Origin of the sequence: Burkholderia sp. 9777_1386, from assembly GCF_015712265.1 — a bacterium.
GTDB lineage: Bacteria > Pseudomonadota > Gammaproteobacteria > Burkholderiales > Burkholderiaceae > Burkholderia > Burkholderia cenocepacia.
On the sequence record NZ_JACCQB010000036.1, the window covers coordinates 1 to 56,414 of the forward strand.

54 protein-coding genes and 1 tRNA gene (1 of these 55 running past the window's edge) are annotated in these 56,414 nt (G+C 68.0%); 32 read left to right on the plus strand and 23 right to left on the minus strand.

Features of this window, described 5'->3' with window-relative positions; genetic code table 11:
* From fliH to H0X91_RS23650, 4 genes are all read left to right on the plus strand, one after another.
* On the plus strand, nt 1–587 hold a 587-nt coding region (gene fliH / locus H0X91_RS23635), incomplete at its 5' end, for a flagellar assembly protein FliH (protein WP_077215489.1).
* 32 nt (nt 588–619) lie between these two features.
* Complete coding sequence (gene fliI, locus H0X91_RS23640; protein ID WP_230878004.1) at nt 620–2,125, plus strand: flagellar protein export ATPase FliI; 1,506 nt, start codon at nt 620–622, stop codon at nt 2,123–2,125.
* Between the two features lie 5 nt (nt 2,126–2,130).
* On the plus strand, nt 2,131–2,589 hold the full coding sequence (gene fliJ, locus H0X91_RS23645; protein WP_006489106.1) for a flagellar export protein FliJ: 459 nt from the start codon (nt 2,131–2,133) through the stop codon (nt 2,587–2,589).
* Between the two features lie 31 nt (nt 2,590–2,620).
* Nucleotides 2,621–3,985, plus strand: coding sequence for a flagellar hook-length control protein FliK (locus H0X91_RS23650; protein WP_034201237.1), 1,365 nt, complete (start codon nt 2,621–2,623; stop codon nt 3,983–3,985).
* 34 nt (nt 3,986–4,019) lie between these two features.
* On the opposite strand, the gene H0X91_RS23655 is transcribed toward H0X91_RS23650, so the two are convergent.
* A complete protein-coding gene (locus tag H0X91_RS23655) occupies nt 4,020–5,660 on the minus strand; it encodes a GMC family oxidoreductase (protein WP_006485445.1) in 1,641 nt (546 codons plus the stop codon).
* Nucleotides 5,661–5,883: 223 nt separating this feature from the next.
* Here H0X91_RS23655 and H0X91_RS23660 point away from each other — a divergent pair, with 223 nt between their 5' ends.
* Both H0X91_RS23660 and H0X91_RS23665 read left to right on the plus strand, forming a co-directional pair.
* Nucleotides 5,884–6,390: a hypothetical protein gene (locus H0X91_RS23660; RefSeq protein WP_153260054.1), complete on the plus strand. Its 507-nt coding sequence runs from the start codon at nt 5,884–5,886 to the stop codon at nt 6,388–6,390.
* The gene (locus H0X91_RS23665) at nt 6,387–7,829 is read left to right on the plus strand and encodes a coniferyl aldehyde dehydrogenase (protein ID WP_006485442.1); all 1,443 of its coding nucleotides are present in this window, start codon (nt 6,387–6,389) and stop codon (nt 7,827–7,829) included. The genes H0X91_RS23660 and H0X91_RS23665 overlap by 4 nt, the downstream gene beginning before the upstream one ends.
* A gap of 66 nt (nt 7,830–7,895) precedes the next feature.
* On the opposite strand, the gene H0X91_RS23670 is transcribed toward H0X91_RS23665, so the two are convergent.
* Both H0X91_RS23670 and H0X91_RS23675 read right to left on the minus strand, forming a co-directional pair.
* A complete protein-coding gene (locus H0X91_RS23670) occupies nt 7,896–8,918 on the minus strand; it encodes a serine/threonine protein kinase (RefSeq protein WP_196433399.1) in 1,023 nt (340 codons plus the stop codon).
* A gap of 56 nt (nt 8,919–8,974) precedes the next feature.
* Nucleotides 8,975–9,187 carry a hypothetical protein gene (locus tag H0X91_RS23675; protein WP_006477514.1) on the minus strand — a complete coding sequence of 71 codons (213 nt, stop codon included), beginning with the start codon at nt 9,185–9,187 and terminating at the stop codon, nt 8,975–8,977.
* An 808-nt stretch (nt 9,188–9,995) separates the two neighbouring features.
* Between H0X91_RS23675 and H0X91_RS23680 the strand changes: the two genes are divergently transcribed.
* Complete coding sequence (locus tag H0X91_RS23680; protein WP_124633576.1) at nt 9,996–10,883, plus strand: DMT family transporter; 888 nt, start codon at nt 9,996–9,998, stop codon at nt 10,881–10,883.
* Between the two features lie 353 nt (nt 10,884–11,236).
* Nucleotides 11,237–11,422: a hypothetical protein gene (locus H0X91_RS23685; RefSeq protein WP_006482800.1), complete on the plus strand. Its 186-nt coding sequence runs from the start codon at nt 11,237–11,239 to the stop codon at nt 11,420–11,422.
* Nucleotides 11,423–11,528: 106 nt separating this feature from the next.
* Here H0X91_RS23685 and mgrA read toward each other — a convergent pair whose 3' ends face one another.
* Nucleotides 11,529–12,572: an L-glyceraldehyde 3-phosphate reductase gene (mgrA, locus tag H0X91_RS23690; RefSeq protein WP_060267870.1), complete on the minus strand. Its 1,044-nt coding sequence runs from the start codon at nt 12,570–12,572 to the stop codon at nt 11,529–11,531.
* A 193-nt stretch (nt 12,573–12,765) separates the two neighbouring features.
* Between mgrA and H0X91_RS23695 the strand changes: the two genes are divergently transcribed.
* Nucleotides 12,766–12,972: a DUF3185 family protein gene (locus H0X91_RS23695; RefSeq protein ID WP_006482797.1), complete on the plus strand. Its 207-nt coding sequence runs from the start codon at nt 12,766–12,768 to the stop codon at nt 12,970–12,972.
* Between the two features lie 157 nt (nt 12,973–13,129).
* Here H0X91_RS23695 and H0X91_RS23700 read toward each other — a convergent pair whose 3' ends face one another.
* Nucleotides 13,130–13,903, minus strand: a complete 774-nt coding sequence (locus H0X91_RS23700) for a phytanoyl-CoA dioxygenase family protein (protein WP_196433400.1) — start codon at nt 13,901–13,903, stop codon at nt 13,130–13,132.
* A 352-nt stretch (nt 13,904–14,255) separates the two neighbouring features.
* Between H0X91_RS23700 and H0X91_RS23705 the strand changes: the two genes are divergently transcribed.
* Nucleotides 14,256–14,597, plus strand: a complete 342-nt coding sequence (locus H0X91_RS23705; RefSeq protein ID WP_006492161.1) for a hypothetical protein — start codon at nt 14,256–14,258, stop codon at nt 14,595–14,597.
* Between the two features lie 111 nt (nt 14,598–14,708).
* Here the strand turns inward: H0X91_RS23705 and metK are convergent, their stop codons facing one another.
* Nucleotides 14,709–15,896: a methionine adenosyltransferase gene (gene metK / locus H0X91_RS23710; RefSeq protein WP_006482984.1), complete on the minus strand. Its 1,188-nt coding sequence runs from the start codon at nt 15,894–15,896 to the stop codon at nt 14,709–14,711.
* A 265-nt stretch (nt 15,897–16,161) separates the two neighbouring features.
* On the opposite strand from metK, the gene lpxL reads away from it, so the two are divergent.
* From lpxL to hslU, 9 genes are all read left to right on the plus strand, one after another.
* The gene (lpxL, locus tag H0X91_RS23715) at nt 16,162–17,046 is read left to right on the plus strand and encodes a lauroyl acyltransferase LpxL (RefSeq protein WP_077055850.1); all 885 of its coding nucleotides are present in this window, start codon (nt 16,162–16,164) and stop codon (nt 17,044–17,046) included.
* 324 nt (nt 17,047–17,370) lie between these two features.
* Nucleotides 17,371–18,240 (plus strand): diaminopimelate epimerase, encoded by an 870-nt coding sequence (gene dapF, locus H0X91_RS23720; RefSeq protein WP_006482985.1) that lies wholly within the window; start codon nt 17,371–17,373, stop codon nt 18,238–18,240.
* Between the two features lie 37 nt (nt 18,241–18,277).
* Nucleotides 18,278–19,003: a DUF484 family protein gene (locus H0X91_RS23725; RefSeq protein ID WP_006495540.1), complete on the plus strand. Its 726-nt coding sequence runs from the start codon at nt 18,278–18,280 to the stop codon at nt 19,001–19,003.
* Nucleotides 19,004–19,016: 13 nt separating this feature from the next.
* Nucleotides 19,017–19,937 carry a tyrosine recombinase XerC gene (gene xerC / locus H0X91_RS23730; RefSeq protein WP_006483686.1) on the plus strand — a complete coding sequence of 307 codons (921 nt, stop codon included), beginning with the start codon at nt 19,017–19,019 and terminating at the stop codon, nt 19,935–19,937.
* 76 nt (nt 19,938–20,013) lie between these two features.
* On the plus strand, nt 20,014–21,228 hold the full coding sequence (locus H0X91_RS23735; protein WP_006495541.1) for a class I SAM-dependent rRNA methyltransferase: 1,215 nt from the start codon (nt 20,014–20,016) through the stop codon (nt 21,226–21,228).
* Nucleotides 21,229–21,324: 96 nt separating this feature from the next.
* A complete protein-coding gene (locus H0X91_RS23740) occupies nt 21,325–22,500 on the plus strand; it encodes a CobW family GTP-binding protein (RefSeq protein WP_171984008.1) in 1,176 nt (391 codons plus the stop codon).
* A 494-nt stretch (nt 22,501–22,994) separates the two neighbouring features.
* Nucleotides 22,995–23,411, plus strand: coding sequence for an RNA polymerase-binding protein DksA (dksA, locus tag H0X91_RS23745; protein ID WP_006477498.1), 417 nt, complete (start codon nt 22,995–22,997; stop codon nt 23,409–23,411).
* Nucleotides 23,412–23,647: 236 nt separating this feature from the next.
* Nucleotides 23,648–24,184 (plus strand): ATP-dependent protease subunit HslV, encoded by a 537-nt coding sequence (hslV, locus tag H0X91_RS23750; protein ID WP_006483683.1) that lies wholly within the window; start codon nt 23,648–23,650, stop codon nt 24,182–24,184.
* Nucleotides 24,185–24,194: 10 nt separating this feature from the next.
* Nucleotides 24,195–25,538, plus strand: a complete 1,344-nt coding sequence (gene hslU / locus H0X91_RS23755; protein ID WP_006483681.1) for an ATP-dependent protease ATPase subunit HslU — start codon at nt 24,195–24,197, stop codon at nt 25,536–25,538.
* 67 nt (nt 25,539–25,605) lie between these two features.
* On the opposite strand, the gene H0X91_RS23760 is transcribed toward hslU, so the two are convergent.
* The 3 genes from H0X91_RS23760 to H0X91_RS23770 form a co-directional block, all read right to left on the minus strand.
* Complete coding sequence (locus H0X91_RS23760) at nt 25,606–26,148, minus strand: response regulator transcription factor (RefSeq protein WP_006483687.1); 543 nt, start codon at nt 26,146–26,148, stop codon at nt 25,606–25,608.
* Nucleotides 26,149–26,161: 13 nt separating this feature from the next.
* Complete coding sequence (locus tag H0X91_RS23765; RefSeq protein WP_006495543.1) at nt 26,162–27,592, minus strand: ATP-binding protein; 1,431 nt, start codon at nt 27,590–27,592, stop codon at nt 26,162–26,164.
* A gap of 91 nt (nt 27,593–27,683) precedes the next feature.
* Nucleotides 27,684–27,908, minus strand: a complete 225-nt coding sequence (locus tag H0X91_RS23770; RefSeq protein ID WP_006495544.1) for a cysteine-rich CWC family protein — start codon at nt 27,906–27,908, stop codon at nt 27,684–27,686.
* 294 nt (nt 27,909–28,202) lie between these two features.
* Here H0X91_RS23770 and argB point away from each other — a divergent pair, with 294 nt between their 5' ends.
* The 7 genes from argB to H0X91_RS23805 all read left to right on the plus strand — a co-directional run bounded on the left by argB (nt 28,203) and on the right by H0X91_RS23805 (nt 35,107).
* Complete coding sequence (gene argB / locus H0X91_RS23775; protein WP_006490510.1) at nt 28,203–29,102, plus strand: acetylglutamate kinase; 900 nt, start codon at nt 28,203–28,205, stop codon at nt 29,100–29,102.
* Nucleotides 29,099–29,890 (plus strand): pyrimidine 5'-nucleotidase, encoded by a 792-nt coding sequence (locus H0X91_RS23780; RefSeq protein WP_006495545.1) that lies wholly within the window; start codon nt 29,099–29,101, stop codon nt 29,888–29,890. The genes argB and H0X91_RS23780 overlap by 4 nt, the downstream gene beginning before the upstream one ends.
* The gene (gene slmA / locus H0X91_RS23785) at nt 29,857–30,522 is read left to right on the plus strand and encodes a nucleoid occlusion factor SlmA (protein ID WP_012492337.1); all 666 of its coding nucleotides are present in this window, start codon (nt 29,857–29,859) and stop codon (nt 30,520–30,522) included. Before H0X91_RS23780 ends, slmA begins: the two co-directional genes overlap by 34 nt.
* A gap of 266 nt (nt 30,523–30,788) precedes the next feature.
* Nucleotides 30,789–31,934 (plus strand): homoserine O-succinyltransferase MetX, encoded by a 1,146-nt coding sequence (gene metX, locus H0X91_RS23790; protein ID WP_196433401.1) that lies wholly within the window; start codon nt 30,789–30,791, stop codon nt 31,932–31,934.
* On the plus strand, nt 31,931–32,539 hold the full coding sequence (gene metW, locus H0X91_RS23795; RefSeq protein WP_006484645.1) for a methionine biosynthesis protein MetW: 609 nt from the start codon (nt 31,931–31,933) through the stop codon (nt 32,537–32,539). Before metX ends, metW begins: the two co-directional genes overlap by 4 nt.
* 116 nt (nt 32,540–32,655) lie before the next feature.
* On the plus strand, nt 32,656–34,077 hold the full coding sequence (locus H0X91_RS23800) for an AmpG family muropeptide MFS transporter (RefSeq protein ID WP_006484646.1): 1,422 nt from the start codon (nt 32,656–32,658) through the stop codon (nt 34,075–34,077).
* Entirely contained in the window at nt 34,067–35,107 is a 1,041-nt protein-coding gene (locus H0X91_RS23805) for a M48 family metallopeptidase (protein ID WP_034201229.1), read from the plus strand. The genes H0X91_RS23800 and H0X91_RS23805 overlap by 11 nt, the downstream gene beginning before the upstream one ends.
* Nucleotides 35,108–35,129: 22 nt before the next feature.
* On the opposite strand, the gene H0X91_RS23810 is transcribed toward H0X91_RS23805, so the two are convergent.
* On the minus strand, nt 35,130–36,074 hold the full coding sequence (locus H0X91_RS23810; protein ID WP_034201228.1) for an AraC family transcriptional regulator: 945 nt from the start codon (nt 36,072–36,074) through the stop codon (nt 35,130–35,132).
* Nucleotides 36,075–36,300: 226 nt separating this feature from the next.
* Here H0X91_RS23810 and H0X91_RS23815 point away from each other — a divergent pair, with 226 nt between their 5' ends.
* The gene (locus H0X91_RS23815; protein ID WP_196433402.1) at nt 36,301–37,353 is read left to right on the plus strand and encodes an NAD(P)-dependent alcohol dehydrogenase; all 1,053 of its coding nucleotides are present in this window, start codon (nt 36,301–36,303) and stop codon (nt 37,351–37,353) included.
* 108 nt (nt 37,354–37,461) lie between these two features.
* Here the strand turns inward: H0X91_RS23815 and H0X91_RS23820 are convergent, their stop codons facing one another.
* From H0X91_RS23820 to gatC, 5 genes are all read right to left on the minus strand, one after another.
* On the minus strand, nt 37,462–38,235 hold the full coding sequence (locus H0X91_RS23820) for an exodeoxyribonuclease III (RefSeq protein ID WP_006494378.1): 774 nt from the start codon (nt 38,233–38,235) through the stop codon (nt 37,462–37,464).
* A gap of 40 nt (nt 38,236–38,275) precedes the next feature.
* Nucleotides 38,276–39,115 carry a polyphosphate kinase 2 family protein gene (locus H0X91_RS23825; protein ID WP_006482508.1) on the minus strand — a complete coding sequence of 280 codons (840 nt, stop codon included), beginning with the start codon at nt 39,113–39,115 and terminating at the stop codon, nt 38,276–38,278.
* A 118-nt stretch (nt 39,116–39,233) separates the two neighbouring features.
* Nucleotides 39,234–40,709, minus strand: coding sequence for an Asp-tRNA(Asn)/Glu-tRNA(Gln) amidotransferase subunit GatB (gene gatB, locus H0X91_RS23830; protein WP_006482505.1), 1,476 nt, complete (start codon nt 40,707–40,709; stop codon nt 39,234–39,236).
* A 4-nt stretch (nt 40,710–40,713) separates the two neighbouring features.
* Entirely contained in the window at nt 40,714–42,204 is a 1,491-nt protein-coding gene (gene gatA / locus H0X91_RS23835; RefSeq protein ID WP_058901905.1) for an Asp-tRNA(Asn)/Glu-tRNA(Gln) amidotransferase subunit GatA, read from the minus strand.
* 69 nt (nt 42,205–42,273) lie between these two features.
* Nucleotides 42,274–42,573: an Asp-tRNA(Asn)/Glu-tRNA(Gln) amidotransferase subunit GatC gene (gene gatC / locus H0X91_RS23840; RefSeq protein ID WP_006477478.1), complete on the minus strand. Its 300-nt coding sequence runs from the start codon at nt 42,571–42,573 to the stop codon at nt 42,274–42,276.
* A gap of 367 nt (nt 42,574–42,940) precedes the next feature.
* Between gatC and H0X91_RS23845 the strand changes: the two genes are divergently transcribed.
* The 5 genes from H0X91_RS23845 (at nt 42,941) to rodA (ending at nt 49,228) form a co-directional block, all read left to right on the plus strand.
* Nucleotides 42,941–43,984, plus strand: a complete 1,044-nt coding sequence (locus H0X91_RS23845; RefSeq protein ID WP_004189550.1) for a rod shape-determining protein — start codon at nt 42,941–42,943, stop codon at nt 43,982–43,984.
* A gap of 138 nt (nt 43,985–44,122) precedes the next feature.
* Nucleotides 44,123–45,187 (plus strand): rod shape-determining protein MreC, encoded by a 1,065-nt coding sequence (gene mreC, locus H0X91_RS23850; RefSeq protein ID WP_060267856.1) that lies wholly within the window; start codon nt 44,123–44,125, stop codon nt 45,185–45,187.
* Nucleotides 45,184–45,696 (plus strand): rod shape-determining protein MreD, encoded by a 513-nt coding sequence (gene mreD / locus H0X91_RS23855; protein WP_006482567.1) that lies wholly within the window; start codon nt 45,184–45,186, stop codon nt 45,694–45,696. Before mreC ends, mreD begins: the two co-directional genes overlap by 4 nt.
* 101 nt (nt 45,697–45,797) lie before the next feature.
* Nucleotides 45,798–48,068, plus strand: coding sequence for a penicillin-binding protein 2 (gene mrdA / locus H0X91_RS23860; protein ID WP_059720854.1), 2,271 nt, complete (start codon nt 45,798–45,800; stop codon nt 48,066–48,068).
* An 11-nt stretch (nt 48,069–48,079) separates the two neighbouring features.
* Nucleotides 48,080–49,228 (plus strand): rod shape-determining protein RodA, encoded by a 1,149-nt coding sequence (gene rodA / locus H0X91_RS23865; RefSeq protein ID WP_006482564.1) that lies wholly within the window; start codon nt 48,080–48,082, stop codon nt 49,226–49,228.
* A 78-nt stretch (nt 49,229–49,306) separates the two neighbouring features.
* Here rodA and H0X91_RS23870 read toward each other — a convergent pair whose 3' ends face one another.
* From H0X91_RS23870 to esaS, 8 genes are all read right to left on the minus strand, one after another.
* The gene (locus H0X91_RS23870; RefSeq protein WP_077019730.1) at nt 49,307–50,059 is read right to left on the minus strand and encodes a tetratricopeptide repeat protein; all 753 of its coding nucleotides are present in this window, start codon (nt 50,057–50,059) and stop codon (nt 49,307–49,309) included.
* The gene (locus H0X91_RS23875; protein ID WP_006495381.1) at nt 50,056–50,841 is read right to left on the minus strand and encodes an HpcH/HpaI aldolase family protein; all 786 of its coding nucleotides are present in this window, start codon (nt 50,839–50,841) and stop codon (nt 50,056–50,058) included. The genes H0X91_RS23870 and H0X91_RS23875 overlap by 4 nt, the downstream gene beginning before the upstream one ends.
* 326 nt (nt 50,842–51,167) lie before the next feature.
* Entirely contained in the window at nt 51,168–51,620 is a 453-nt protein-coding gene (queD, locus tag H0X91_RS23880; RefSeq protein ID WP_006482561.1) for a 6-carboxytetrahydropterin synthase QueD, read from the minus strand.
* An 18-nt stretch (nt 51,621–51,638) separates the two neighbouring features.
* Entirely contained in the window at nt 51,639–52,271 is a 633-nt protein-coding gene (gene queE / locus H0X91_RS23885; RefSeq protein ID WP_006495383.1) for a 7-carboxy-7-deazaguanine synthase, read from the minus strand.
* Nucleotides 52,272–52,346: 75 nt separating this feature from the next.
* Nucleotides 52,347–53,081, minus strand: a complete 735-nt coding sequence (gene queC / locus H0X91_RS23890; protein WP_062911126.1) for a 7-cyano-7-deazaguanine synthase QueC — start codon at nt 53,079–53,081, stop codon at nt 52,347–52,349.
* A gap of 349 nt (nt 53,082–53,430) precedes the next feature.
* Nucleotides 53,431–53,506: transfer RNA gene (locus tag H0X91_RS23895), tRNA-Phe, on the minus strand.
* 60 nt (nt 53,507–53,566) lie between these two features.
* The gene (gene esaR / locus H0X91_RS23900; RefSeq protein ID WP_006495385.1) at nt 53,567–54,268 is read right to left on the minus strand and encodes a response regulator transcription factor EsaR; all 702 of its coding nucleotides are present in this window, start codon (nt 54,266–54,268) and stop codon (nt 53,567–53,569) included.
* A protein-coding gene (gene esaS / locus H0X91_RS23905; protein ID WP_034178451.1) for a sensor histidine kinase EsaS crosses the window boundary here: on the minus strand, nt 54,269–56,414 show its 3' portion. It continues 269 nt past the right edge of the window; the window shows 2,146 of its 2,415 coding nt (coding positions 270–2,415); its start codon lies beyond the right edge, outside the window; the stop codon is at nt 54,269–54,271.

Here is a 56,414-nt window from a genome sequence, read left to right on the forward strand (position 1 = left end):
ACCACGCGGCGGCCGCTGCCGCCGCGCTCGCCGAGGAACTGCAGCGCGTGCGCGACGCCGCGCACGCCGAAGGCCATGCGGCCGGCCACGTCGAAGGCCAGGCGCTCGGCTACCAGGCCGGTTTCGAGCAGGGCCGCGAACAGGGTTTCGAGGCCGGCCAGGCCGACGCCCGCGAACAGGCCGCGCAGCTCGCGGCGCTCGCCGCGTCGTTCCGCGAAGCCGTGTCCGCCGTCGAACACGATCTCGCATCCGAGCTCGCGCAGCTCGCGCTCGACATCGCGCAGCAGGTCGTGCGCCAGCACGTGAAGCACGACCCGGCCGCGCTGGTCGCCGCCGTGCGCGACGTGCTCGCGGCCGAACCCGCGCTGTCCGGCGCGCCGCATCTCGCGGTGAATCCGGCTGACCTGCCCGTCGTCGAAGCGTATCTGCAGGACGATCTCGACACGCTCGGCTGGAACGTGCGCACCGACGCGTCGATCGAGCGCGGCGGCTGCCGCGCGCACGCCGCGACCGGCGAGGTCGACGCGACGCTGCCCACGCGCTGGCAGCGCGTCGCCGCCGCGATCGGCAAGGTGAGCACGTGGTGACGCGCTCGCCCGACGCGTTCGCGCACGACGGCATGACGCCGCTCGAACGCGAGCTCGCGCTCGCGTCGTTCGGGCCGGCGGCCGCGCACGATCCCGCGGACGACGCCACGCCGCACGCCGCATCCGCGGCTGCCGACGCCGCCCCGCGCGCGCCGCACAATCCGCATCTCGCGCACTGGCGCACGCACCTGAACGGGCTCGCCGCGCGCAGCCACCGCGCGCTGCCGCTGCGGCCGTGCGGACGCCTCACGCGCGCGGCCGGCCTCGTGCTCGAGGCGATCGGGCTGCGCCTGTCGGTCGGCGCCGAATGCACGATCGAACTGCCGCCCGGCAGCACGCTGCCGCACGCGGAAGCCGAAGTCGTCGGCTTCGCCGGCGACCGCCTGTTCCTGATGCCGACCACCGACGTCGCCGGCGTCCTGCCCGGCGCCCGCGTGTGGCCGCGCGAAAGCGCGCCCGTCGCCGATCCGCTCGCGGGCGCGAAGCGGCTGCCGGTCGGCTGGGAGATGCTCGGGCGCGTCGTCGACGCGTCGGGCCGCCCGCTCGACGGCCTCGGCCCGCTCGCGTCGAAAGTCGATGCGCCGCTGTCGGCGCCGTCGATCAATCCGCTCGATCGCGAGCCGATCCACCACGTGCTCGACGTCGGCGTGCGCGCGATCAACGCGCTGCTCACCGTCGGCCGCGGCCAGCGGATGGGCCTGTTCGCCGGCTCCGGCGTCGGCAAGTCGGTGCTGCTCGGCACGATGGCGCGCTATACGAGCGCGGAAGTGATCGTGATCGGCCTGATCGGCGAACGCGGCCGCGAAGTGAAGGAATTCATCGAACAGATCCTCGGCGAGGACGGGCTCGCGCGCTCGGTCGTCGTCGCGGCGCCGGCCGACGTGTCGCCGCTGTTGCGGATGCAGGGCGCCGCGTACGCGACGTCGCTCGCCGAGTATTTCCGCGACCAGGGCAAGCACGTGCTGCTGCTGATGGATTCGCTGACGCGCTATGCGATGGCGCAGCGCGAGATCGCGCTGGCGATCGGCGAGCCGCCCGCGACGAAAGGCTATCCGCCGTCGGTGTTCGCGAAGCTGCCCGCGCTCGTCGAGCGCACCGGCAACGGCCCCGAAGGCGGCGGCTCGATCACCGCGTTCTACACGGTGCTGACCGAGGGCGACGACCAGCAGGACCCGATCGCCGATTCGGCGCGCGCGATCCTCGACGGCCACATCGTGCTGTCGCGTACGCTCGCCGAGGCCGGCCACTATCCCGCGATCGACATCGAGGCGTCGATCAGCCGCGCGATGACCGCGCTGATCGACGAAACGCATCTCGACCACGTGCGGCAGTTCAAGCAGATGCTGTCGCGCTACCAGCGCAATCGCGACCTGATCGCGGTCGGCGCCTACGCGCCCGGCCGCGACGCGCAGCTCGACCGCGCGATCGCGCTCTACCCGCGCATCGAAGCGTTCCTGCAGCAGGGCTTTCGCGAATGCGCGCCGTTCGCATCGAGCCTCACTGCGCTCGATGCGCTGTTCGACGCTTACGGAGGCTGATCCCGATGGCCCACGGCTTTCCCCTTCAGCTGCTGCTCGACCGCGCGCAGGAAGACCTCGACTCGGCCGCGAAGCAGCTCGGCGCCGCGCAGCGCGACCGCACCGCGGCGGCCGAACAGCTCGACGCGCTGCTGCGCTATCGCGACGAATACCACGCACGCTTCGCGCAATCCGCGCAGAGCGGGATGCCGGCCGGCAACTGGCGCAATTTCCAGGCGTTCATCGACACGCTCGATGCCGCGATCGCGCAGCAGCGCAGCGTGCTCGCCGCGGCCGAAGTCCGCATCGACGAGGCGCGCCCGAACTGGCAGCAGAAGAAGCGTACCGTCGGCTCGTATGAAATCCTGCAGGCGCGCGGCGTCGCGCAGGAAGCGCAGCGCGACGCCCGGCGCGAACAGCGCGACGCCGACGAACACGCCGCGAAGATCCTGCGCATGCGGGCCGACGCGGCCCGCTCGTCGTAACCGACCACCGCCTTCGAACGAGAGAACCGTCATGCCTCCCCTGCCCCTGCTCGGCGCGCTGCTCGACACCGCCGGCGCCGCACTCAAGGCCGCCCGCGGCTCGGGTGCGTCCGCCGCCGGCGCCGATGCGGCCGCTGCCACGAGCGCCGTGCCGTTCGCTCAGACGCTCAAGCAAAGCGTCGCCACGCGCGGCGATACGGCCAACGCCGGTACGCCGGACGCGTCGACCAGACAGGCTTCGTCGAAGCCGGCCGCCGGCGCGAAACCGTCCGGCACCGACGACGACAAGGCGACCGACGACACGCCCGCGAACGCCGCCACCGCCACCGCCAACCCCGACGCCGCCGCCCTCGCGGCCGCCGCAGCCGTGCAGGCGCAACTGCAGGCGCGCCCGGACACCGCGACGCCGGCCGACGCGGCGACCGCCGCCGCGGCCGCCACCACGCAAAAGACGGCCGTGTCCGGCCAGCCGGACGCCACGGCGACGCTCGCCGATCATGCGGCCAAGGACGCGACCGCGCAGCCGACCGACCCGGCATCGAGCCGCGACGCGCTGCAAGCGGCGCTCGCCAAGCTGACGGGTGGCGCGGGCGCGATCACGATGCCGGCGACCGGCACGAGCGCCGCCGCCACGCCGGCAGCGACCGCATCGAACGCCGCCGCACCGCTGACACCGAAAGTGCCGACGTTCGACCGCACGCTCGCCGACGCGAAAGGCGCGCTCGCCACCCAGCCCGCGCCGACCCAGGTCACGCCGCAAACGCTGCAGGCCGACGCGAACGCGCAGTCCGGCGCCCAGCACGCGCTCACGGCAGCCAGCAACGCGACGGACCCGGCCGCCAGCGCGACGCTCGCGGCGGGCGCCACGGCTGCCGCCGCCGCGCAGGCGAACCTGCAACTGTCGCCGGCCGCCGGTGCGATCGCCGCCGCCAACGCACACGCGCTCGCGCCGCACGTCGGCACGGCCGACTGGACGGATGCACTGAGCCAGAAAGTGGTGTTCCTGTCGAACGCGCACCAGCAGAGCGCCGAGCTGACGCTCAACCCGCCCGATCTCGGGCCGCTGCAGGTCGTGCTGCGCGTTGCGGACAACCATGCGCACGCGCTGTTCGTGTCGCAGCACGCGCAGGTGCGCGACGCGGTCGAAGCCGCGCTGCCGAAGCTGCGCGAAGCGATGGAAGCAGGCGGACTCGGGCTCGGCAGCGCGACCGTCAGCGACGGCGGCCTCGCGTCGCAGCAACAGCAGCCCAACCCGCAGCAGACTTTCGCCGGCGGCCAGTCGTCGCGACGCGGGAACGGCGGACCGTCAGCCGTCGATGCACCTGTCGACGCCGCGCAATCCGCACCGGTCGCCGCGCGCGCGAGCCGCGCCGGCCTCGTCGATACGTTTGCCTGAGCATGGCCGCTGCCGTGCCGTGCGCGCGCCGCGCCTAGCGGCCGTGCACCGCGGTAGCCGCCTCGCCGCGCGGCACACCGCCGCGGCGCGCCGCGACGATGAAGTCCGCCGCGCGTTCGCCGATCATCACCGACGGCGCATTCGTGTTCCCGCCCACCAGCGTCGGCATCACCGACGCATCCACCACGCGCAACCCGTCGACGCCGCGCACGCGCAGTTGCGGATCGACGACCGCGCGCGCATCGGAGCCCATCCGGCAGGTGCCGACCGGGTGATAGATCGTGTCCGCATGCGCGACGATCGTCGCGCGCAACTCCGCTTCGCTCTGGTCCGGCCGCGTGTACAGCTCGCGCCCGCCCTGCGACGCGAGCGGCGCCTGCGACAGGATGCGGCGCATCGCCTGCGCGCCACGCACCAGCAGGTCGAGATCGCGTGAATCGCTGAAGAAGCGCGGATCGATCAGCGGCGCGTCGCGCGCATCGCCGCTCGCGAGCGCGACCGTGCCGCGGCTGAACGGCCGCAGCGCGCACACGTGCAGCGAATAGCCGAAGCCCCAGTGCATCTTGCGGTTGTGGTCGTCGACGAGCGCCGTGCAGAAATGCAGTTGCAGGTCGGGACGCGCGAGCGACGGATCGCTCTTGATGAAACCGCCGGCCTCCGCGACGTTGCTCGTCATCATCCCGGTGCGGCTCGAGAAATAGCGCGCGAGCGCCGGCGTCATCTTCGCGATGCCGCGCACGCACACGCCGACCAGCTCCGACGAATTCACGCGCGTGTTGATGATGAAATCGATGTGGTCGATCAGGTTCGTGCCGACGTCCGGCGCATCCTGCACGACCGCGATCCCGTGGCGGCGCAGTTGCTCCGCCGGGCCGATTCCCGAACACATCAGCAGTTGCGGCGAATTGAACGCGCCGGCCGACAGGATCACTTCCGCGCGTGCGCCGAGCGTCTCGACCCGCCCGTTGCGCGACACCACGACGCCGACCGCGCGCTTGCCGTCGAAGCCGACGCGCAGCACCGTCGCATCCGTGAGCACGTGCAGGTTCGGCCGGTTGCGGCCGTAGATATACGCGCGCGCCACGCTGCAACGCGAACCGTCGCGATGCGTGACCTGATAGAAGCCGACGCCTTCCTGCGTCGCGCCGTTGAAGTCGTCGTTCAGCGGATAGCCGGCGGCATGCGCGGCCTGGATGAATCGTTCGGAGAACGGATTGCGAAAGCGCAGATCGGAAACGGTCAACGGGCCGTCCGCGCCGTGCCACGCGTCGGCGCCGCGTTCGTTGCCTTCCGCGCGGCGGAAATACGGCAGCACGTCTTGCCAGCCCCAGCCCGTCGCGCCGAGCTGCGCCCACTCGTCGTAATCGCCTGGGTGGCCGCGCGTATAGATCATCGCGTTGATCGCGCTCGAGCCGCCCATCCCGCGCCCGCGCGGCTGGTAACCGCGCCGCCCGCCGAGGCCCGGCTGCGGCACCGTCTCGTAGCCGTAGTTGGTGCCGAGCTTGAACGGCACCAGCGCCGCGATGCCGACCGGCATGTTGACCAGCAGGTTGCGCTCCGTATGCGAGCCGGCCTCGATCAGTGCGATCGTCGCATCGGGGCAGGCATCGGCGAGACGGCCGGCCAGGCTCGAGCCGCCCGAACCGCCGCCGACGATGATGTAGTCGTATTGCATGTCACGTCTCCGTCGTGTCATGGAAGGCGCGCCGGCACCGCCGCGCGACCGCGTCCCCTCTTGTGTTCGGGCATTGTAGGAATGGCCGTCCCGTGCGCGGCACGCGGATTCAAGAGCGATTCCTCTAAACGCCCGCGTGAACTAAATTTAAGATGTATCGAATCGCTTCGCGCGATGCACCGGCCACGAGAAGCCGACTCGTCGCGAAACGGGAGGAACGACGATGCAGCGCCAGATCCTGCAGGCCGCGTGTCGACCGGATGATCCGGAGGTCACGCGCGCGGCCCGCATTTCATTTCAAACGGCGGCCTGCGCGACGACGTACGGCGTCATGCGCGCAGTCGGTGGAAATCGAACGGCACGCGCCATCGCCGACCGTTTGGACGGTGTGTCGACGTCGCTGCACGATGAGCGGCGACGGGTCGTCGCGTACCCGTCGCGCGGCCCTGCTGCGGTGCACCGGCAGGCGTGCGCGCAACGGCATCGCGCGCCCGCTCGTCACCGTATCGGATCGTGCGCGCCTGCCGTGCGGCGCACTTTTCGGACGGGGACACCGTCGCGCGGATACGACGCTTGCCGCATACCGCAACCGGTTTTCGAACACCCGTCGCATCCGGCCCCGTGCCGCGCGACCCGCATCACCCGATCCGCGTCGCCGCGCTCGCCGAGCGTGCGCGTGCGGCGTGACGGCCGGCCGATCAGCCAGGCCCAACTGGAGGAGACGACATGAAGAACGACCTGCCCGAACTGGCCCCGCAAGCACTGCCGTCGGTCGATGCGCTGACGTCGCTGCTGCACGACCAGCGCGCGGCGTACCTGCGCGCACCGTACCCGGCATGGGACACGCGTGCGCAGCACCTGCGCGCGCTGCGCACGATGCTGATCGATCACGCGGATGCGCTCGCCGACGCGATCAGCGCCGATTTCGGCCATCGCGCGAAGCAGGAAGTGCTGCTGTCGGAAATCTGGATGGCGAAGGAAGAGATCGACGACGCGCTGAAGCACGGCAAGCGCTGGATGAAGCCGATCCGCAAGCCGATGAACAAGTGGCTGCGCCCGGCGCGCGCGAAGGTGATTCCGCAGCCACTCGGCGTGGTCGGCATCGTCGTGCCGTGGAACTATCCCGTGCTGCTCGCGGCCGGCCCGCTGATCTGCGCGCTCGCCGCCGGCAACCGCGCGATCATCAAGATGTCCGAACTGACGCCGCGCACGTCGGCGCTGTTCGAGCAGCTCATCGGCAAGACCTTCACGCGCGACCACGTCGCGGTCGTGAATGGCGACGCGGAGATCGGCGCCGCGTTCAGCGCGCTGCCGTTCGATCACCTGTTGTTCACCGGCTCGACGCAGGTCGGCCGCCACGTGATGCGCGCGGCCGCGGACAACCTCACGCCCGTCACGCTCGAGCTCGGCGGCAAGTCGCCGGCGATCGTCGGCCCGAATGCGCGCTTCGACGCGGCCGTCGATGCGATCGTCGCCGGCAAGACGCTGAACGCCGGCCAGACCTGCATCGCGCCCGACTACGTGCTGCTGCCGCGCGGGATGGAAGGCGCGTTCATCGAACGCGCGCGGACCCGCTTCGCGAAGCTGTATCCGGACCTGTCGGCCAACGGCGACTACACGACGATCGTGTCGCCGCGCCACTACGCCCGCCTGCAGCAACTCGCGAGCGACGCGCAGGCGGCCGGCGCGCAGTTGCACCCGCTGTCCGATGCGCAGTCCGATCCCGCATCGCGCCGCTTCGTGCCGTGCGCGCTCACGCAGGTGCCCGCCACGTCGCAACTGATGCAGGAGGAAATCTTCGGGCCGCTGCTGCCGCTCGTGCCGTACGAGCGGCTCGACGAAGCGATCGCGTACGTCAATGCGCGCCCGCGTCCGCTCGCGCTGTACCTGTTCGACGAGGATGGCGGCACGATCGACCGCGTGATGCGCGAAACGATCTCGGGCGGCGTCTCGATCAACGAAACGCTGATGCACATCGCATGCGGCAGTTTGCCGTTCGGCGGGGTCGGGGCGAGCGGCATGGGTGCGTACCACGGCTACGATGGCTTCGTGACGTTCTCGAAGATGAAGCCGGTGCTCACGCAGGCGCGCCTGAACGCGCGCAACCTGCTCGCGCCGCCGTACGGCAAGCGCTTCGCCGCGCTGATCAAGCTGATGCTGAAGTTCTGAGCCGGACGGGCCGCGTCGCGGCCCTGTCCAACCTGCCGCGCGGCAGGGATGCCGCGCGCGCAACGGTCACACGGGCCAGAGCGGCCCTTCCTGCATCGCGCCGATCTGCTCGCGCAGTTCGAGCACGCGCGCTTCCCAGTAACGATGCGTGTTGAACCACGGGAACGCGGCGGGAAACGCCGGATCGTCCCAACGCCGCGCGAGCCACGCCGCGTAGTGGATCAGCCGCAGCGTGCGCAGCGCTTCGACGAGATACAGCTCGCGCGGCTCGAATTCGCAGAAATCCTCGTAGCCGGCGAGCAGGTCCGCCAGCGCGTGCGACGCGCCTTCGCGATCCCCCGGCAGCAGCAACCACAGATCCTGCACGGCCGGCGCCATCCGGCTGTCGTCGAAGTCGACGAAATGCGGGCCGGCATCGGTCCACAGCACGTTGCTCGGATGACAGTCGCCATGCGTGCGCAGCAGGCGAATCTCGCCCGCGCGCTCGAACGCCGCCTCGACGCCTTCGAGCGCCAGCGCGACCGCGGTCTCGTACGCCGGTCTTACGTCATCCGGAATGAAATCGTGCGTGAGCAGGTAGTCGCGCGGCTCGTAGCCGAACGTGCCGATGTCGAGCACGGGACGCGCGACATACGGCTGCGTCGCACCGACCGCATGAATGCGGCCGATGAAGCGGCCGAGCCACTCGAGCGTGTCGCTGCGGTCGAGATCGGGTGCGCGCCCGCCGCGCCGCTCGAAGATCGAGAAGCGGAAACCGTCGAACGCGTGCAGCGTGCGGCCGTCGAACGATCGCGCGGGCACCGCCGGAATCTCGCGCGCGGCGAGTTCGGCGACGAACGCATGCTCTTCGAGAATCGCGTCGTCCGACCAGCGCGCCGGGCGATAGAACTTCGCGACGACCGGCGGGCCGTCTTCGATACCGACCTGGTAGACGCGGTTTTCGTAGCTGTTGAGGGCAAGCAAGCGCCCGTCGGTGCGCAGGCCGGCCGGCATCAGCACGCTGTCGAGCGCGTCGAGCACGCATTCGGGCGTGAGGCCGGCGAACGGCGGGCTGGCGGGAGAAGCGGGAGCGGAGGTGGCGTCTGTCATGCCCCGCATTGTGCCGCCTGCCGGACCGAAAGACGAGCGTCCGGTGCGATGGGTGCTTAGTGAAGCGCCGCGCCGGCCGGCAGAACGGATTCGCCGGTGTCGATCAGGTCCTCGAGAAAGAACGGCTCGGTGTTGAGTTCTTTCGACTCACCCGGCACGCCCGCGTACCAGGTCACCATGGCCATGTCGCCCAGGATGCGCTGGACGATGCCGCGCGCGCCTTTCGGCACCGCGATATGGGTAGTGCAGACGATCGACCCGATATGCATGATGGTTCCCCACTCTTGAATCTTGAAACCCGGCCCGCTGGCGAGCCGGCAAATGCACGATCCGCGCCGCTCTCGGCGGAGCGTTGCGCGTGATCCCATTGTTCACGGTTTATCGAAGCGCGAAAAGAAGAAGAAGCAGGCGAAGTGCCGCGAATTCGTCGAATGTCTCCAATCAACCACTGCGTCGGGCACGTACTTGCCCGCCCGGTTACCCCCATCATACCCTGTCGAATGTGACTGACCACCGAAACGGTACCGCGCCACCACACGCCCATGATTGACGCAACGCGCGTGCCGCTTCGCTTCGCCGCTGCCGAATCATCGGAACACTGCACGCGACCGACCGGAATCACGTCGCGTGCGTCGCATGTCGATCGCTTTCCACCGTTCGTCGAATGCTTGCGTGCGTACCGGCATCGGCCTGCATCGACGCACGACGCCGCTCGCGATATGCAGCCGCCGACAAGAGTTGCGCTCGATGGCTGCCTTGCGGTACCTTAAGCTTTCATTCGCGTTCAACCGCACTCCGACACGATGTATCCGCTCACGTCCGCCCTCGCAAAATCCCGGCCGCAGTTCGACTCGCGGCCGCAGGCGTGCGTGCATCCGTCGGTCCTTCCTCCTCCTGTCGCACCGCCGCTCGTCTGCGCCGCGCCGCCCCCTCCGGCGGCACGCGCCGGCTGACTCGCCGGCTTTTCGTTTTCGTCTTCCCTTCGCGCCGTGGGCTGCAGGTGCGTGCGTCATGACGCACGGCACGTTGCCGCGCGCGCGGATGGAACGTTTCGATCCGTTCGACAGGTGGATTCACATGGTTTCGTTCAAACGCGCGCTGGCCGCGCATGGCGCGACGTCGCTCTTCGTACTGCTGTGGAGCAGCGGCGCGATCTTCGCTGAACTCGGTCTGCGTCACGCGTCCGCGTTCGCCTTTCTCACCGCCCGTTTCGCGCTCGCATCGCTCGTGCTGCTCGCGCTGGCGTTCATGCGCAAACGCTGGCTGCCGCCGCGCGGCGAGCGGCGCATGGCCGCGCTGACCGGCTTGCTGATGATGGGCGGCTATTCGATCTTCTATCTGCTCGCACTCGAGCGCGGCATCGCGCCCGGGGTGCTCGCGACGATCCTCGGCGTGCAGCCGATCCTCACGCTCGCGATCGTCGAGCGTCGCTGGCAACCGGTGCGCATCGCGGGGCTCGCGCTGTCGCTCACCGGCCTCGCGCTCGTCGTGGGCCGCGGCGTGAGCGGCGGGACGGGCGGCCTGTCGGCGGCCGGCATCGCGTGCGCGCTGACGGCGCTCGTCGCGCTGACCGTCGGCTCGCTGCTGCAAAAGCGCGTGCGCGCGGCGCCCGCCGACGTGCTGCCGCTGCAGAACGCGATCGGCCTCGCGCTGTGCGTCGCGATCGTGCCGTTCCGGCCGGTGTCGTTCGACATCAGCTGGGCGTTCGTCGTGCCGCTGCTGTGGCTCGGCATCGTGATTTCGGTAATCGCGCAACTGCTGTTCTACCGCTTGATGCAGCGCGGCGATCTCGTCAACGTGACGAGCCTGTTCTATCTCGTACCGGTCGTCACCACGCTGATGGACGCCGTGTGGCTCGGCAACCGGCCCGAGCCGCTCGCGCTCGCCGGCATGGGCGCGATCATCGCCGGGCTCGCGCTCGTGTTCCGCGCGCCGGCCGCCCGCCCGCAACCCGACCGCGCCTGAGCGGCGGGCCGCCGCGCCCGCGGGTGCGGCGGCCCGTATCGGACACATACGACGATTCCGCGAAAATCGAAAGGAACGGGAAAGATACGCGCAAGGCGTTCGTCTTGTTCGCACGAAAAACGCGTGATTCGCGGGGCTTTCTACTGATTTTTAATGGTTCGGATAGCGAAAAACGCCGCCGGTTGCCTATACTCGAATTGACCGGCCTGCTCGTAACGGGCCGGACCAACTAGAAACACCCGGCATGGGGCCGGGGTGAGCGCACGCGTGCCGTTTCAGGCCGATATCCCGCAGGGATGGAGCCGCCCAGGCAAGCACCGAAGCGCCCACTTCGGCCGACACTGGAGACACGCATGACGACCTATTTCACGATCGGCGACTTCATCCTGTTGATTCCGATGGCGCTGGCCGGAGCGCTATTTCTCGGCGCGGTACCGTGCGCCACCCAGTTCCGTCACAACCTGCTGCGCGTACTCGGCGTCATTCTCGGCGTCGGCGTCGCGGTATTGCTCGTTGAAGGCCTGCCTGCGCTGATCTAGCGCCTCGCCGTGCGCGACGCCCATCGCTGCACCGCAGCGATGGGCCGCATGGCGTGTGCGGCGGCGATACGGCACACGATATTTCGCATCCCGTATCGACTTCCGGTCAGATCGCCTGATCGGTGGACGGCTTTTCCCACAGATTGATGCCGCCTTCCGTCGCGTAACGATCGATCTCCGCGAGTTCCTCCGCCGAGAATTCGAGGTTCTGCAACGCACCGACGTTCTCGCGCACCTGCTCGGCCCGGCTCGCGCCGATCAGCGCGGACGTCACGCGGCCGTTACGCAGCACCCACGCCAGCGCCATCTGCGCAAGGCTCTGCCCGCGCCGCTCGGCGATCGTATTGAGCTTGCGCACGTGCTCGAGGTTGTCCGCACTCAGGTGCTCCTGCTTCAGCGAGCCGCCGCCCGGCTTGTTCACGCGCGCGTCGGCCGGCACGCCGTTCAGGTACTTCGACGTGAGCAAGCCCTGCGCGAGCGGCGTGAACGCGATGCTGCCCGCGCCGACGTCGTCGAGCGTGCCGAGCAGGTCGTTCTCGATCCAGCGGTTCAGCATGTTGTACGACGGCTGGTGAATCAGTAGCGGCACCTTGTATTGCGCGAGCAGCGCGGCCATCTCGCGCGTCTTCGCGGCCGAATACGACGAAATGCCGATGTAGAGCGCCTTGCCCTGCTGCACGGCCGACGCCAGCGCGCCCGCCGTTTCCTCGAGCGGCGTGTGCGCGTCGAAACGGTGCGAATAGAAGATGTCGACGTAGTCGAGCCCCATCCGCTGCAGGCTCTGGTCGAGGCTCGCGAGCACGTACTTGCGCGACCCGCCGCCGCTGCCGTACGGCCCCGGCCACATGTCCCAGCCGGCCTTCGTCGAGATCAGCAGCTCGTCGCGATACGGCTGGAAATCCTCCTTCAGCAGCCGGCCGAAGTTGGTTTCGGCGCTGCCGTACGGCGGCCCGTAGTTGTTCGCGAGGTCGAAGTGGTTGATGCCGAGGTCGAACGCGGTGCGCAGGATCTCGCGCTGCGTCGAGATCGGCGTCGAATCGCCGAAGTTGTGCCACAGGCCGAGCGACAGGGCGGGCAGTTTGAGCCCGGACTTGCCGCAGGTGCGGTATTGCATGCCGGCATAACGTTCGGAAGCTGCTTCGTAGGCCATGAGTCTGTTCCGTCAGGACATCGGGGAAAGGGACGCGCGCCGGCCACGCCAATGACGCGACGGCGGCGAAGGAGTCATACGACGACTATGGTAGCGAAAGCGGCCGGATCACGCACGGCGGCGCGACGATGGACGCGACCGCGGCGCTCGCCTACACTGCGGCGTCTCGAATCACCGTTTCAGCGAGGTTGGTATGTCCCGGGTCATCTCGGTTGCACTGCTCGTCGGCGGCGTCGTGCTGCTGTATTTCGGCGGCCAGTCGTTCCATTCGATCAACGACAACGTGTCGCGCTTCTTCACCGGCTCACCCGCGACGAAGACGATCCTGCTGATCGCCGGCGGCGCCGTGGCGTCGTTCGTCGGCCTGATCGGCCTCGCGATGCCGGGCGGCAAGCGCTGATCGCGCCGCAGCGCGACGCACGTACGACTCGCATCACGCGCGCGGACCGCATCAAACGAAACGGGCGGCCTGGCCGCCCGTTGCTTCCTTCTCGTTCGCCCGCGATGCACCCGCATCGCCTGCGCATCGCGACCGCGCCGCGCCGCCGGAGCGGCGCCTAGAACTGCACATCCGGCTTCGACGCCGAGCGGGTGCCGGGCACCGGCCGGTTGCTTGCGCCGTGGTACGTGTACACGAGCGAGAACTTCACCTGGTCGGAACGGTTCTGCCCGGCCGAATGCAGCGTGTTGCAGTGGAAGAACACGACGTCGCCCGTCTGCAGCGGCGGACAGGTGGCCGCTTCGATCATCCTGCGGTTCTCCGGCACATCACTGCGGAAGAATTTCGCGTCATCGAACGCTTCCGGCCCGAATTCGGCCGTATGCGAACCCGGCACGAGCCACAGCGCACCGTTCTCGTTGGTTTCGGGCCCGAGCGCGAGCCACACCGACACCATGTCCGGGCGCTCGAACGCCCAGTAGCGGAAATCGCGATGCCAGCCGGTCAGGCTGCCGTACGCCGGATGCTTCGTCATCATGCAGTTGTGATGCGCACGCGACAGCACCGGCTCCTCGCCGAAATACGCGCGCATCCACGCGCCGATTTCGGGCGCGATCGCGCGCTCGGCAAACGCCGGATCGCGCGAATACGCATCGAGCAGCCGCCGCACCGTATGCCCGCCCGGCGCGTGCTTCGATTCGGGCGCGCCCGGGTAGCGCAGGTCGGCCTCGAACTCGATCGGCTCGGCGGCCTCCCGCAACTGGCGCTCCGCGATCTGCCGGAGCGCCGCGCACTGCGCTTCGCCGACGAGGCCGCGCGCGACGACGAAGCCGCGCTCGCGCAATTCCGCGACTTGCGCGCGGATCGATTCCGACTGCAATGGAGACGACATGGGATGCCAGACGTTTATTGTGTGAATGTGACGATTGTAAATCGGCACCGGATACCGCGAACAGCACCATTGTCGTGCGCAGGGGCATGCCAATCGCGGATTTGACCCAGCTCAAGGGAACTGTGCGGCGCGGCACCTGCCTGAGCGACAGGCGGTATGCGGCACACGCCTTGCGGCACAAGGGTTTATCGCGACTTTTGCCCGTCATGAATCCCCTGTAGCCTGACGCGGCCTGTCAATTCTGGCGGGCGCGGCGCGCAACGGGTTTCGGTAAGATCCGTTGTGCCATCCGAGGCCGTTCATACCAGTGCGCTCTCCAGGGCGCCACCCATACAAGCGAAGCATCGTTCACATGCCATTCCGTCTGACTTCCCGTTTCAACCGCGCTGCGAAGCGCGTCGTGCCGTCCGCTCCTGCCCGCTCGCTGCGCCATCACCGCGCACGCACGCAGGCGCTGGCCGAGCGTACGCACACGCACAGCCGGCTGGACGGCATCCGTGCGTGGTTCCACGCGTTTTTCTCGATGATGAGCGCGCAGGCGTTCGCCCGCCGCGCCGGCCTGCGCTCGCTGCTGCAGAAGCCGTCGTCGCTGCGCGCGCTCGCGCTGCGCCGCACGCTCGGCCCGCAGCGCCGCGTCAACCGCCCGCGCCGCCTTGCCGCGAGCAACGGCTGGTTCGGGTTCGGCGCGCGCTGAGCGAGTGTCTGGCGGGCACGGCCCGCCCCGATCGCCGCCATTGCTTCGACGATCGAAACCCATAAAAAAACCCCGGCTTGGCCGGGGTTTTTCATTTCGGGCGGACGACGCTTACGCGACGCGTGCCGTCGGCTCCACGCCGGCCGCTTCGGCCAGTGCGAGCGCCTTGTCGGTCGCTTCCCACGAGAATTCCGGCTCTTCGCGACCGAAGTGGCCGTAAGCTGCCGTCTTCTCATAGATCGGGCGCAGCAGGTCGAGCATCTTGATGATGCCCTTCGGACGCAGGTCGAAATGCTCGCGCACGAGCTTCGTGATCACCGCATCCGACACGCGACCCGTGCCGAACGTGTTGACCATCACCGAGGTCGGCTCGGCCACGCCGATCGCGTACGACACCTGGATCAGCGCGCGCGACGCGAGGCCGGCGGCGACGATGTTCTTCGCGACGTAACGGCCGGCATACGCTGCCGAACGGTCGACCTTCGACGGATCCTTGCCCGAGAACGCGCCGCCGCCGTGCGGTGCGGCGCCGCCGTACGTGTCGACGATGATCTTGCGGCCGGTCAGGCCGCAATCGCCCTGCGGGCCGCCGATCACGAACCGGCCGGTCGGGTTCACGAGGAACTTGATGTCGCCCTTGATCAGGTCGGCCGGCAGCGTCGGCTTGATGATTTCCTCGATCACGGCTTCGCGCAGCGCGGGCAGCTCGATGTCCGGTGCGTGCTGCGTCGACAGCACGACGGTGTCGATCGAATCGGGCTTGCCGTCGACGTAGCGCACGGTGACCTGCGACTTCGCGTCCGGACGCAGCCATTGCAGGCGGCCGTCGCGGCGCAGGCTGGCCTGGCGCTCGACGAGGCGGTGCGACAGGTAGATCGGCAGCGGCATCAGTTCCGGCGTTTCGTCGCACGCATAGCCGAACATCAGGCCCTGGTCGCCCGCGCCTTGATCGAGGTTGTCGTCGTGTGCACGATCGACGCCCTGCGCGATGTCCGGCGATTGCTTGTCGTACGCGACGAGCACCGCGCAACCCTTGTAGTCGATGCCGTAGTCGGTGTTGTCGTAGCCGATGCGCTTGATCGTATCGCGCGCGATCTGGATGTAGTCGATGTTGGCCGTCGTGGTGATTTCACCGGCCAGCACGACGAGACCCGTGTTGCACAGCGTTTCCGCCGCAACGCGGGAGTATTTGTCCTGCTCGAGGATGGCGTCGAGAATCGCGTCCGAGATTTGGTCCGCGACCTTGTCCGGATGGCCTTCGGAGACGGATTCGGACGTGAAGAGATAATCGTTTGCCACTTTTTCAGGCTCCTGTGTGGTTACGGTTGGTTTCACGTAGCCAGCTTCGTTGGGCCTGAAGCGGCGACGCTTTAGCGGATTACCAGGACCGGGCAGCGCGTGTCGCGCCAACCGGCTTCGCCCCGCAAGTTGTCAGTTAACTCGGCGAAGCCCGTATTATAGCGGCTTTCCTGAATTGTCACAGAGCGCCGCCCGTGCTGCATCTTCCGCTGTCTTACCACCCTGTTCGCAACGTGCCGGCCAGCCGGCCCTACGGAGATTCCGCATGCTAGGCCGCCTCGGCACGCACCTCGCCATCGGCTTGCTGAAGCTGCTCGCCCTGCTGCCGTACGGTCTGACCGCACGGTTCGGCGATGGCCTCGGCTGGCTGCTGTATCAGATCCCCAGCCGGCGAAAGCGCATCGTACATACGAATCTGAAACTCTGCTTCCCGGACTGGAGCGACGAGCGGCGCGAGGAAGTGGCGGGCCAGCATTTCCGTCATGCGATCCGCAGCTACGTCGAGCGCAGCGTGCAGTGGTTCGGCTCGGAGAAGAAGCTCGCGAAGCTGATCGAGGTCGACAGCGCGGTCGATCTCACCGATCCCGACCTGCCGCCGACGCTGTTCCTCGGCCTGCACTTCGTCGGCATCGAGGCCGGTTCGATCTGGCTCAACCGTTCGCTGCACCGCCGCTGCGGATCGCTGTACCAGCCGTTCTCGAACGCGGTGCTCGAGGAAGAGGCGAAGAAGGCGCGCGGGCGCTTCGACGCCGAGATGGTCGGCCGCGCGGACAGCGCGCGCGTCGTGCTGCGCTGGCTGCGCGACCGCAAGCCGGTGATGCTCGGCGCGGACATGGATTACGGGCTGCGCAACTCGACGTTCGTCCCGTTCTTCGGCGTGCCGGCCTGCACGCTGACGGCCGTCGGCCGGCTCGCGAAGACGGGGCGCGCGCAGGTCGTGCCGTTCATCGGCGAGGTGCTGCCGAACTACAAGGGCTACCGTCTGAGAGTATTCAAGCCGTGGGATCACTACCCGACCGGCGACGACGATCTCGACGCGCGGCGGATGAACGAATTCCTCGAGGAGCAGATTCCGCTGATGCCCGAGCAGTATTACTGGGTGCACAAGCGCTTCAAGACGCGCCCGCCCGGCGAGCCGAGCCTGTACTGACCCTGCCGCGAAACATGCGCGGGTGCGCCGTCATGTGCGTGCCTGCGCTCTCGCCGCCTTCGGCGCCCTTTGCGCGCCCGCCTGCCGCACCGCCCTCCTATCGATCCGGCCGCTCGTCGTTCGCGCGGCCAGTCGGCCAATCGGCAGATTGCGCCCCCTTCCATCTGCACGACGGACGCGCGGCCCCGCCCGCGCAGGACGCCCCTGTCGGCTGCATGTATCATTTGCGGTTGAGATCAGCACGACGAACGAGGCTGCCCCGGCATGGCCGCCGGCCGTCCGTGTCGTGCCGACCGCCTCGTTCGCCATGGAATTCCGGACCCAGTGAAACTCTCGTTCACCAAGATGCACGGCGCGGGCAACGACTTCGTCGTGCTCGACGGCTATTCGCGCGCGCTGCCGCCGCTCACCGACGCGCAGGTGCGCGCACTCGCCAACCGCCATTTCGGCATCGGCGCCGACCAGTTGCTGCTGGTCGAGAAACCGACCGTCGACGGCGCGGATTTCAAGTACCGGATCTTCAATTGCGACGGCGGCGAGGTCGAGCACTGCGGCAACGGCGCGCGCTGTTTCGTGAAGTTCGTCAGCGACCGCGGCCTGACCGACAAGCGCAGCGTGCGCGTGCAGGTCATGAAGGGCCTGATCACGCTGACGCTGCAGGACAACGGCGAAGTCGTCGTCGACATGGGCGCGCCCGTGTTCGCGCCGGCGCAGGTGCCGTTCGACGCAGCGGGGCTCGACGGCCGCCAGGAAGGCCGCGACACGCTGTGGCCGCTCGACGTCGGCGGCGCGACACGCTGGATCTCGACGGTGTCGATGGGCAATCCGCATGCCGTGCAGGTCGTCGACGATGCCGAAGCGTATCCGGTGCTGGAAGAAGGCCCGCTGATCGAGCGTCATGCGCGCTTCCCGCAGCGCGTGAACGCCGGCTTCATGCAGATCGTGTCGCGCCGCGAAGTGAAGCTGCGCGTGTACGAACGCGGCGCGGGCGAGACGCTCGCGTGCGGCACCGGCGCATGCGCGGCGGTCGCGGCCGGTATCCGGCGCGGCCTGCTCGATTCGCCCGTGACCGTGCACACGCACGGCGGCACGCTGACGATCGGCTGGGACGGCGCGCGCGACGAAGCCGCCGCGCTGATGATGGCCGGCCCCGCCACGACCGTGTTCGAAGGCGAGATCGACCTGAACGCCTGACCCTGCAACGTCCTTGATAACTGAACGCTCCAGCCACATGAACGATCGCGAAGTCGCCGACTACCTGCTCGCCAACCCCGAATTCTTCGCGCAGCACGCCGAGCTGCTCGCGACGATCCGTCTCGCGAACCCGCACGGCAAGGCCGCGATCTCGCTGCAGGAGCGGCAGATGGAGATGCTGCGCGACAAGAACAAGCACCTCGAGCGCCGGCTCGCCGAACTCGTGCGCTACGGCCACGAGAACGACAGCCTGTCCGCGAAATTCAGCCGCTGGACCGCGCGCGTGATCGCGGAGCGCGATCCGTACGCGCTGCCGCGCACGATCGCCGACGGCATCGCCGACGTGTTCGATGTGCCGCAGACGGCGCTGCGCGTGTGGGACGTCGCCGACACCTACGCGCAAGCCGACTTCGCGCGCCAGGTCGGCGAGGAAGTGCGCCTGTTCACGAACGGCCTGTCGACGCCGTACTGCGGCGCGAACACCGGCTTCGAAGCCGCCCAGTGGCTCGCGCCCGCGCTCGCCGCCCCGGCCGCGAGCGCCGCGGAAGGCACCGAAGCCGCGCCGGCCGGCGACGGCTCGGCCGCGTCGGTCGCACTGCTCGCGCTGCGCGCGCCGCTCGCCGGCAACGATGCGCCCGCGTTCGGCCTGCTGGTCCTCGGTTCGCCCGATCCGCGCCGCTTCCACGACGGGATGGCCACCGACTTCCTCGCACAGATCGCGACGCTCGCGAGCGCCGCGCTCACGCGCCTGCTGCCGCACTGATCCGCCGCACGCGATGACCGACGATCCGATCGCCGCCTACCTGTCGAACCTGAAGCACGTCAGGCAGCTGTCGGAACACACGCTGCGCGCGTACACGCACGAACTCGACGAACTGAAGAAGCTCGCGGCTGGCCGGCCGCTCGACGCGCTGACCGCCGCCGACATGCGCGGCGCGGTCGCCCGCGCGCATGCGGGCGGGCTGTCCGCGCGCTCGATCTCGCACCGGCTCTCCGCGTGGCGCGCGTTCTACCGCTGGCTCGCGCAACGCATCGAGATGCCCGCGAACCCGGTGGCCGCGGTGCGCGCGCCGAAGCGCCCGAAAACGCTGCCGAAGGCGCTGTCGGTCGACGACGCATCCGCGCTGATGGACGCGCCGCTCGCCGGCACGACCGAAGGCATCCGCGATCACGCGATCCTCGAGCTGTTCTATTCGTCGGGGCTGCGCCTCGCCGAGCTGATCGGGCTGGACGTGACGTACACGCAGGCCGACGGCTACCGCTCGGCCGGCTGGCTCGATCTCGCCGAAGCCGAAGTCACCGTGCGCGGCAAGGGCAACAAGGAGCGCAAGGTGCCGGTCGGCCGCAAGGCGATCGACGCGCTGAACGCGTGGCTCGCGGTGCGCGGCGAATTCGTGAAGCACGATCCGCATCCGCTGTTCGTGTCGGTGCGCGGCAACCGGATGTCGCCGGGCGTCGTGCGCGAGCGCGTGAAGCGCGCGGCGCTCGCCGCCGGCATCCCCGCCAACGTCCACCCGCACGTGTTGCGCCACTCGTTCGCGACGCACGTGCTGCAGTCGAGCGGCGACCTGCGCGCGGTGCAGGAACTGCTCGGCCACGCGAGCGTCGCCGCGACGCAGGTCTATACGTCGCTCGACTTCCAGCATCTCGCGAAGATTTACGACAGCGCGCATCCGCGCGCGAAGAAGCGCGACTGACGCGCGTCCCGTGTTACCCGCCACGCGCGGCGGCCGGCACCGGCCGGCGCCGCGCCCGGCCCATTTCGATCTCATCATGCAAACCGTCACCCTCAAGCCGTCCAAGGAAAAATCGCTGCTGCGCCGCCATCCGTGGATCTACGCCAATGCGATCGACCGCGTCGACGGCAAGCCCGCGCCCGGCGCGACCGTGCTCGTGCGTGCGCACGACGGCCGCTTCCTCGCGCGCGGCGCGTACAGCCCGCAGTCGCAGATCCGCGTGCGGGTGTGGAGCTTCGACGAGCACGAGCCGATCGATCACGCGTTCTTCAAGCGCCGCGTGCAGCGCGCGGTCGCGCACCGCACGACGATGGTGTCGGGCACGGGCGCGGTGCGGCTCGTGTTCGGCGAAGCCGACGGGCTGCCGGGGCTGATCGTCGACTACTACGTCGCGGACACCGCCGAGGCCGGCGCCGCGCCGCGCGGCCAGCTCGTCTGCCAGTTCATGGCCGCGGGCGTCGAAGCGTGGAAGGACGCGATCGTCGCGGCGCTCACCGGCGCGACCGGCTGCCCGAACGTGTACGAGCGCTCGGACGTGTCGATCCGCGACAAGGAAGGGCTCGAACAGACGACCGGCGTGCTGGCCGGCGACGCGCCGCCCGCGACGCTGATCTCGAACGAAAACGGCGTGCGCTATCACGTCGACGTGCCGAACGGCCACAAGACGGGCTTCTACGTCGACCAGCGCGACAACCGCGCGCTCGTCGCGCAGTACGCGGCCGACCGCGACGTGCTGAACTGCTTCTGCTACACCGGCGGCTTCTCGCTCGCGGCGCTCAAGGGCGGCGCGAAACGCGTCGTGTCGATCGACTCGTCGGGCGATGCGCTCGCGCTCGCGCAGCAGAACGTCGTGGCCAACGGCTTCGACGCCGAACGCGCGACCTGGCTCGACGCCGATGCATTCAAGACGCTGCGCCGCCTCGTCGACGAAGGCGAACGATTCGACCTGATCGTGCTCGATCCGCCGAAGTTCGCGCCGACCCGCGACAGCGTCGATCGCGCGGCGCGCGCGTACAAGGACATCAACCTGAGCGGTTTCAGGCTGCTGCGTCCGGGCGGCCTGCTGTTCACGTACTCATGCTCGGGCGCGATCGACATGGACCTGTTCCAGAAGATCGTCGCGGGCGCGGCCGCCGACGCGAAGGTCGACGCACGGATCCTGAAGCGGCTCGGCGCGGGCGTCGATCATCCGCTGCTCGCCGCGTTCCCGGAAGGCGAATACCTGAAGGGCCTGCTGTTGCAAATTGTCTGATCGCCCCGATCTTGGCGGACACCCGGTCCGCCAGCTCCGCCTGTCGGGCCGCGCCTCGCCCCTGTCGTCCGGACGATGGGCGGGGGCTTGACAGGTATGTTTCAATGGATGGTTGTGCGCCCCGGCTCGCAGCGCGAGGGCGCGACGCACATCCTGGTTTTGACCCCGATTCACGAACCACAGGCGACCGACATGGCCACTCCCGTCACCATCCTTACCGGCTTCCTCGGCAGCGGTAAGACGACGCTGCTCAAGCGCATCCTGAACGAACAGCACGGCATGAAAATCGCCGTGATCGAGAACGAGTTCGGCGAAGAGAACATCGACAACGAAATCCTCGTGCAGGATTCGAACGAGCAGATCATCCAGATGAGCAACGGCTGCATCTGCTGCACGATCCGCGGCGACCTCGCCCGCGCGCTCGGCGATCTGGCCGCGAAGAAGCGCGAAGGCAAGCTCGACTTCGACCGCATCGTGATCGAGACGACCGGCCTCGCGAACCCGGGCCCCGTCGCACAAACGTTCTTCATCGACAGCGAAATCGCCGACGATTTCCTGCTCGACGCGGTCATCACGCTGGTCGACGCGAAGCACGCGAACGCGCAGCTCGACGAACACGAAGTGGTGCAGCGTCAGGTCGGTTTCGCCGACCGCCTGTTCATCACGAAGTCGGACCTCGTCGACGACCAGACCGTCGCGGGCCTGAAGCACCGCCTGATGCACATGAACCCGAAGGCCGCGATCAAGGTCGTGAATTTCGGCGAAGCGGACATCAAGGAAATCTTCGACCTGCGCGGCTTCAACCTGAACGCGAAGCTCGAGATCGATCCCGATTTCCTCGCCGAGGACGATCACGCGCACCACCACCACGATCACGACCATGATCACGATCACGCGAATTGCGACCACGATCACGGCCAATGCGCGCACGATCACGACCACGGCCACCACAACCATCACCACGCGCACCACGACGACAAGATCAAGTCGTTCGTGTACCGCAACGACCGCCCGTTCGATCCGAACAAGCTGGAAGACTTCCTCGGCGGCATCCTGCAGATCTACGGGGAGCGCATGCTGCGCTACAAGGGCGTGCTGTACATGAAGGGCGTCGACCGCAAGGTCGTGTTCCAGGGCGTGCACCAGATGATGGGCAGCGACCTCGCGGCGAAGTGGCTGCCGGTCGAGAAGAAAACCAACAAGATGGTGTTCATCGGCGTCGACCTGCCGCAGGACCTGATCACCGACGGCCTCGACGCCTGCCTCGCCTGACCCGCGCGGGCGCCTGCCGCACCCCGCTGCCGGCCGCCTTCGCAGGCGGCTGCGGCAGCCGCGCGACGCCTTTTCCGGGCAGGGTTTCGCCGTCATCGCTTTTTCGCGATTTGCGCGTTATATTTTCTAGATATTGGCGCGGCCGACGGGGATCGACCCGATACGGCGGCCGCTTGCGATTCAGTTACAATACGTGCCCGCTGGAGTACGGCAACAAACAGGCCCGGTTCTTGCTGAACCAGTTTTCCGGGCATCGCAACCGCGCCGGATCGCCCATCCGCCTCCCGGCCGCGGCCGATGCGATCTGCCGCGCAGCACACCGGTTCGCAGCGCGCGCAAATCCGCGCCAGGCCTATCCTGGTATTTGAGAACCGGTTTTCCAGAGGCTTTCGGCCCCGCGGCGGCAAATCGCAAATGATTGCAAGCGCGGTTGCGGGTAATCCCAAAGTGCAGGCAATATCTCTTGATTTGCCGCACATTGAAGAAGCAAGCAGATGACGAAGAAACTCTTGACCGAAGCCGAAATCCTGAAGATGAGCGACAAGGATTACATGAATGAGGATCAGCTCGCCTTCTTCAAAAATCGGCTCGAACAGTTGCAGGCGGACATCCTCAAGAATGCAGGCCAGACGACCGAGAACCTGCGCGAGACGGTGATCGTCCCCGATCCCGCCGACCGCGCGACGATCGAGGAAGAGCATGCGCTCGAGCTGCGCACGCGCGATCGCGAACGCAAGCTCCTCAAGAAGGTTCAGCAGTCGCTCGCCCGCATCGATTCCGGCGATTACGGCTGGTGTGAGGAAACCGGCGAGCCGATCGGCATTCCGCGCCTGCTCGCGCGTCCGACCGCCACGCTGTCGCTCGAGGCGCAGGAGCGCCGCGAGCTGCGCCAGAAGCTGTTCGGCGACTGATCGAGCGGTATTCCGCTCAGACACGCTGCTTCCCGAAAGCGCGCGGCCTGCCGCGCGCTTTTTGTTTTCCGGCACCGGTTCCCGGCTGCCGGCCGATTTGCCTCCCCCTCTTGATATCCCGGCGCCCGCCCTAAAATGAAACGGACGCGCGCCGGGCCGCTCCCCGGCGCACTGCGGATTCACGCGGCGGCGCGTCGCGCCGCCCGACTCTTCCCCGTTTTTCTCAAGGAACGCAGATGGAGCAATTTCACGGCACGACCATCGTTTCGGTCCGGCGCGGCGACAAGGTCGCGCTCGGCGGCGACGGCCAGGTAACCCTCGGCAACATCGTCATGAAGGGTGGCGCGCGGAAAGTGCGGCGGATCTACAACAACCAGGTGCTGGTCGGATTCGCGGGCGGCACCGCCGATGCGTTCTCGCTGCTCGACCGCTTCGAGGCGAAGCTCGAGAAGCACCAGGGCAACCTGACCCGCGCGGCCGTCGAGCTCGCGAAGGACTGGCGCACCGACCGGATGCTGCGCCGCCTCGAGGCGATGCTGATCACGGCCGATGCCACCACCACGCTCGTGATCACCGGCAACGGCGACGTGCTCGACCCCGAAGGCGGCATCTGCGCGATCGGCTCGGGCGGCGCGTACGCGCAGGCCGCGGCCCGCGCGCTCGTCGAGAACACCGACCTGTCGCCGCGCGAAATCGTCGAGAAGTCGCTCGGGATCGCCGGCGACATGTGCATCTACACGAACCACAACCGCATCATCGAAACGATCGAGTAAGGACAGCCCCATGAGCACCATGACCCCTGCCGAGATCGTCTCGGAACTCGACAAGCACATCATCGGCCAGGCGAAGGCGAAGAAGGCCGTCGCCGTCGCGCTGCGCAATCGCTGGCGCCGCCAGCAGGTCGCCGACCCGCTGCGCCAGGAAATCACGCCGAAGAACATCCTGATGATCGGGCCGACGGGCGTCGGCAAGACCGAAATCGCGCGCCGCCTCGCGAAGCTCGCCGACGCGCCGTTCATCAAGATCGAAGCGACCAAGTTCACCGAAGTCGGCTACGTCGGCCGCGACGTCGACAGCATCGTGCGCGACCTGATCGAGATCTCGGTCAAGCAGACGCGCGAAGCCGAAATGCGCAAGGTGCGCAGCAAGGCGACCGACCAGGCGGAAGACCGCATCCTCGACATCCTGCTGCCGCAACCGCGCGCGGTGGGCTTCGGCGGCAACGCCGAGCACGCGAACGACGACAACAACGCGACGCGCCAGACCTTCCGCAAGCGCCTGCGCGAAGGTCAGCTCGACGACAAGGAAGTCGAGCTCGACCTCGAGCAGCCGTCGGTCGGCATGGACATCATGGCGCCGCCGGGGATGGAAGAGATGACCGAGCAGATTCGCTCGATGTTCTCGAACCTCGGCAGCGGCAAGAAGCAGCGCCGCAAGGTGAAGATCAAGGAAGCGCTGAAGCTGCTGACCGACGAGGAAGCGGCGAAGATGCTGAACGAAGAGGAAGTGAAGACGAAGGCCGTGCAGAACGTCGAGCAGAACGGCATCGTGTTCCTCGACGAGATCGACAAGATCACGTCGCGCAACAACGAAGGCAGCGGCGGCGAAGTGTCGCGCCAGGGCGTGCAGCGCGACCTGCTGCCGCTCGTCGAAGGCACGACGGTCAACACGAAGTACGGGATGGTGAAGACCGATCACATCCTGTTCATCGCGAGCGGCGCGTTCCACCTCGCGAAACCGAGCGACCTGATTCCCGAACTGCAGGGCCGCTTCCCGATCCGCGTCGAGCTCGATTCGCTGTCGGTGAACGACTTCGAGGCAATCCTCGTCGCGACCGACGCGAGCCTCGTCAAGCAGTACCAGGCGCTGCTCGCGACCGAAGACGTGCAGCTCGAATTCGCCGACGACGGCATCCGGCGCCTCGCCGAGATCGCGTTCGCGGTCAACGAGAAAACCGAGAACATCGGCGCGCGCCGGCTGTACACGGTGATCGAGAAGCTGCTCGAGGAAGTGTCGTTCTCGGCGGGCAACCACGCCGGCGAGCGCGTGACGATCGACGCGAAGTATGTCGACCGCGCGCTCGGCGAAGTGTCGCAGGACGAAGACCTGTCGCGCTACGTGCTGTAACGCGCGCGGCGCCGGATGAGAAGCGGGCGGCCCCTTCGGGGGTCGCCCGTTTTCGTTGGTGCGCCGCTTACTGCCGCACCGGCTTCTTCGCGAGCTTGCGCTGCAGCGTGCGGCGGTGCATGTTCAGCGCGCGCGCGGTCGCCGAGATGTTGTTGTTGTTCTCGGCCAGCACGCGCTGAATGTGCTCCCATTCGAGCCGGTCCACCGACAGCACGACCGGATTCTCAAGCGCTTCTTCGGCCTGCACTTCGGTCGCGTTGGTCTGCAGCGCGGCCAGGATCGACTCGACGTTCGCCGGCTTCGCCAGATAGTTGTCGGCGCCTTCCTTCACGGCCTGCACGGCGGTCGCGATGCTCGCGTAGCCGGTCAGCACGAGAATGCGCGCATCGGGCTGCAGGTCGCACAACGGCGCGATCAGGCTCAGCCCCGAATCCTCGCCGAGATGCAGGTCGACGGTGATGAACTGGAACTTGCCGCCTGCGGCGAGCCGGAGCGCCGCCTCCTTGTCGTGCGCCTGCTGGACCGCGTAACCGCGGCGCTCGAGGCCGCGCGCGAGCGTGCCCGCGAACACCTCGTTGTCGTCGATCACCAGGAAATTGTTCTCGCTCATGGGGTTTCTCCGTCTACGTGTTGGTTGAGGCCGCCGGCATCGCGACGCGCACGACCGGCAGGCGCAGCACGGCCCGCGTGCCGCGCCCGGCCGCGGCGCCGGCCGGCCGGCTGTCCGGCGTGCCGGCTGGCCGTTCGGCTGCCGGTGCACCCGTGCGTGATCCCGCGCGTTGTCCCGAGGCCGCCGCCGCGTGGCCATTTGCCGCACCGCCGGCCCGCCCGTTGCCGCCCGCCGCGCGCGGCGTGACATCGGACAGTTCGATCTCGCCGCCGAGCCGCGCGGCCGCACTGAACGCGAGATACAGGCCGACGCCGTGCCCGCCCTGCGTGCTGTCGACCGGCATCGCGCCGAGCGATTCGCGCAGCGCGGCCGGAATGCCGGGCCCATCGTCGCATACCTCGAATTCGATTTCGTCGGCCGCGCGATCGTGCGCGACCTTCGCGGCAAGCGTCACGCGCTGCGGGCTCGCGCGCGCGGCGTTGTCGAGCAGGATCGTCAGGATCTGGCCGGCCGCGACCGTATCGTCGAGCGCGACGCCGGCCGGGCGCGCGCCGAGCAGTTCGAACTGCACGTGCGGATGCCGCAGGCGCCAGTGCTCGACGAACGTGTCGAGCCAGTCGTCCACCGGCTGGCGGCTCGCCGGCGCGCTCGCGCGGCTGCGCAGGCGCGCGAGCGCCGACGTGCACAGCGTCATCTGTTCCTCGAGCACCTTCAGGTCGGCCTCGTAGCGCGCCAGCCCAGGATCGGCGCGCGCCGCGTCGCGCAACTCCTCGGCGAGCATCGCGATGGTCGACAGCGGCGTGCCCATTTCATGCGCGACGGTGGCGGCCTGCACGCCGAGCGCGACGGCCCGCTCGTCGCGCAGCAGATGCGCCTGCGCCTCGCCGAGCGCCGCGTCGCGCTGGCGCAGCGCATTCGACATGCGCGCGACGAACCACGCGATCAGCCCGACGCTGACCATGAAGTTCGCCCACATGCCGGTACGGTAGTAATCGAACAGGTTCGCCGGGTTGTCCATGTTGAGCGGCACCGAGTCGAAGCCGAGCGCCGCGTAGCAGGCGACCGCGAACGCCGCGAGCCAGATCATCAGGTGCCACGGCAGCACGGCCGCCGCGATCGCGAGCGACGGCAGGTACAGCGACACGAACGGGTTGGTCGTCCCGCCCGACAGGAACAGCAGCGCGGACAGCGCACCAAGGTCGACCCACAGCTGGCCGAGCAGCTCGAAATTGGTCTCGGGCCGCGCACGCAGCACGCGCACCCAGGTCAGCGCGTTGAAAACGATTTCGAGCGCGATGACCATCAGCATCGCCGGCAACGGCAGATGCACGCCGAAATAGGTCTGCACAACGCCGATCGTCACGAGCTGGCCGATGATCGCGAGATTACGGAGCCAGAACAGGTGACTGAGGTTGACGCGCCCGGTGGTGGTGATTCGTTGCATCCGAGCAGTTTACCCGTTTAGCGCCCGGCGCCTCTAGCGGGGCCGGATCGGCGCACGCGAACGGGCGAGGCGCGTGCGTGGCGCGGCACCGTCAACCGGCCGCGCCGGCCATGCGCTGCGCGATCTCGTCGGCCAGACACTCGGGGCACCGGCACCGCGCGCCGGCCGCGGGGGGCGTACCGCCGGGCGGCACCGGCATCGACGCGCACCAGCAGTCGAACGGCTGCGTGTGCGCGCCGCAGTCGAAGCCGCGCCCGCAGCGCGGGCAGCGCGCACGGCGCGGAGCGGAACGGGCGTCGGCGGCGGAATCGGTCATGGCGCAATCGCGGAAGCGGGCGGGACATCGCCCCACGCGACAAGCATAGCGCGGCGGCCGGATTTTGCACGTCGGCCGCCTGACCAGGCTCCACCGCAAACACGCGCGCGCCAGCCCGCCGGTGTCGCCCGTGCGAGCGCCGCCCGAATCGCGCCGCGCCATAGCCGGCGGGCCGCCGCGTGCGATGCCGCGGCGCGCCGCCGGTGTTCCGATCGGCCCAAAAACCCGATGCTGCGCTGCGCCACTCCTGTACAATTCGGCCTGTTTCAACCGTTCCCAGCCAGAGCCGCCGCCATGTCCGAGCCCATCGACCTCTCGCAGATCGCCCCCACGCTGAAAGCAGAAATCCTCGCGGAGGCGCTGCCGTACATCCGTCGTTACCACGGCAAGACCGTGGTCATCAAATACGGCGGCAACGCGATGACGGAAGAGCGGCTCAAGCAAGGCTTCGCGCGCGACGTGATCCTGCTGAAACTGGTCGGCATCAATCCGGTGATCGTCCACGGCGGCGGTCCGCAGATCGATCACGCGCTGAAGAAGATCGGCAAGGCCGGCACCTTCATCCAGGGCATGCGCGTCACCGACGAAGAGACGATGGAAGTCGTCGAATGGGTGCTGGGCGGCGAAGTGCAGCAGGACATCGTGATGCTGATCAACCACTTCGGCGGCCACGCGGTGGGCCTGACGGGCAAGGACGGCGGCCTGATCCACGCGCGCAAGCTGCTGATGCCGGACCGCGACAACCCGGGCCAGTACATCGACATCGGCCAGGTCGGCGAAGTCGAGGCGATCAACCCGGCGGTCGTGAAGGCGCTGCAGGACGACGCGTTCATCCCGGTGATCTCGCCGATCGGCTTCGGTGAAGACGGCCTGTCGTACAACATCAACGCGGATCTGGTCGCAGGCAAGCTCGCCACGGTGCTGAACGCCGAGAAGCTGCTGATGATGACCAACATCCCGGGCGTGATGGATAAGGACGGCAACCTGCTGACCGACCTGTCCGCGCGCGAGATCGACGCGCTGTTCGAGGACGGCACGATCTCCGGCGGCATGCTGCCGAAGATCTCGTCGGCGCTCGACGCCGCGAAGAGCGGCGTGAAGTCGGTGCACATCGTTGACGGCCGGATCGAGCATTCGGTGCTGCTGGAAATCCTGACCGAGCAGCCGTTCGGCACGATGATCCGCTCGCATTGAGCGCGCGCCGCCCGCCTGCCCGCCCCGACCTGCCGGCCCCGCTGCGGCGCCGGCGCATCTCGCGCAGCCGGCCGCGCGCCGGCGCGCCGGTCTGGTTGTTCGATCTGGACAACACGCTGCACCACGCATCGCATGCGATCTTTCCCGAGATCAACCGTGCGATGACGCAATACATCATCGACGCGCTGCAGGTCGGGCGCGCCGAAGCCGACCGCCTGCGCACCGGCTACACCGAGCGCTACGGCGCCGCGCTGCTCGGTCTCACGCGCCATCACCCGATCGACCCGCACGATTTCCTGCGCGTGGTCCACACGTTTTCCGACCTGCCCGCGATGGTGCGGGCCGAGCGCGGCCTCGCGCGGATCGTCGCCGCGCTACCGGGCCGCAAGCTGATCCTGACCAACGCGCCGGAAAACTATGCGCGCGCGGTGCTGCGCGAGCTGGGCATCGAGCGGCTGTTCGAGCGCGTGATCGCGATCGAGCACATGCGCGACCGCCGCACGTGGCGCGCGAAGCCCGATCACACGATGCTGCGCCGGACGCTGCGCGCCGCGCACGCACGGCTCGCCGACGCGATCCTCGTCGAGGATACGCGCGGCCACCTGAAACGCTACAAGCGTCTGGGCATCGGCACGATATGGATCACCGGCCACTTGCCCGGCCATCTGCCGGCGACCGGACGTCCGCATTATGTCGACCAGCGCATTCGTTCGTTAAAATCGCTGCGACTGGGCACACGATCGGGGCGACAAAAATGCAGCCGACTTACCCGCAGGACCAAGCCGTAACGGAAGGCCAGGCCACACCCTCGCGCCCGCGCCCGAAGCCAGGCGAGCGCCGCGTCATGATCCTGCAGACGCTCGCGGCGATGCTCGAGGCCCCGAAACCCGAGAAAATCACCACCGCCGCGCTCGCGGCCCGGCTCGACGTGTCGGAGGCCGCGCTGTATCGGCACTTCACCAGCAAGGCGAAGATGTACGAAGGGTTGATCGAGTTCATCGAACAGGCGCTGTTCGGGCTCGTCAACCAGATCGTCGCGAAAGAGCCGAACGGCGTGCTGCAGGCCCGCACGATCGCGTTGACGATGCTCAATTTCGCCGCGAAGAACCCCGGCATGACGCGCGTGCTGACCGGCGAGGCGCTGGTCGGCGAGGACGAGCGGCTCACCGAGCGCGTGAACCAGCTGCTCGACCGGATCGAGGCGACCGTCAAGCAATGCCTGCGCGTCGCGCGTACCGAGGCGAATGCGCCGCAGGACGGCGCGACGCCGTTCGTGCTGCCCGCCGACTACGATCCCGGCGCCCGCGCGAGCCTGCTCGTCAGCTACGTGATCGGCCGGTGGCATCGGTTCGCGAAAGGCGGGTTCCAGAAGCCGCCGGGCGAGCAGGCCGATGCGCATCTGCGGCTGATCCTGCAGTGACCGACGCATGACGGCGCGCCCCGCCATGCGCCCGAATCCGGGCCTCGCAATTTCCGCTATACTTTGCCGACTGTCGCCCCACGGGCGGCAGGTCGGAAGCGCGCCGATTTGCTGACTCGATTGCGGGCGCGCGAACCGGCCAGGGCGTGGCTGTGCGTTCGCCCTGGCGGTTCACTACAAATGCGGCTAAAGAGGTCGTCAGCCGCGCACCTTCGCCTCCGCGCATCGCCGACACCATTTAGCCGCCCAGTCATAAGGCGGAACGAATGGAATCGATCGGCATCGTCGCTCCACAGACCATGCACTTCGCCGAACCGCTGCGCTTGCAAAGCGGCAGCGTGATCGGCAACTATCAGCTCGTCGTCGAGACGTACGGCGAGCTCAACGCCGCGCGCTCGAACGCGGTGCTCGTCTGCCACGCGCTCAACGCGTCGCACCACGTCACCGGCGTCTACGCGGACGATCCGCGCAGCACCGGCTGGTGGGACAACATGGTCGGCCCGGGCAAGCCGCTCGACACCAACCGCTTCTTCGTGATCGGCGTGAACAACCTCGGCTCGTGTTTCGGCTCGACCGGACCGATGAGCATCGATCCGTCGACCGGCAAGCCGTACGGCGCGAAGTTCCCGGTGGTCACCGTCGAGGACTGGGTGCATGCGCAAGCGCGCGTCGCCGACGCATTCGGCATCGAGCGCTTCGCCGCGGTGATGGGCGGCAGCCTCGGCGGCATGCAGGCGCTCGCGTGGAGCCTGATGTATCCGGAACGCGTCGCGCACTGCATCGACATCGCGTCGACGCCGAAGCTGTCCGCGCAGAACATCGCATTCAACGAGGTCGCGCGCTCGGCGATCCTGTCCGATCCCGATTTCCACGGCGGCGACTACTACGCGCACGGCGTGAAGCCGAAGCGCGGCCTGCGCGTCGCGCGGATGATCGGCCACATCACGTACCTGTCCGACGACGACATGGCCGAGAAATTCGGCCGGGCGCTGCGCCGCGCCGACGGCGCGCTCGACGCGTACAACTTCAGCTTCGACGTCGAGTTCGAGGTCGAGTCGTACCTGCGCTACCAGGGCGACAAGTTCGCCGACTACTTCGACGCGAACACCTACCTGCTGATCACGCGCGCGCTCGACTACTTCGATCCGGCGAAGGCGTTCGACGGCAACCTGACGGCCGCGCTCGCGCACACGCAGGCGAAGTACCTGATCGCGAGCTTCTCGACCGACTGGCGCTTCGCGCCCGCGCGCTCGCGCGAGATCGTGAAGGCGCTGCTCGACAACAAGCGCACGGTCAGCTACGCGGAAATCGATGCGCCGCACGGCCACGATGCGTTCCTGCTCGACGATGCGCGTTATCACAACCTGATCCGCGCGTATTACGAACGAATCGCCAACGAGGTAGGAGCATGAACCAGCAAGCGCTGAATTCCCTGTCCGCGCGCGCGGACTTCCGCGCGATCGCGCGCTGGGTCGAGCCGCGTGCGACCGTGCTCGACCTCGGCTGCGGCGACGGCTCGCTGCTGTCGCTGCTGATGGAAGAGCTGGACGTCACCGGCTACGGGATCGAGCTGAACGACGCGGGCGTGCTCGCGAGCACGAAGAACGGCATCAACGTGATCCAGCAGAACCTCGAGGACGGCCTGCGCCTGTTCGAGGACCACAGCTTCGACATCGCGATCCTGTCGCAGACTCTGCAGACGATTCACCAGACCGCCGCGATCCTGCGCGAAACCGCGCGGGTCGGGCGCGAATGCATCGTGTCGTTCCCGAACTTCGGCTACTGGGCGCACCGGCTGTCGGTGCTGCGCGGCCGCATGCCGGTGTCGAAGTCGCTGCCTTACCAGTGGCACAACACGCCGAACGTGCGGGTGCTGACGATCAAGGATTTCGAGGCACTCGCGCCCGAGGTCGGCGTCACGATTCTCGACCGCATCGTGCTGCACGAAGGCCAGCCGATTCGATGGGGAGCGAACTGGCGTGGTAGTCTTGCTGTCTACCGCGTCAAGCGCAGCTGAGCCGGGGGACCGTTGACGGAAGCTCCGGTCCGCACGCGCGAGCGGTCGCCCCTCGTGCGCCGCTCGCGCCGCCTGCGCTGCCGCCGCCATCAGTCAACGCTACCCAGTTCCAGTCCATGTCGAAAACGCCACACGAGGCGCCCGCACTCACCGCTCACGAGGATCACCCCGGCTGGCGAGCCTATCTGAACACGCACATGCTGATCTGCGTGTTCCTGGGTTTCACGTCGGGTCTGCCCCTCTTCACGCTCGTCTACCTCGTGCAGGCATGGCTGCGCTCCGAAGGCGTGAACCTGAAGGAAATCGGCCTGTTCGCGCTGATCCAGTTCCCGTATACGTGGAAGTTCCTGTGGGCGCCGCTGATGGACCGCTACATCCCGCGCCTGCCCGGCTGGCGGCCGGGCCGCCGGCGCGGCTGGCTGCTGCTCACGCAGCTGCTGGTCGCGGGCGCGATCGCCGCGCTCGGCTTCGTGTCGCCGCGCGACTCGATCTGGACGGTTGCCGCGCTCACCACGCTCGTCGCGTTCTTCGGTGCGAGCGCCGACATCGTGATCGACGCGTACCGCCGCGAGCTGCTGCGCGACACCGAGCAGGGCCTCGGCAACGCGGTGCACGTGAACGCGTACAAGCTCGCCGCGCTGATCCCCGGCTCACTGGCGCTGATCCTGTCCGACCACATGCCGTGGGACGCCGTGTTCGCGATCACCGGGGCGTTCATGCTGCCGGGCATCCTGATGACGCTCGTCGTGCGCGAGCCGGAAGTGGTCGGCGCGCCGCCGCGCAACCTGCGCGACGCGATCGTGCTGCCGTTCCGCGAATTCATCCAGCGCGACGGCTGGGCCGGCGCGCTGCTCGTCATCGCGTTCATCTTCCTGTACAAGATCGGCGACACGATGGCCACCACGCTGTCGACGTCGTTCTTCCTCGACATCGGCTTCACGCGCACCGAGATCGGCATCGTCGCGAAAACCACCGCGCTTGTCGCGAGCGTGCTGGGCGGCATCATCGGCGGCATCTGGCTCGTGAAGATCGGCATCGGCCGCGGGCTGTGGATCTTCGGCGCGCTGCAGTTGGTGTCGACGCTCGGCTTCGCGTGGCTCGCGCAGCTCGGCCCCGGCTCGCCGGTGCTCGCGATGCTGTACGACTTCACCGTGTCGACGAGTCACGCGATCGCGTCCGCGCTGTCGGTTTTCGGCATCGCCGTCACGCCGCAATTCAGCCCGATGACGGTCGCGCTCGCGATCGTCTACGGCTTCGAAACCTTCACGACCGGCCTGACGATGGCCGCGTTCGTCGCCTATATCGCGAGCACGACCGACCCGCGCTATACGGCCACGCAGTTCGCGCTGTTCACGAGCCTCGCGTCGGTGCCGCGCACGCTCGCGTCGGCCGCGAGCGGCTTCATCGTCGCGAAGATCGGCTGGTTCGACTACTTCATCGTGTGTACCGCGCTCGCGATTCCCGGCATGCTGCTGCTGTTCAGGATCGCGCCGTGGAACGGTACCGCACGCGACGGCGAGGCGAGCCGTGCGCAGTAACCGCCTGCATCGTCTCGCCCGCGTCGCGGCTGCGTTGAGCATCGGCGCCGCGGCACTGGCCGCGATGGACGCCTGCGCGAGCGACACCGGCGCGACCGCGGCGGGCTCCGCGCCGGCGACGCCGCCCGCGCCTGCGACGGCGGCCGCGCCCGCCGCGCCGTCCATCGCGGAAGGCGCGCAGCCGACCGGCGCCGCGGCGCCCGCGAAGGCCTATACGCCGACGCCGCAGCAGGTCCGTTACGGCAACGCGATCGCATTCCGCACGCTGATCCCGTCGCCGCTGCTCGAACAGCTCACCGCGAACGAGTACGCACAGATCGTCCAGGCGGCCGCCGACAGCAACCGGCTGCTGAGCGCGAACCAGCCGCGCGTGAAGCGGCTGCGCGCGATCGTCGCGAAGCTCGCGCCGTATTCGGTGAAGTGGAACGACCGCGTGAAAAGCTGGGCCTGGGACGTGAACGCGATCCGCTCGCGAGACATCCGCCTGACCTGCCTGCCGGGCGGCAAGGTGCTCGTGTACGGCGGCATGCTCGATCGGGTGCGCCTGAACGACGACGAGCTCGGCGTGCTGCTCGCGCACGGCATCGCCCATGCGCTGCGCGAACACGCGCGCAGCAACTTCAGCGTGACCTCGCAGACGTCGCTGCGCGCGGCCGCGCTGCCGCCGCTGTTCGGCGTCGGCGATCCGCTGCCGCAGGCGCTGAACCTCGGCGAGCGCCTGCAATCGCTCCACTACGACCCGACCGACGAGACCGAGGCCGACGTGATCGGCGGCGACATCGCCGCCCGCGCGGGCTTCGATCCGCGCGCGGCGATCACGCTGTGGGACAAGCTCGCGGTCGCGACCCGCGCGAACAAGGCGTCGGGCTTCATCTACACGCATCCGTACAGCAGCGCGCGCCGCCAGGACCTGCTGAACCGGCTGCCGGACCTGATGCCGCTGTACGCGAAGGCAACGGGCAAGCGCGTCGAATCGCTGCCCGACTACGCGGGCATCAGCGCGCAGCGGCGCAAGATCGTGCGGCGCTGAACCGCCGCGCGACGCCGGGACGCTACGCGTCCGCGTCGGCCATGGCCGGGCGCACCCCGCTGTCGCGCATCCAGCGCACTTCGTCTCCCGGGCTGCGGCCGAACAGCCGCTTGAACTCGCGGCTGAACTGCGACGCGCTCGCATAGCCGACCCGCGCGGCCGCCGCGCCGGCGCCCAGCCCGTCGCGCACCATCATCAGCCGCGCCTGGTGCAGCCGCGCGGTTTTCACGTACTGCATCGGCGACGTCGCCGTCACGTGCTTGAACTGCGCGTGAAACACCGCGAGGCTCATCCCGGCTTCGCGGGCGAGCGTCTCGACGTCGAGATCGGCCTTCAGCTCCGCATGGATGCGCCGCAACGCCTTCGCGATGCGACCGAAATGATGCTGCTGCACGAGCGCCGCGCGCATCGCGTCGCCCTGCTCGCCAGTCAGCACGCGATACGCGATCTCGCGCATGATCGCCGGCCCCAGCACCCGTGTGTCGTGCGGCGACGCGAGCGCTTCGAGCAGGCGCACGACGGCATCGGCCAACGGCGCGTCGAGCGGCGTTGAATAGACGCCGAGCGGCTCGCTGACCGCCGCGCCGAGCGTCTCGTCGAGCAGGATCGCGAGTTCGGCGATCACCGCGAGATCGACGCGGATCGAGATCGCGAGAAACGGCTCGTCCATGCTCGCGAAGGTCTCGCATTCGAACGGCAGCGGCACCGACAGCACCAGATACTGCTGCGCGTCGTACACGAACGAGCGGTCGCCGAGATAGCCGAGCTTGCGCCCCTGGCACACGACGATGATGCTCGGCTCGTACAGCACCGGCATGCGCGGCGCCGGATGGGTCACACGGATGAAGCGCACGCCGTCGAGCGCCGCGAGCGTGTCGCCCTCGTTCGGCGCGAGGCGCGTGTGCAGCTCGATCATGCGGCGCTGCAGGCGCTCGCCCGCGTCGGCCAAAAGGGGTTGGAAGCTCATCGGTACGGCCCTGTCCGGCAAGAGAATCTGGCTCGCAATGTAGCACCTTGGACACATTTTGACGGCTGTTCGCGGGCAATTCGAGAGGAATAGGCAAATCTTCCAGACCTTCGTGTATTTCGCCGCGGCGCCGCGCTCCTTACGATGACGTCCTGTCTCGCCGCATCGCCACATGATGCGACGGCAGTCTGTTTCGCCGGATGTTTTCCGGACAAGGAGCCCTTGCATGAGTACGACCTATGCCTACGCGGCGACCGATGCGCAGTCGCCGCTCGCCCCGTTCGAATTCCAGCGTCGCGCGCTGCGCGACCTCGACGTCCAGATCGACGTCCTCTACTGCGGCGTCTGCCACTCGGACCTTCACCAGGCGCGCAACGAATGGCGCAACACGATCTACCCGGTCGTGCCGGGCCATGAAATCGTCGGCCGCGTGAGCGCGACCGGCCCGCAGGTGTCGCGCGTCAAGGTCGGCGAGCTGGTCGGCGTCGGCTGTCTCGTCGATTCGTGCCGCACCTGCGCGAGCTGCGAAGAAGGCCTCGAGCAGTATTGCGAGAACGGCTTCGTCGGCACCTACAACGGCCAGGACCGCGTGACGGGCGACATCACGTACGGTGGCTATTCGACGCAGCTCGTCGTCGACGAGGCGTTCGTGCTGCGCGTGCCGGACACGCTCGACCCGGCCGGCGCGGCGCCGCTGCTGTGCGCGGGGATCACGACCTACTCGCCGCTGCGGCAGTGGAACGTCGGCCCCGGCAAGAAGGTCGGCATCGTCGGTCTCGGCGGCCTCGGCCACATGGGTGTGAAGCTGGCGCGCGCGATGGGTGCGCACGTCGTGCTGTTTACGACGTCGCCGTCGAAGATCGAGGACGGCAAGCGGCTCGGCGCGCACGAAGTCGTGATCTCGAAGGACGAAGCGCAGATGAACGCGCACCTGAACAGTGTCGACTTCATCCTGAACACGGTCGCCGCGCAGCACGACCTGAATCCGTTCCTGCACCTGCTCAAGCGCGACGGCACGATGACGCTCGTCGGCGCGCCGGAGCACGACCATCCGTCGCCGCAGGTGTTCAACCTGATCTTCAAGCGCCGCCGCCTCGCGGGTTCGCTGATCGGCGGGATCGCGGAAACGCAGGAAATGCTCGATTTCTGCGCGGAACACGGGATCACGTCCGATATCGAGACGATTCCGATGCAGCAGATCAACACGGCCTACGAGCGGATGCTGAAGAGCGACGTGAAGTACCGGTTCGTGATCGACATGGCGTCGCTCAAGCAGTAAGCGCCGCCCCAAGCGAAACGGGCCGCCTGTCGGAACAGGCGGCCCGTTTTGCATCCGGCGACCGGAATGAATGGCCCGGCGGCTGCGCGCGCGGCGCAGCGCCGGCCATCACTTCTGGTAGTCGTAGTCGACCGTCAGCGGCGCATGGTCGCTGAACTTGATGTCCTTGAAGATCGACGTGCTTTTCGCGGTCCCGGCCACGCCCGGCGTCGCGATCTGGTAATCGATCCGCCACCCGACGTTCTTCGCGTACGCCTGGCCGCGGTTGCTCCACCACGTGTACTGCTCGGGACGCGGGTCGAGCGTGCGGAACACGTCGACGTAGCCGACGTCGTCGAACAGCTTCGTGAGCCACTCGCGCTCTTCCGGCAGGCAGCCCGAGTTCTTCTGGTTGCTCTTCCAGTTCTTGATGTCGATTTCCTTGTGGACGATGTTCACGTCGCCGCACAGGATCACCTCGCGCTTCTTCTTCAGCGCCGCGAGGTGCGGCATGAATTCGGCCATGAAGCGGTACTTCGCCTGCTGGCGCTCCTCGCCGCTCGAGCCGGACGGCACGTACACCGACACGACCGACAGCTTGCCGTAGCGCGCCTCGACGTAACGCCCCTCGGGATCGAATTCGCTGCTGCCGAAACCGATGATCACGTCATCGGGCTCGCGGCGGCTGTACACGCCCGCGCCGCTGTAGCCCTTCTTCTCGGCGTGGTGGAAATAGCTCTTGAAGCCGTGCGGCTCGACGAATTCGGCCGGCAGGTCGTCGGCCGATACCTTGATTTCCTGCACGCACACGCAATCGGCGTTCTGTTCGCCGAGCCAGTCAAAGAAGCCCTTCTTCGCGGCGGAGCGGATGCCGTTCAGGTTGGCGGTGATCACTCGCATCATGTCGGGTTCCGTTCAGTTCGATATTTTTACAGGGGGCAGCTTAACGGATCTTCACGCCTTCGAGCTCGGGCTTCGGCGGCGGGAATTCCAGCTTCATGTCGGTCATCGTGCGCAGCAGCAGCTCGGCGATCATCACGTTGCGGTGCGTCTTCGAATTCGCCGGGATCACGTACCACGGCGCATGCTCGGCCGACGTCGCGGCGAGCGCGTCGCGGTACGCGGACTGGTAGGCGTCCCAGTGCTTGCGCGCGTCGAGATCGGCGATGTCGAATTTCCAGTGCTTGGTCGGATCGTCGATGCGCGCCTGCAACCGCGCGCGCTGCTCGTCCTTCGAGATGTGCAGGAAGCACTTGATGATCGTCGTGCCGTTCTCGAACAGCATCGTCTCGAAATCGCGGATCTGCCGGTAGCGGCGCTCGCACTCCTTGTCGCCGATCGCGCCGAGCACGCGCGGCACCAGCACGTCTTCGTAGTGGCTGCGGTTGAAGATCGCGAGCTCGCCGGCCGCCGGCACCTGCGCATGCACGCGCCACAGGAAGTCGTGCGCGGCCTCGATCGGCGTCGGCGCCTTGAACGGCACGATGCGCAGGCCGAGCGGATCGACCTCGCGAAACACCGCGCGCACGGTGCCGTCCTTGCCGCTCGTATCCATCCCCTGCAGCACGAGCAGCACGCGCTTCTTCTGCTGCGTGTGCAGGCGCTCCTGCTGCACGTCGAGCTCGGTCGACACGACCGACAGCCGTTCACGGTCGGCCTCCTTCGAGCCGGACGAAAACGGCTTCGCGGCCGGGTCGAACGCGTCGAGCTTGAATGCGGCGGCTTCCTTCTCGCGCGTGCTGTACGGCACGCGGAAATCGTCGAGCGACGGTTGTTTCGCCATTCGTTCCTCCGTTGGACGGTGCGATGCATACGATAACGCATCCACCAAACGCGACGGGCCGCCCCGAACTGGTCGGGAGCGGCCCGTCGTCAAGCGCGGTTCAGGCGCGCGCGCATGCTCAGCCGAGCTTCTTCTTCAGCAGCTCGTTGACCTGCTGCGGATTGGCCTTGCCCTTGGTCGCCTTCATCGCCTGGCCGATCAGCGCGTTGAACGCCTTTTCCTTGCCCGCGCGGAATTCCTCGACCGACTTCGCGTTCGCCGCGAGCACTTCGTCGATGATCGCTTCCAGCGCGCCGGTGTCGGAGATCTGCTTCAGGCCCTTCGCGTCGATGATGCGGTCGGCCGCACCTTCGTCGGTCGCCTTCTCGTCCCAGATCGTCGCGAAGATTTCCTTCGCGATCTTGTTCGAGATCGTGCCGTCGGCGATGCGCTGCAGCAGCAGCGCGAGCTGCGCGGCCGAGACGGGAATCGCGTCGATCTCGATGCCGTCGCGGTTCAGTTGCGACGACACGTCGCCCATCAGCCAGTTCGCGGCGATCTTCGCATTCGCCGCGCCGGCCTTCGCGACCACCGCCTCGAAGTACGCGGCCATCGCCTTGCTCGACGTCAGCACGCCCGCGTCGTACGCGGACACGCCGTACTCGTCGACGAAGCGCTGCTGCATCGCGGCCGGCAGTTCCGGCATGCCGGACTGCACGCGCTCGATCCAGTCCTGGCCGATCACGAGCGGCATCAGGTCGGGATCGGGGAAGTAGCGGTAATCGTGCGCGTCTTCCTTGCTGCGCATCGAACGCGTCTCGCGCTTGTCCGGATCGTAGAGGCGCGTTTCCTGCACGACTTCGCCGCCGTCCTCGATCAGCTCGATCTGCCGACGCACTTCGTAGTTGATTGCTTCCTCGAGGAACCGGAACGAGTTCAGGTTCTTGATTTCCGCGCGCGTGCCGAACTTCTCCTGGCCGACCGGGCGCACCGACACGTTCGCGTCGCAGCGGAACGAGCCTTCCTGCATGTTGCCGTCGCAGATGCCGAGCCACACGACGAGCCCGTGCAGTGCCTTCGCGTACGCGACGGCCTCGGCCGCGCTGCGCATTTCCGGCTCGGTGACGATCTCGAGCAGCGGCGTGCCCGCGCGGTTCAGGTCGATCCCGGTCATCCCGGCGAAGTCTTCATGCAGCGACTTGCCCGCATCTTCCTCGAGGTGCGCGCGGGTCAGGTTGACCGTTTTCTCGTACGCAGCCTTGCCGGCCTTTTCGTTGGCCGGCACCTGGATCGTGATCTGGCCGCCCTGCACGACCGGAATCTCGTACTGGCTGATCTGATAGCCCTTCGGCAGATCGGGGTAGAAATAATTCTTGCGCGCGAAGATGCTGCGCGGCGCGATGGTCGAGCCGATCGCGAGACCGAAGCGGATCGCCCGCTCGACCGCGCCGCGGTTCAGCACCGGCAGCACGCCCGGCAGCGCCAGGTCGACCGGGCACGCCTGCGTGTTCGGCTCGGCGCCGAACTGCGTCGATGCGCCCGAGAAAATCTTCGAGACGGTCGACAGTTGCGCGTGCGTCTCGAGACCGATAACGACTTCCCACTGAGTAGCCATGTGCTTACACCCCTGCCGGAACTTGCTTGTGCCAATCGGTCGCGCGCTGGAACGCGTCGGCGACCTGCAGCATCCGGGCTTCGTTGAAATAGTTGCCGATGATCTGCAGGCCGACCGGGCGCTGCGCGTTCGCGCCCGCGCCGAAGCCGCACGGCACGCTCATGCCGGGCAGACCGGCGAGGCTCACCGACAGCGTGTAGATATCCGCGAGATACATCTGCACCGGATCGTCGCCCTTCGCGCCGAGATCCCATGCGACCGTCGGCGACGCCGGGCCCATGATCACGTCGCAGGACTTGAACGCTTCCTGGAAATCGTTCGCGATGATGCGGCGGATCTTCTGCGCCTGCAGGTAGTACGCGTCGTAGTAGCCGTGCGACAGCACATACGTGCCGACCAGGATCCGGCGCTTCACTTCAGGCCCGAAGCCTTCGGCGCGCGACTTCTTGTACATGTCGAGCAGGTCGCCGTACTGCGCGGCGCGGTGGCCGAAACGCACGCCGTCGAAGCGCGACAGGTTCGACGACGCTTCCGCCGGCGCGATCACGTAGTACACGGGGATCGACAGCTCCGTCTTCGGCAGCGACACCGGCACGAGCGTCGCGCCGAGCGCTTCGTATTGCTTGAGCGCCGCGTCGATCGTCGCGCGCACGTCGTCGGCGAGGCCGGCGCCGAAATACTCGTTCGGCAAGCCGATGCGCAGGCCGGCGAGCGGTTTGCCCGCGTCGTTGCCGGCCGCCCACGGCTGGCCGAGGTGGCGCGTGAAGTCTTCGTCGTCGCGCTCGAGGCTCGTCGAGTCACGCTCGTCGAAGCCGGCCATCGCGTTCAGCAGCAGCGCGCAGTCGGACGCGCTCTGCGCCATCGGGCCGCCCTGGTCGAGCGACGACGCGAACGCGATCATCCCGTAGCGCGACACGCGGCCGTAGGTAGGCTTGATGCCCGTCACGCCCGCGAACGACGCGGGCTGGCGGATCGAGCCGCCGGTGTCGGTGCCGGTCGCGGCCGGCGCGAGGCGCGCGGCGACGGCGGCCGAGCTGCCGCCCGAGCTGCCGCCCGGCACCGCGTTCGTGTCCCACGGGTTCTTCACCGCGCCGAACGCGGAATTCTCGTTCGACGAGCCCATCGCGAACTCGTCCATGTTGGTCTTGCCGAGCGTGACCATGCCGGCCGCCTGCAGGCGGGCGACGACGGTCGCGTCGAACGGGCTCTCGTAATTCGCGAGCATCTTCGAGCCGGCGGTCGAGCGCCAGCCGCGCGTGACGAACACGTCCTTGTGTGCGATCGGCAGGCCGGTCAGCGCGCCGCCCGCGCCGCGCGCGAGTTCGGCGTCGGCGGCTTTCGCCTGCGCGAGGGTGAGGTCGGCGTCGACTTGAACGAACGCGTTCAGGTCGCGCGCGGCGTCGATCCGTTTCAGGTAGTGCTGCGCGAGCTCGACGGCCGAGCATTCCTTGGCGGCGAGCGCGGCGCGCAGTTCGGTCAGGCTTTTTGCGTGCATTGAGTGGTTTTCCTGGGAATTCTGGGTCGCGCGCGGCGCTGGACGGCCGGCGCGCTTGTCATCGAATGCTTACTCGATCACCTTCGGCACGAGATAGAGGCCGTCCTGGACGGCCGGCGCCGGACGCTGGTTGTCGTCGCGATTGACGACTTCCGTCACGGCGTCGTCGCGCAGGCGCTGCGCGACTTCCTGGATCTGTTCGATCGGGTGGGCGAGCGGCGCGATGCCGGCGGTGTCGACCGCCTGCATCTGCTCGACGAGGCCGAAGAATTCATTGAGCTGGCCGAGCATGTGCTCGGCGTCGGCGTCGGCCATTTCGAGTCGCGCCAGGTGCGCGATGCGTTTCACATCGGTCAGGGTCAGGGCCATGCGATCACCGGAAAAACAAGGCTGCGCAGTGCATCGAAAGCAGCACTGCGGCGGGGGGTTGGAGGGTGCGATCCCACCCTCAAAAATCGGGGCCGAAGCGGCAAAAATACCGCCCGTTTCGATTCAAATACCGTGAAATTATAAGGTATCATTACGCGTTCGACCCAAACCCGGCAGCCTTTTCCCGCACCGTTTCGCCCCACTTCGGCAAGCCGTGCGTGCTTCGTGCGATCCCCGGTAGACATCACTCGCAGCTTCGTGCGCCGCGGCGGCCGCTTCCGCCACGCTTCCCGAGGCTGTTATTTTTTCCGCTGCCGCCCTCAGCGCTCGCTATGCAGGGCCGGCCCAGAGCGAAACAGGATTCTGAATGTTCGGTTTTTTGCGCAGCTACTTCTCCAACGATCTCGCGATCGACCTCGGCACCGCAAACACCCTGATCTACATGCGCGGCAAGGGCATCGTGCTCGATGAGCCGTCCGTCGTGTCGATCCGCCAGGAAGGCGGCCCCAACGGCAAGAAGACGATCCAGGCGGTCGGCAAGGAAGCCAAGCAGATGCTCGGCAAGGTGCCGGGCAACATCGAGGCGATCCGCCCGATGAAGGACGGCGTGATCGCCGACTTCACCGTCACCGAGCAGATGATCAAGCAGTTCATCAAGACGGCCCACGAGTCGCGCATGTTCTCGCCGTCGCCGCGCATCATCATCTGCGTGCCGTGCGGCTCGACCCAGGTCGAGCGCCGCGCGATCAAGGAAGCCGCGCACGGCGCCGGCGCGTCGCAGGTCTACCTGATCGAGGAGCCGATGGCGGCGGCGATCGGCGCGGGCCTGCCGGTCTCGGAAGCCACCGGCTCGATGGTCGTCGACATCGGCGGCGGCACGACCGAAGTCGGCGTGATCTCGCTCGGCGGCATCGTCTACAAAGGCTCGGTGCGCGTCGGCGGCGACAAGTTCGACGAGGCGATCGTCAACTACATCCGCCGCAACTACGGGATGCTGATCGGCGAGCAGACCGCCGAGGCGATCAAGAAGGAAATCGGCTCCGCGTTCCCGGGCTCCGAAGTCAAGGAAATGGAAGTGAAGGGCCGCAACCTGTCGGAAGGCATCCCGCGCAGCTTCACGATCTCCAGCAACGAAATCCTCGAAGCGCTGACCGATCCGCTGAACCAGATCGTGTCGTCGGTGAAGATCGCGCTCGAACAGACGCCGCCGGAACTCGGCGCCGACATCGCCGAACGCGGGATGATGCTGACGGGCGGCGGCGCGCTGCTGCGCGACCTCGATCGCCTGCTCGCGGAAGAAACCGGCCTGCCGGTGCTCGTCGCGGAAGATCCGCTGACCTGCGTCGTGCGCGGTTCGGGCATGGCGCTCGAGCGCATGGACAAGCTGGGCAGCATCTTCTCGTACGAGTGATCGCCCAGTGATCGCCTAGGCATTCCCGTTTGATATGACGCACCCGCGGCGTGGCCGGATCGCTCGTTCAGAACGAACCGCCGCGCCGTTTGCGCGTCTGAGCATTATTTAACCGATCACACGCGCCCGGCGCCGACCATGGAATACAGTCCGCCGCCCCTCTTCAAGCAAGGTCCGCCCGCGCTCGCGCGGCTCATCTTCTTCGTCGCCCTCGCCATCGCGCTCCTCGTGTCGGACGCGCGCTTCAGCACGCTCGAAATCGTGCGCGGCGTGCTCGGCACGGTGCTCTACCCGCTGCAACGCGCGGCGCTCGTGCCGCGCGACCTGTTCATGGGCGCGGCCGACCTCGCCGTCACCGGCGCGGCGCTGCGCCACGAGAACGACGATCTGCGCAAACGCAACCTGCAACTGTCCACGCAGGCCAACCAGGCCGCCGTGCTCACGCAGGAAAACGCGCATCTGCGCGCGGTGCTCGAACTGCGCCAGCACATCGCGACGCAATCGACGCCGGTCGAGATCCAGTACGACACGAGCGATCCGTTCACGCAGAAGATCGTGGTCGGGCAAGGCTCGCAGCAAGGCATCCAGGACGGCTCGCCCGTCGTCAGCGAGGACGGCGTGATCGGGCAGGTCACGCGCGTGTTCCCGCTGCAATCCGAAATCACGCTGGTCACCGACCGCGATCTCGCGATTCCCGTGCAGGTGCTGCGCACCGGCCTGCGCAGCGTGATCTACGGCACGCCGAAGGGCGATTCGCTCGACCTGCGCTTCGTGCCGACGAGCGCGGATCTCGTCGCCGGCGACGAACTCGTCACGAGCGGCCTCGACGGCGTCTATCCGCCCGGCCTGCCGGTCGCGAAGGTCGTGCGCGTCGACAAGCTCGCCGATACCGCGTTCGCCCGCGTGACCTGCGCGCCGGTCGCGGCCGTGCGCGGCGCGCGCCAGATGCTCGTGCTGCATTACCGGAACGACATCCCGCCGCGCCCGGCCGAGCCCGATCCCGCGGCCGAGAAGAGCGCGAAGGGCAAGAAGGGCAAGGCCGCCGCGAAGGCCGAGAAAGCCGACAAGGCCGACGCGAACGCGAAGCCGGCCGCCGCGGCCCCGCCCGCCGGTGCGAACCCGGCGCCGGCCCCTGCCGCGCCGGCCAAGCCCGCCGTCGCGCCCGCGAAGCCCGCTGCCGGGCAATCAGGAGCCCAGCGATGAACCGCCCGCAATACATCCTGCAGCCGGTCAATCCGTACTTCATCGTCTTCAGCCTCGCCGCCGCGTTCCTGCTGAACCTGATGCCGTGGGGCCGCCTGCCCGGCGTGCCCGACTTCGTCGCGCTCGTGCTGCTGTTCTGGAACATCCACCAGCCGCGCAAGGTCGGGATGGGCGTCGCGTTCGCGCTCGGCATCCTGATGGACGTGCACGACGCGGGGCTGCTCGGCGAGCACGCGCTCGCCTATACCCTGCTGTCGTACGGCGCGATCACGATCCACCGCCGCGTGCTGTGGATGCCGATCGGCGTGCAGGTGCTGTACGTCACGCCGCTGCTCGTCGTCGCGCAGCTCGTGCCGTTCGTGATCCGCCTGCTGATGGGCGCCGCGTTCCCCGGCTGGCGCTACCTCGTCGACGGTTTCGTCGAAGCCGCGCTGTGGCCGATCGCGAGCCACCTGCTGCTGATGCCGCAACGCCGCCCGGTCGACCCGGACGATACGCGCCCGATCTGAGCCGGACCGACCTTGAATACCCGCCGCCCCCACGCCCGCCGCGCGCCGCGCTCCGGGGCGGCACCTCGCCCGCGTCCGCGCGCGGGCCAGATTGCCCTTAAATGACCGAATTCAACGACACCCAACAGCAGCTCTCGAAGTTCCGCCTGCGCGTCGCGGCGGCGGGCGTGTTCGTGTTCGTCTGCTTCGGGCTGCTCGCGAGCCGCTTCTTCTATCTGCAGCTGATGCAGCACGGCAAATACGCGCTGCAGGCCGAGGAAAACCGCATCTCGGTCGCGCCGATCGTGCCGAACCGCGGGATCATCACCGACCGCAACGGCGTGATCCTCGCGAAGAACTACTCGGCGTACACGCTCGAGATCACGCCGTCGAAGCTCGACGACACGCTCGACAACACGATCGACAAGCTGTCCGAGATCATCCCGATCGACGCGCGCGACCGCCGCCGCTTCAAGAAGCTGCAGGAAGACTCGAAGAACTTCGAGAGCCTGCCGATCCGCACGCGGCTCACCGATGCCGAAGTCGCGCGCTTCACCGCGCAGCGTTTCCGCTTCCCCGGCGTCGACGTGCGCGCGCGGCTGTTCCGCCAGTACCCGCTCGGCATGACGGCCGCGCACGTGATCGGCTATATCGGCCGGATCTCGAAGCGCGACCAGGATCGCATCGACGCGATGAGCGACGACAACGACAGCGACCAGGAGCACTACGACCCGCGCCGCGACGCGAACAACTACAAGGGCACCGACTACATCGGCAAGATCGGCGTCGAGCAGAGCTACGAAACCGAGCTGCACGGGCTGACCGGCTTCGAGGAAGTCGAGGTGACGGCCGGCGGCCGGCCGGTGCGCACTCTGTCGCGCACGCAGGCGACGCCCGGCAACAACCTCGTGCTGTCGCTCGACATCGGGCTGCAGCAGGTCGCCGAGCAGGCGTTCGCCGGCAAGCGCGGCGCGCTCGTCGCGATCGAGCCGAAGACGGGCGACGTGCTCGCGTTCGTGTCGTCGCCGAGCTTCGACCCGAACTCGTTCGTCGACGGCATCGACCAGCAGACCTGGGACGAGCTGAACAACTCGCCCGACAAGCCGCTCCTGAACCGCCCGCTGCACGGCACCTACCCGCCCGGTTCGACCTACAAGCCGTTCATGGCGCTCGCGGGCCTCACGCTCGGCAAGCGCACGCCGGGCTGGGGCTTCCAGGACCCGGGCTACTTCACGTTCGGCGGCCACACGTTCCGCAACGACGTGCGCTCGGGCCAGGGCTGGGTCGACATGAACAAGGCGATCATGGTGTCGAACGACACCTACTTCTACATGCTCGCGCGCGACCTCGGCGTGAACGCGATCGCGAACTTCATGAAGCCGTTCGGCTTCGGCCAGATCACCGGGATCGACATCCAGGGCGAGGCGCGCGGGATCCTGCCGTCGACCGACTGGAAGAAGAAGGCGTTCAAGAAGGCGGCGCAGCAGAAGTGGTTCGACGGCGAGACGATCAGCCTCGGAATCGGCCAGGGCTACAACTCGTTCACGATCCTGCAGCTCGCGCACGCAACCGCGACGCTCGCGAACAACGGCGTCGTGATGAAGCCTCACCTCGTGAAGGAAGTCGAGGATCCGATCTCTCGCGCGCGCCACCTGACCGTGCCGAAGGAAAGCGAGGTGATCCCGCTCAAGCAGGCCGACATCGACGTCGTGAAGCGCGGGATGGAGAACGTGATCGAGAACCCGTCCGGCACCGCGTACAAGGTGTTCCGCGGCGCGCCGTACCTCGCCGCCGGCAAGACCGGTACCGCGCAGGTGTTCTCGCTGCAGGGCTCGAACTACAAGGGCCACCTGCTCGCCGAACACCTGCGCGACCACGCGCTGTTCATCGCATATGCGCCGGTCGACCATCCGCAGATCGCCGTCGCGCTGGTCGTCGAAAACGGCGGCTGGGGCGCCCAGGCCGCCGGCCCGATCGCGCGTCGCGTGCTCGACTACTACCTGGTCGAGCGCCAGAACCCGAAGAACGAAGCCGCGGCCGTGGCCGCCGCGGCGTCGGCCACTGAGCCGGTGAGCGCGCCGGTGGTCGGCGACACATCCAAGCCGGCCACGATCGCGGCCGGCTTCACCGCACTGCCGCAGCCGGTCGTGCCGTCGGCGGCCAGCGCGGCCGAAGCGGCATCCGCCGCATCGGGGGCCTCGGGCGCCAGCGCCACGGCGCCGGCCGACACGAGCGCCGCGGCGCCGATGGCCGCGAGCCTGCCGCCGATCCGGCGCCCGCACCGGCCGCGCCGGCCCGCCAGCGACGCGCAGCCGGTCGTCGCCACGCCGCGGGACGACAACCATCGTGCGACGGCCCCCGCGAAAGCGGCGGACGCCGGCACCGCTCATTAACGGAGAAAGGCATGCAATTCGACAAGCGCGCCTGGCTCGACAAGATCAAGCAGATGTTCGCGGGCTTCGACCGTCCGCTCGCCCTCATCGTGTTCCTGCTGCTGTGCGTCGGCATCGTCACGCTGTACAGCGCGTCGATCGACGTGCCGGGCCGCGTCGAGGACCAGTTGCGCAACATCCTGCTGACGTTCGTGCTGATGTGGGTGATCGCCAACATCCCGCCGACCACGCTGATGCGCTTCGCGGTCCCGCTCTACACGTTCGGGGTCACGCTACTGATTGCCGTCGCGCTGTTCGGGATGACCAAGAAGGGCGCGAAGCGCTGGCTGAACGTCGGCGTCGTGATCCAGCCGTCCGAAATCCTCAAGATCGCGACGCCGCTGATGCTCGCGTGGTACTACCAGCGCCGCGAAGGCGGGCTGCGCTGGTACGACTTCATCGCCGCGTTCGGGATCCTGCTGGTGCCGGTCGGGCTGATCGCGAAGCAGCCGGACCTCGGCACGGGCCTGCTCGTGTTCGCGGCCGGCTTCTTCGTGATCTACCTCGCCGGCCTGTCGTTCAAGCTGATCGTGCCGGTGCTCGTCGCGGGCGTGATCGCGGTCGGCTCGATCGCGGTGTTCGAGGAACGCATCTGCCAGCCTGAAGTGCAGTGGCCGCTGATGCACGACTACCAGAAACACCGGGTGTGTACGCTGCTCGACCCGACGTCCGACCCGCTCGGCAAGGGCTTCCACACGATCCAGGCCGTGATCGCGATCGGCTCGGGCGGCGTGCTCGGCAAGGGCTACCTGAAAGGCACGCAGGCGCACCTCGAATTCATTCCGGAAAAGCACACCGACTTCATCTTCGCGGTGTTCTCGGAGGAATGGGGGCTCGCCGGCGGGCTCGTGCTGCTGACGCTGTACATGGCGCTGATCGCGCGCGGGCTCTACATCGCCGCGCAGGGCGCGACGCTGTTCGGCCGGCTGCTCGCGGGCTCGCTCACGCTCGCGTTCTTCGTCTACGCGTTCGTCAATATCGGGATGGTGAGCGGCGTGTTGCCGGTCGTCGGCGTGCCGCTGCCGTTCATGAGTTACGGCGGCACCGCGCTCACGACGCTCGGCATCGCGATCGGGATGATCATGAGCGTCGGGCGGCAGCGGCGGTTGATGAAGAGTTGACCGCGCGGCCTGCGCTGCGGCACACGACAACGGCGCCTGCGGGCGCCGTTTTGCATCGGGCGGACCGAATGCAGCCGCTTACTGCGGCGGCGCGTGCGGTTTGCCTGGCTCCGCGCCGGTGCCCGATGCCGGCCCCGGCGCCTTCAGCCGCGCGCTCAGCTCCTTGAATTTCATCCCGGCCGTCTCGTCGCCCTGCGCAGCGGCCGCCGCGTAGTACGCGCGTGCGATGTTCAGGTTCTGCGCGACGCCGTCGCCGCCGCGCTCGTAGAACGACGCGGTCACGTACTGCGCGGTCGGCTCGCCCGCGTCGGCGGCCTGCTTGTACCACGCGAACGCCTGCCGGTTGTCGCGCGGCGTGCCGCGCCCGTCGAGGAACTGGTTCGCGAGCGACAGCTCGGCCTGCACGTGCCCCTGCTTCGCGGCCCGCAGGAACCAGCGATGCGCTTCCGCCGGATTGCGCGCGACGAACTCGCCATCGTCGAACATCCGGCCGTACACGTACTGCGCATGCGACATGTTCGCTTCCGCCGCGCGCTTGAGCCAGCGCAGCCCTTCGTCGACGTTCGCGGTCACGCCTTCGCCCGTCAGCAGCATCATCGCGTAGTTGAACTGCGCGAGGCGATCGCCGCGCTCGGCCGCATCGTGGAATTGCACTAGCGCCGCGCGATAGTCGCCGGCGTTGTAGTCGGCGACCGCCGATTGCGTCTCGCGCGACGGGTCGGGCTTCGCTTGCGGCGCGCCCTGCGCGACGGCCGCCGCCCACACGGCCCACAGGCCGACCATCGCCCCGATCCGCGCGCGCCCGCGGCACGCACCGTCTGCGCCGTTCATGACCGTACCTCCTGCAACGCCTGCCGCGTCGCGCGCAACAGCCAGCTCACGTCGGCCGACACCGTGATCATCCGGTAGCCGGCCTCGCGATACTGGCGCGCGGCCGCCGTGTCGCCCGCGAAGATGCCGACCGCGACGCCCGCCTGCTTGCCGGCCGCGAGCACGCGCGCCATCGCGGTTTCGACGTCCGGGTGGCGGATATCGCCGAGATGCCCGAGGCTCGCCGCGAGATCGGCCGGGCCGACGAACAGGCAATCGACACCGGGCGTCGCCGCGATCCGCTCGACTTCGTCGACGCCGCGCGCCGATTCGACCTGCACGATCACCGCGACTTGCGCATTCGCCGTCTGCAGGTAGTCGCGGCGCATGCCGAACGCCGCCGCGCGCACCATGCCCGCGACGCCGCGCAGCCCGTCCGGCGATTCGGGCGACGGGAAGCGCGTGAGCCGCACCGCGTGCGCGGCGTCGTCGGGCGTCTCGATACACGGAAACATCAGCGTGCGGGCGCCGGCGTCGAGCGCACGCTTCACGAGCCACGGCTCGCGCGCCGGCACGCGCACGACCGGCTCGCTCGGCAGGTGCGCCGCGGCGATCGCGCGCAGTTGCGACGCCACGTCACGACTGTCGTTCGGCGCATGCTCCATGTCGATGCAGAGCCAGTCGTAACCGGCATGCGCGAGCGCTTCCGCGGCCGAGTCGCTGCCGAGCGACAGCCACAGGCCGTACAGCGGCTCGTCGCCGTCGCGCAGGCGTTGTTTGAGGGAATTGGTGAGCGTGCTCATCGATACGGCCTCCGGAACGGAACGGCAATCGAACGGGACAAGCAACTGGCGAAGCGGAAAGCGGCATGCGCGCCGCCGGGCAACCGAAGCACGGTGGCGGCGACGGATCGCGCGCCAGAGAACGTGAGTCGGCCCGGGACGACCGATCTGACAGCGCGGGCCGCGCAATGGCTCACGCGCGCGTTTTTCCGTGCCGCACGACGATCATAGCGCGGCCGGATGCGCGATGCGGGAACCGACGGGGGAAGCCGTACCGGCGCGGGACGCGGCGGCTGGCGACGACGGCCAGCCCGCGCCGAACGGCGGGGCTGCCGGGAAAGGCAGGATCAGCGGCCGGGCTGGCGCTCGACGTCGGCCCAGCAGTTCGGCGTTTCGTATAGACGCACGCGCTCGAGGCGCAGATTCACGCCGTAGTGTGCGTCGTACACGTTCGCGAGCAGGTCGAACGCGATCGCCGCGAGGTTCTCGACGGTCGGGATCCGGTCGATCACGACCGTCTTGTGGTCGGCCATCTGCTCGAGGAACGAACGCACGACCTCGTCGCGCGCATAGACCAGGAACGCGTGATCCCACTTGCTGACGAGGTGCTCCATCGCGAGCGCCTTCACGTCGGCGAAATCCATCACCATGCCGCGGTCGGGCGCCCCCTCGGTATCGACGAGATCGCCGCGCAGCGTGATTTCGAGCACGTAGCGATGGCCGTGCAGGTTCCTGCACTGGCTGCGGTGATCGGGGATGCGGTGGCCCGCGTCGAATTCGAGTTTTCGGGTAATCAGCACGATGTCAAAAGCCGTGGCTCAGGGAATGTTCAGATATTTGTGGGTCTGCATCGACAGCCGCCACTGCGGATGACGCTTGCACCAGTCGATCGCGAGCTTCGTATTGAGGTCGCGCGACGGGCCGTCCATCGGCTGGACCAGGAAATACTCGAAGTCGAGCTTCGCGTAGTCGGCCAGCCGCTGGTTGTCCTGCGGCACGACGACCTTCAGTTCGTTGCCCTTCGTGACGACGAGCGGCGCATCCGCCTTCGGGCTCACGCAGATCCAGTCGATCGATTCGAGCACCGGCAGCGAACCGTTGGTTTCGATCGCGATCTCGAAGCCGGCCGCATGCAGCGCGTCGACGAGCGGCTGGTCGAGCTGCAGCATCGGCTCGCCACCCGTGCAGACGACGAAGCGGTGCGCTTCGCCCGCCGGCCACAGGCCGGCGATCGTCGCGACGAGCGCGGCGGCGTCCTTGAACTTGCCGCCGTTCTCGCCGTCGGTGCCGACGAAGTCCGTATCGCAGAAGCGGCACACGGCCTCCGCACGATCCTCTTCGCGGCCCGACCACAGATTGCAGCCGGCGAACCGGCAGAACACGGCCGGCCGGCCCGCATTCGCGCCCTCGCCCTGCAACGTGTAGAAAATTTCCTTGACCGCGTAAGTCATCGTCCTTCGTCCGGCTCGCGCCGCTCGTTGTCGATCAGAATCCGTTGTCCATCAAGCGCCGCCGGCGCAGCCGCGTCACAGCGGCGCTTCGGTCACCCGCTCGCCCTTCAGGTAGGCCTCGTAGCCGCGCTTGCGCAGCTTGCAGGCCGGGCATTCGCCACAGCCGAAGCCCCAGTCGTGCAGTTCCGCGCGCTCGCCCACGTAGCAGGTGTGCGTCTCGACGCGGATCAGTTCGACGAGCGCGTCGCCGCCGAGCTGTTCGGCGAGCTGCCAGGTCTGCGCCTTGTCGAGCCACATCAGCGGCGTCTCGAGCACCATGCGCGTATCCATCCCGAGATTCAGCGCGACCTGCAGCGCCTTCATCGTGTCGTCGCGGCAGTCCGGATAGCCCGAAAAATCGGTCTCGCACATCCCGCCGACCAGCACGCGCAGCCCGCGCCGATAGGCGATCGCCGCGGCGATCGTCATGAACATCAGGTTGCGGCCCGGCACGAACGTGTTCGGCAGGCCGTTCGCCGTCATCTCGATCTCGATCGTGCGCGTCATCGCGGTATCGCTGATCGCGCCGAGCACCGACAGGTCGATCATGTGATCGTCGCCGAGCCGGTCCGACCACGCGGGAAACCTGTGCTTCAGCGCTTCGCGCACGCCTTCGCGGCACTCGAGTTCGACGCGATGACGCTGGCCGTAATCGAAGCCGAGCGTCTCGACCGTCTGGTAGCGTTCGAGGGCCCATGCCACGCACGTGGCGGAATCCTGCCCGCCGGAAAACAACACGAGCGCGCCGTCTTTAGCGTCTGTCCGAATCACCGTGATACTCCGTGAATGTGTAGGCTCGCGTCGCACTGCGCCCCGAGGCCGGCTGCCGCCGGGCGGCCCGACGCGGCCGGCCTGTGCCGGCTCGACCAGTATAGGCAGCGCGCTCGGCCGCGAATGCGGCGGCGCGCTTATACCGCTCATCGCACGGCATCGTTGCCGCGCGCCACGACAGGCGCACCGCGAGCAGCCTGCCACGCATGAAGCGATGCGCTAAGTCATTGAGCGGGCACGGATTTTATCATGCCCCGGCGAATGCTGCCGGGCCCGCGGCCCACGACACGCGATACCCACCACAAACGAAAAACCCCAAGAACCTTCCGATTCTTGGGGTTTTAAATGCTGGTGGCCTGGGACGGAATCGAACCATCGACACGCGGATTTTCAATCCGCTGCTCTACCAACTGAGCTACCGGGCCAACGAAGAATGAAAGTATATCGAGCTATTCGCCCCCGAGCAAGTGCTTTCGCAAAATATTTTACAGCGCGCCTTCGGACGGCTTCTTGCCGAGCTCGACGCCGAGTTGCTTGAGCTTGCGATACAGGTGCGTGCGCTCGAGGCCCGTCTTCTCCGCGACGCGCGTCATGCTGCCGTTCTCGCGCGCGAGGTGATATTCGAAGTACGCGCGCTCGAACGCATCGCGCGCTTCGCGCAACGGGATGTCGAACGGGATCGCGGCCGTCTGGCCCGCGAGGCCGAGCGCCGACGCCATGTCGTCGCCGAGCGTCGGCAGCGCCGCCGCGGACGCGACCGCCGCCGGCCCCGCGGCCTGCCCGCCGCCCGCCTTCGCCGCCGCGTTCGCGGACACCGGCGCCGCGCCGCGGGCGAGACCGTGCTCGACCGACTTCAGCAGCTTCTGCAGCGCGATCGGTTTCTCGAGGAAATCGAGCGCGCCGATCTTGGTCGCCTCGACGGCCGTATCGATCGTCGCGTGCCCGGACATCATGATCACGGGCATCGTCAGCAGCCCCTGCGCCGCCCATTCCTTGAGCAGCGTGACGCCGTCGGTATCGGGCATCCAGATATCGAGCAGCACGAGATCGGGCGCCTGATTCAGCCGGTATTCCCGCGCGGCCTGCGCGTTCTCCGCCGCCTCGACGACATGTCCTTCATCGCTGAGGATCTCCGAGAGCAATTCCCGGATGCCCATTTCATCATCTACCACCAGGATGGTTGCCATTTACGCTGCCTTTGTCTGCTCACTTGCTTTTGTCTTGGCGGGTGTCGTCCCGTCCTGTGCGCCCGGTTCGGCGCCTGGCGTATCGCTCGCCATCTGCAGGAAGAGGATCGACACCTGCGCACCCTCGACGGTCTCGCCGTGCATGCGATTGCGCAGATCGATCCGCGCGCCGTGCTCGTCAACGATTTTCTTGACCGTGGCCAGCCCGAGCCCCGTGCCCTTCGCCTTGGTCGTCACGTAAGGCTCGAACGCACGGGTCAGGATGCGTGCCGGAAAACCGGGCCCGTTGTCGGACACGGTAAGACGTACCGCGACGCGCGTTTTGCCCTCGGCGTCGGGGTCGCCATATTCTACTGTCTTGGTTTCGATCAACACACGCGGATGCGCGGACTCCGCGACCGAATCCTGCGCATTCTGCAGCAGGTTGTGAATCACCTGGCGCAATTGCGTCGCGTCGCCGCGAATCACCGGCAGCGACGGCGCGAGCTCGGCGACGATCGGGCTCTTGCCCTCGCCGACGCCGTACAGCCCGAGCACCTCGCTCGCCAGTTCGTTCAACTGCAGGTTCGCGAGCACCGCCGGCGGCGTGCGCGCGTATTCGCGAAAATCGTCGACCATCCGCTTCATCGCGGCCACCTGGTTCACGATCATCGTCGCGCCGCGCTTGAGCACGTCTGCGTCGGGTGGTGCGAGCTTGTCCGACAGCTTCATCTGCAGCCGCTCGGCCGACAGCTGGATCGGCGTCAGCGGATTCTTGATCTCGTGCGCGAGCCGCCGCGCGACCTCGCCCCACGCGACCGAACGCTGCGCGGAAATCACGTCGGAAATGTCGTCGAACACGACCACGTAGCCGGACGTCTGCGGATCGTCGGCCTGCCCTTCGACCGTCGACACGAGGCGCGTGCCGCGTACGAGCAGCGTCAGCGGATCGGTTTCGCCCGGCACCTCGATCGCGAACTGCTGCTGCCAGTGGCCGCGATCGCCGCTGCCGCCGTCGGACGCCGCCTCGCGATCGGCGAACGCCTTGCGCACCATCGCGCCGAACCCGGCGGCCACGCCGATCCGGTCGAGCGTCGTGCCGATCAGCGTGTTGAACGGCTGCCGGAAGATCCGCTCGGCGCCGCGATTGGCCGTCGTCAGCCGGAACTGGCGATCGAGCACGAACACGCCGGCCGTCAGGTTCGCGAGGATGCTCTCGAGATACGTCTTCGAATGCTCGAGCGCGATGCGGTTCTTCTCGACCGCGAGCCGCGCCTCGGACAACTGGCGCGTCATCGCGTTGAACGACTGCGTGAGGAAGCCGAGCTCGTCGCGCGTCTTGATCTCGCGCTTCGGCGTGTAGTCGCCTTCCGTGATCTCCTTCGTGCCCTGCGCGAGCAGGAACAGCGGCCGTGCGAGCTGCTGGCCGAGCGCGAGCGCGAGCATCATCGCGATGAAGGTCGCGAGGAACAGCGCGAGCGTCAGCGTGCCGATGTACATCTTGCGCAGCCCCGTGCGGCCGAGCGACTTTGCCTGGTACTCGCTGTACGCGCGCTGCACGGCGTCCGCGTTGTGCGCGAGCGTCGGCGGCACCGGCTGCGTGAGCTGCAGGAACCGCTCCGCCGGCTGCAGCAGCGACGTCGTCGCGTCGGGAATCGGCCGCACGACGCGCAGCCGCAGCGCGCCCTTCGCGCCGTGTGCGCGCGGGTCGCCGTCGACTTCGCCCTCGATCGCCGCATACGCGCCGTGTTCGCGCGCCTGGCTCAACATCAGCGGCGTCGGCAGGTCGTCCGGAATCAGCGCCGCGAAATTGCCCGACGCCTGCGCGACGATGTGCAGGTCGGGCGCGGCGCCCGAGCCGCCGCGGCTCGGCTCGACGATCGTCGCGTCCTGCACGCCGAACTGGTCGCGCAGCCGCAGCAGCGTGAGCGTCGTGCCGTTCGTGTTCGCATCGACGCTCGCGAGCTGGTCGGACATCAGCCGCGCCTTCGTCTGCAGATCGGACAGCGACGCATCGAGCATCCCGCGGCCGAGGTTCAGGCCGGCCGTCAGCGCCGTCTCGACGTTCACGTCGAACCACGACTCGATACTGCGCGACACGAACTGGTACGACACGATGTAGATGATCCCGCCCGGCACCACGCCGACGAGCGCGAAGAACACCGCG

Coding starts and splice junctions, on each gene's coding strand:
- fliI (WP_230878004.1), top strand. CDS start 620: ATGACGCCGCTCGAACGCGAGCTCGCGCTCGCGTCGTTCGGGCCGGCG.
- fliJ (WP_006489106.1), top strand. CDS start 2,131: ATGGCCCACGGCTTTCCCCTTCAGCTGCTGCTCGACCGCGCGCAGGAA.
- H0X91_RS23650 (WP_034201237.1), top strand. CDS start 2,621: ATGCCTCCCCTGCCCCTGCTCGGCGCGCTGCTCGACACCGCCGGCGCC.
- H0X91_RS23655 (WP_006485445.1), bottom strand. CDS start 5,660: ATGCAATACGACTACATCATCGTCGGCGGCGGTTCGGGCGGCTCGAGC.
- H0X91_RS23660 (WP_153260054.1), top strand. CDS start 5,884: ATGCAGCGCCAGATCCTGCAGGCCGCGTGTCGACCGGATGATCCGGAG.
- H0X91_RS23665 (WP_006485442.1), top strand. CDS start 6,387: ATGAAGAACGACCTGCCCGAACTGGCCCCGCAAGCACTGCCGTCGGTC.
- H0X91_RS23670 (WP_196433399.1), bottom strand. CDS start 8,918: ATGACAGACGCCACCTCCGCTCCCGCTTCTCCCGCCAGCCCGCCGTTC.
- H0X91_RS23675 (WP_006477514.1), bottom strand. CDS start 9,187: ATGCATATCGGGTCGATCGTCTGCACTACCCATATCGCGGTGCCGAAA.
- H0X91_RS23680 (WP_124633576.1), top strand. CDS start 9,996: ATGGTTTCGTTCAAACGCGCGCTGGCCGCGCATGGCGCGACGTCGCTC.
- H0X91_RS23685 (WP_006482800.1), top strand. CDS start 11,237: ATGACGACCTATTTCACGATCGGCGACTTCATCCTGTTGATTCCGATG.
- mgrA (WP_060267870.1), bottom strand. CDS start 12,572: ATGGCCTACGAAGCAGCTTCCGAACGTTATGCCGGCATGCAATACCGC.
- H0X91_RS23695 (WP_006482797.1), top strand. CDS start 12,766: ATGTCCCGGGTCATCTCGGTTGCACTGCTCGTCGGCGGCGTCGTGCTG.
- H0X91_RS23700 (WP_196433400.1), bottom strand. CDS start 13,903: ATGTCGTCTCCATTGCAGTCGGAATCGATCCGCGCGCAAGTCGCGGAA.
- H0X91_RS23705 (WP_006492161.1), top strand. CDS start 14,256: ATGCCATTCCGTCTGACTTCCCGTTTCAACCGCGCTGCGAAGCGCGTC.
- lpxL (WP_077055850.1), top strand. CDS start 16,162: ATGCTAGGCCGCCTCGGCACGCACCTCGCCATCGGCTTGCTGAAGCTG.
- H0X91_RS23725 (WP_006495540.1), top strand. CDS start 18,278: ATGAACGATCGCGAAGTCGCCGACTACCTGCTCGCCAACCCCGAATTC.
- xerC (WP_006483686.1), top strand. CDS start 19,017: ATGACCGACGATCCGATCGCCGCCTACCTGTCGAACCTGAAGCACGTC.
- H0X91_RS23735 (WP_006495541.1), top strand. CDS start 20,014: ATGCAAACCGTCACCCTCAAGCCGTCCAAGGAAAAATCGCTGCTGCGC.
- H0X91_RS23740 (WP_171984008.1), top strand. CDS start 21,325: ATGTTTCAATGGATGGTTGTGCGCCCCGGCTCGCAGCGCGAGGGCGCG.
- dksA (WP_006477498.1), top strand. CDS start 22,995: ATGACGAAGAAACTCTTGACCGAAGCCGAAATCCTGAAGATGAGCGAC.
- hslV (WP_006483683.1), top strand. CDS start 23,648: ATGGAGCAATTTCACGGCACGACCATCGTTTCGGTCCGGCGCGGCGAC.
- hslU (WP_006483681.1), top strand. CDS start 24,195: ATGAGCACCATGACCCCTGCCGAGATCGTCTCGGAACTCGACAAGCAC.
- H0X91_RS23760 (WP_006483687.1), bottom strand. CDS start 26,148: ATGAGCGAGAACAATTTCCTGGTGATCGACGACAACGAGGTGTTCGCG.
- H0X91_RS23765 (WP_006495543.1), bottom strand. CDS start 27,592: ATGCAACGAATCACCACCACCGGGCGCGTCAACCTCAGTCACCTGTTC.
- H0X91_RS23770 (WP_006495544.1), bottom strand. CDS start 27,908: ATGACCGATTCCGCCGCCGACGCCCGTTCCGCTCCGCGCCGTGCGCGC.
- argB (WP_006490510.1), top strand. CDS start 28,203: ATGTCCGAGCCCATCGACCTCTCGCAGATCGCCCCCACGCTGAAAGCA.
- slmA (WP_012492337.1), top strand. CDS start 29,857: ATGCAGCCGACTTACCCGCAGGACCAAGCCGTAACGGAAGGCCAGGCC.
- metX (WP_196433401.1), top strand. CDS start 30,789: ATGGAATCGATCGGCATCGTCGCTCCACAGACCATGCACTTCGCCGAA.
- metW (WP_006484645.1), top strand. CDS start 31,931: ATGAACCAGCAAGCGCTGAATTCCCTGTCCGCGCGCGCGGACTTCCGC.
- H0X91_RS23800 (WP_006484646.1), top strand. CDS start 32,656: ATGTCGAAAACGCCACACGAGGCGCCCGCACTCACCGCTCACGAGGAT.
- H0X91_RS23810 (WP_034201228.1), bottom strand. CDS start 36,074: ATGAGCTTCCAACCCCTTTTGGCCGACGCGGGCGAGCGCCTGCAGCGC.
- H0X91_RS23815 (WP_196433402.1), top strand. CDS start 36,301: ATGAGTACGACCTATGCCTACGCGGCGACCGATGCGCAGTCGCCGCTC.
- H0X91_RS23820 (WP_006494378.1), bottom strand. CDS start 38,235: ATGATGCGAGTGATCACCGCCAACCTGAACGGCATCCGCTCCGCCGCG.
- H0X91_RS23825 (WP_006482508.1), bottom strand. CDS start 39,115: ATGGCGAAACAACCGTCGCTCGACGATTTCCGCGTGCCGTACAGCACG.
- gatB (WP_006482505.1), bottom strand. CDS start 40,709: ATGGCTACTCAGTGGGAAGTCGTTATCGGTCTCGAGACGCACGCGCAA.
- gatA (WP_058901905.1), bottom strand. CDS start 42,204: ATGCACGCAAAAAGCCTGACCGAACTGCGCGCCGCGCTCGCCGCCAAG.
- gatC (WP_006477478.1), bottom strand. CDS start 42,573: ATGGCCCTGACCCTGACCGATGTGAAACGCATCGCGCACCTGGCGCGA.
- H0X91_RS23845 (WP_004189550.1), top strand. CDS start 42,941: ATGTTCGGTTTTTTGCGCAGCTACTTCTCCAACGATCTCGCGATCGAC.
- mreC (WP_060267856.1), top strand. CDS start 44,123: ATGGAATACAGTCCGCCGCCCCTCTTCAAGCAAGGTCCGCCCGCGCTC.
- mreD (WP_006482567.1), top strand. CDS start 45,184: ATGAACCGCCCGCAATACATCCTGCAGCCGGTCAATCCGTACTTCATC.
- mrdA (WP_059720854.1), top strand. CDS start 45,798: ATGACCGAATTCAACGACACCCAACAGCAGCTCTCGAAGTTCCGCCTG.
- rodA (WP_006482564.1), top strand. CDS start 48,080: ATGCAATTCGACAAGCGCGCCTGGCTCGACAAGATCAAGCAGATGTTC.
- H0X91_RS23870 (WP_077019730.1), bottom strand. CDS start 50,059: ATGAACGGCGCAGACGGTGCGTGCCGCGGGCGCGCGCGGATCGGGGCG.
- H0X91_RS23875 (WP_006495381.1), bottom strand. CDS start 50,841: ATGAGCACGCTCACCAATTCCCTCAAACAACGCCTGCGCGACGGCGAC.
- queE (WP_006495383.1), bottom strand. CDS start 52,271: ATGACTTACGCGGTCAAGGAAATTTTCTACACGTTGCAGGGCGAGGGC.
- esaR (WP_006495385.1), bottom strand. CDS start 54,268: ATGGCAACCATCCTGGTGGTAGATGATGAAATGGGCATCCGGGAATTG.